Origin of the sequence: Rhodococcus sp. MEB041, from assembly GCF_030208955.1 — a bacterium.
In the GTDB taxonomy this organism is placed as follows: Bacteria; Actinomycetota; Actinomycetes; order Mycobacteriales; family Mycobacteriaceae; genus Rhodococcoides.
This window is the reverse complement of sequence record NZ_JARVSZ010000002.1, coordinates 346030-402521: the sequence shown is the minus strand read 5'-3', so window position 1 is coordinate 402521 and position 56492 is coordinate 346030. Positions and strand designations below refer to the sequence as shown.

The 56492-nt window shown below is 69.5% G+C and carries 53 protein-coding genes (2 of these 53 only partly in view); 27 read left to right on the top strand and 26 right to left on the bottom strand.

Going from position 1 to position 56492, the window contains the following annotated elements:
- Positions 1-899, bottom strand: the 5' portion of a protein-coding gene (locus tag QRN16_RS05855; protein WP_056444855.1) for a proteasome assembly chaperone family protein. Its footprint begins 70 nt before the window's first position; only the first 899 of its 969 coding nucleotides appear in the window; its start codon is at positions 897-899; its stop codon lies beyond the left edge, outside the window.
- A 149-nt stretch (positions 900-1048) separates the two neighbouring features.
- Positions 1049-2464 carry a Si-specific NAD(P)(+) transhydrogenase gene (gene sthA / locus QRN16_RS05850; RefSeq protein ID WP_027505160.1) on the bottom strand — a complete coding sequence of 472 codons (1416 nt, stop codon included), beginning with the start codon at positions 2462-2464 and terminating at the stop codon, positions 1049-1051.
- A gap of 153 nt (positions 2465-2617) precedes the next feature.
- On the opposite strand from sthA, the gene QRN16_RS05845 reads away from it, so the two are divergent.
- The 4 genes from QRN16_RS05845 to QRN16_RS05830 all read left to right on the top strand — a co-directional run bounded on the left by QRN16_RS05845 (position 2618) and on the right by QRN16_RS05830 (position 5930).
- Entirely contained in the window at positions 2618-3703 is a 1086-nt protein-coding gene (locus QRN16_RS05845; protein WP_285185049.1) for an S-(hydroxymethyl)mycothiol dehydrogenase, read from the top strand.
- The gene (locus QRN16_RS05840; protein WP_285185048.1) at positions 3700-4338 is read left to right on the top strand and encodes an MBL fold metallo-hydrolase; all 639 of its coding nucleotides are present in this window, start codon (positions 3700-3702) and stop codon (positions 4336-4338) included. The genes QRN16_RS05845 and QRN16_RS05840 overlap by 4 nt, the downstream gene beginning before the upstream one ends.
- Before the next feature lie 125 nt (positions 4339-4463).
- A complete protein-coding gene (locus tag QRN16_RS05835; RefSeq protein WP_285185047.1) occupies positions 4464-5276 on the top strand; it encodes a sensor domain-containing protein in 813 nt (270 codons plus the stop codon).
- Positions 5277-5279: 3 nt separating this feature from the next.
- Complete coding sequence (locus QRN16_RS05830) at positions 5280-5930, top strand: trimeric intracellular cation channel family protein (RefSeq protein WP_027505164.1); 651 nt, start codon at positions 5280-5282, stop codon at positions 5928-5930.
- A gap of 1 nt (position 5931) precedes the next feature.
- Here QRN16_RS05830 and dtd read toward each other — a convergent pair whose 3' ends face one another.
- Positions 5932-6363 carry a D-aminoacyl-tRNA deacylase gene (gene dtd / locus QRN16_RS05825; protein WP_285185046.1) on the bottom strand — a complete coding sequence of 144 codons (432 nt, stop codon included), beginning with the start codon at positions 6361-6363 and terminating at the stop codon, positions 5932-5934.
- A 138-nt stretch (positions 6364-6501) separates the two neighbouring features.
- Between dtd and QRN16_RS05820 the strand changes: the two genes are divergently transcribed.
- The gene (locus tag QRN16_RS05820) at positions 6502-7572 is read left to right on the top strand and encodes a DUF4192 domain-containing protein (RefSeq protein ID WP_222630939.1); all 1071 of its coding nucleotides are present in this window, start codon (positions 6502-6504) and stop codon (positions 7570-7572) included.
- A 9-nt stretch (positions 7573-7581) separates the two neighbouring features.
- On the opposite strand, the gene galE is transcribed toward QRN16_RS05820, so the two are convergent.
- Positions 7582-8565, bottom strand: coding sequence for a UDP-glucose 4-epimerase GalE (galE, locus tag QRN16_RS05815; RefSeq protein WP_027505167.1), 984 nt, complete (start codon positions 8563-8565; stop codon positions 7582-7584).
- Positions 8566-8613: 48 nt separating this feature from the next.
- The gene (locus tag QRN16_RS05810; protein ID WP_027505168.1) at positions 8614-9300 is read right to left on the bottom strand and encodes an iron-dependent transcriptional repressor DtxR; all 687 of its coding nucleotides are present in this window, start codon (positions 9298-9300) and stop codon (positions 8614-8616) included.
- Between the two features lie 163 nt (positions 9301-9463).
- On the opposite strand from QRN16_RS05810, the gene QRN16_RS05805 reads away from it, so the two are divergent.
- Positions 9464-10729: an acetoin utilization protein AcuC gene (locus QRN16_RS05805; RefSeq protein WP_027505169.1), complete on the top strand. Its 1266-nt coding sequence runs from the start codon at positions 9464-9466 to the stop codon at positions 10727-10729.
- A gap of 121 nt (positions 10730-10850) precedes the next feature.
- Positions 10851-13457 (top strand): bifunctional acetate--CoA ligase family protein/GNAT family N-acetyltransferase, encoded by a 2607-nt coding sequence (locus QRN16_RS05800; protein WP_285186037.1) that lies wholly within the window; start codon positions 10851-10853, stop codon positions 13455-13457.
- A 63-nt stretch (positions 13458-13520) separates the two neighbouring features.
- Here QRN16_RS05800 and QRN16_RS05795 read toward each other — a convergent pair whose 3' ends face one another.
- The 3 genes from QRN16_RS05795 to QRN16_RS05785 all read right to left on the bottom strand — a co-directional run bounded on the left by QRN16_RS05795 (position 13521) and on the right by QRN16_RS05785 (position 16616).
- Entirely contained in the window at positions 13521-14489 is a 969-nt protein-coding gene (locus QRN16_RS05795; protein WP_027505171.1) for a sigma-70 family RNA polymerase sigma factor, read from the bottom strand.
- Between the two features lie 147 nt (positions 14490-14636).
- Positions 14637-16127: a DUF7782 domain-containing protein gene (locus tag QRN16_RS05790; protein WP_285186034.1), complete on the bottom strand. Its 1491-nt coding sequence runs from the start codon at positions 16125-16127 to the stop codon at positions 14637-14639.
- 87 nt (positions 16128-16214) lie between these two features.
- Complete coding sequence (locus tag QRN16_RS05785) at positions 16215-16616, bottom strand: DUF3099 domain-containing protein (RefSeq protein ID WP_056444840.1); 402 nt, start codon at positions 16614-16616, stop codon at positions 16215-16217.
- Positions 16617-16710: 94 nt separating this feature from the next.
- On the opposite strand from QRN16_RS05785, the gene QRN16_RS05780 reads away from it, so the two are divergent.
- Entirely contained in the window at positions 16711-16947 is a 237-nt protein-coding gene (locus tag QRN16_RS05780; protein WP_285185045.1) for a DUF3039 domain-containing protein, read from the top strand.
- Here the strand turns inward: QRN16_RS05780 and QRN16_RS05775 are convergent.
- A complete protein-coding gene (locus tag QRN16_RS05775; protein WP_081821180.1) occupies positions 16920-18062 on the bottom strand; it encodes a YihY/virulence factor BrkB family protein in 1143 nt (380 codons plus the stop codon). The two genes, QRN16_RS05780 and QRN16_RS05775, sit on opposite strands and share 28 nt — an antisense overlap.
- 222 nt (positions 18063-18284) lie before the next feature.
- Here QRN16_RS05775 and QRN16_RS05770 point away from each other — a divergent pair, with 222 nt between their 5' ends.
- Complete coding sequence (locus QRN16_RS05770) at positions 18285-20048, top strand: DEAD/DEAH box helicase (protein ID WP_027505175.1); 1764 nt, start codon at positions 18285-18287, stop codon at positions 20046-20048.
- Between the two features lie 113 nt (positions 20049-20161).
- Here the strand turns inward: QRN16_RS05770 and QRN16_RS05765 are convergent, their stop codons facing one another.
- Positions 20162-20362, bottom strand: a complete 201-nt coding sequence (locus QRN16_RS05765; RefSeq protein ID WP_027505176.1) for a DUF7455 domain-containing protein — start codon at positions 20360-20362, stop codon at positions 20162-20164.
- 242 nt (positions 20363-20604) lie between these two features.
- Between QRN16_RS05765 and QRN16_RS05760 the strand changes: the two genes are divergently transcribed.
- Together QRN16_RS05760 and QRN16_RS05755 are read left to right on the top strand one after the other, a co-directional pair.
- Positions 20605-21552: an EamA family transporter gene (locus QRN16_RS05760; RefSeq protein ID WP_082544481.1), complete on the top strand. Its 948-nt coding sequence runs from the start codon at positions 20605-20607 to the stop codon at positions 21550-21552.
- Positions 21549-21896, top strand: a complete 348-nt coding sequence (locus QRN16_RS05755) for a DUF952 domain-containing protein (RefSeq protein WP_027505177.1) — start codon at positions 21549-21551, stop codon at positions 21894-21896. The genes QRN16_RS05760 and QRN16_RS05755 overlap by 4 nt, the downstream gene beginning before the upstream one ends.
- A 12-nt stretch (positions 21897-21908) precedes the next feature.
- On the opposite strand, the gene QRN16_RS05750 is transcribed toward QRN16_RS05755, so the two are convergent.
- Both QRN16_RS05750 and ppgK read right to left on the bottom strand, forming a co-directional pair.
- A complete protein-coding gene (locus tag QRN16_RS05750) occupies positions 21909-23285 on the bottom strand; it encodes an RNA polymerase sigma factor (RefSeq protein ID WP_056444837.1) in 1377 nt (458 codons plus the stop codon).
- Between the two features lie 247 nt (positions 23286-23532).
- Entirely contained in the window at positions 23533-24345 is an 813-nt protein-coding gene (ppgK, locus tag QRN16_RS05745) for a polyphosphate--glucose phosphotransferase (RefSeq protein WP_081821182.1), read from the bottom strand.
- 146 nt (positions 24346-24491) lie between these two features.
- Between ppgK and QRN16_RS05740 the strand changes: the two genes are divergently transcribed.
- A complete protein-coding gene (locus tag QRN16_RS05740; RefSeq protein WP_502943980.1) occupies positions 24492-25403 on the top strand; it encodes an inositol monophosphatase family protein in 912 nt (303 codons plus the stop codon).
- Positions 25404-25409: 6 nt separating this feature from the next.
- Here the strand turns inward: QRN16_RS05740 and cei are convergent, their stop codons facing one another.
- Positions 25410-26090, bottom strand: a complete 681-nt coding sequence (gene cei, locus QRN16_RS05735) for an envelope integrity protein Cei (protein ID WP_027505181.1) — start codon at positions 26088-26090, stop codon at positions 25410-25412.
- A 628-nt stretch (positions 26091-26718) separates the two neighbouring features.
- Here cei and QRN16_RS05730 point away from each other — a divergent pair.
- The gene (locus QRN16_RS05730) at positions 26719-27021 is read left to right on the top strand and encodes a DUF4193 domain-containing protein (RefSeq protein WP_027505182.1); all 303 of its coding nucleotides are present in this window, start codon (positions 26719-26721) and stop codon (positions 27019-27021) included.
- 15 nt (positions 27022-27036) lie between these two features.
- Here the strand turns inward: QRN16_RS05730 and QRN16_RS05725 are convergent, their stop codons facing one another.
- Positions 27037-27582: a DUF3093 domain-containing protein gene (locus QRN16_RS05725; protein WP_285185044.1), complete on the bottom strand. Its 546-nt coding sequence runs from the start codon at positions 27580-27582 to the stop codon at positions 27037-27039.
- 141 nt (positions 27583-27723) lie between these two features.
- On the opposite strand from QRN16_RS05725, the gene dut reads away from it, so the two are divergent.
- Positions 27724-28191 (top strand): dUTP diphosphatase, encoded by a 468-nt coding sequence (dut, locus tag QRN16_RS05720; RefSeq protein ID WP_027505183.1) that lies wholly within the window; start codon positions 27724-27726, stop codon positions 28189-28191.
- 2 nt (positions 28192-28193) lie between these two features.
- Positions 28194-29027, top strand: coding sequence for a DUF3710 domain-containing protein (locus tag QRN16_RS05715; protein WP_285185043.1), 834 nt, complete (start codon positions 28194-28196; stop codon positions 29025-29027).
- 50 nt (positions 29028-29077) lie between these two features.
- Here the strand turns inward: QRN16_RS05715 and QRN16_RS05710 are convergent, their stop codons facing one another.
- Complete coding sequence (locus QRN16_RS05710; protein ID WP_285185042.1) at positions 29078-29782, bottom strand: alpha/beta fold hydrolase; 705 nt, start codon at positions 29780-29782, stop codon at positions 29078-29080.
- Positions 29783-29921: 139 nt separating this feature from the next.
- Here QRN16_RS05710 and QRN16_RS05705 point away from each other — a divergent pair, with 139 nt between their 5' ends.
- Positions 29922-30299 (top strand): OB-fold nucleic acid binding domain-containing protein, encoded by a 378-nt coding sequence (locus tag QRN16_RS05705; RefSeq protein WP_027505186.1) that lies wholly within the window; start codon positions 29922-29924, stop codon positions 30297-30299.
- A 37-nt stretch (positions 30300-30336) separates the two neighbouring features.
- Positions 30337-31026, top strand: coding sequence for a DUF3159 domain-containing protein (locus QRN16_RS05700; protein WP_051613201.1), 690 nt, complete (start codon positions 30337-30339; stop codon positions 31024-31026).
- Positions 31027-31049: 23 nt separating this feature from the next.
- Here QRN16_RS05700 and QRN16_RS05695 read toward each other — a convergent pair whose 3' ends face one another.
- A complete protein-coding gene (locus tag QRN16_RS05695) occupies positions 31050-31715 on the bottom strand; it encodes a potassium channel family protein (RefSeq protein ID WP_027505188.1) in 666 nt (221 codons plus the stop codon).
- Positions 31716-31774: 59 nt separating this feature from the next.
- A complete protein-coding gene (locus QRN16_RS05690) occupies positions 31775-32437 on the bottom strand; it encodes a potassium channel family protein (RefSeq protein WP_027505189.1) in 663 nt (220 codons plus the stop codon).
- 123 nt (positions 32438-32560) lie between these two features.
- Here QRN16_RS05690 and QRN16_RS05685 point away from each other — a divergent pair, with 123 nt between their 5' ends.
- The gene (locus tag QRN16_RS05685) at positions 32561-34573 is read left to right on the top strand and encodes an APC family permease (protein WP_027505190.1); all 2013 of its coding nucleotides are present in this window, start codon (positions 32561-32563) and stop codon (positions 34571-34573) included.
- Positions 34570-35829: a class I SAM-dependent RNA methyltransferase gene (locus QRN16_RS05680; protein ID WP_285185041.1), complete on the top strand. Its 1260-nt coding sequence runs from the start codon at positions 34570-34572 to the stop codon at positions 35827-35829. The genes QRN16_RS05685 and QRN16_RS05680 overlap by 4 nt, the downstream gene beginning before the upstream one ends.
- 4 nt (positions 35830-35833) lie before the next feature.
- Here the strand turns inward: QRN16_RS05680 and QRN16_RS05675 are convergent, their stop codons facing one another.
- Together QRN16_RS05675 and QRN16_RS05670 are read right to left on the bottom strand one after the other, a co-directional pair.
- The gene (locus tag QRN16_RS05675) at positions 35834-36679 is read right to left on the bottom strand and encodes an ABC transporter permease (protein WP_056444823.1); all 846 of its coding nucleotides are present in this window, start codon (positions 36677-36679) and stop codon (positions 35834-35836) included.
- Positions 36680-36681: 2 nt separating this feature from the next.
- Positions 36682-37785 (bottom strand): ATP-binding cassette domain-containing protein, encoded by a 1104-nt coding sequence (locus QRN16_RS05670; RefSeq protein ID WP_285185040.1) that lies wholly within the window; start codon positions 37783-37785, stop codon positions 36682-36684.
- A gap of 369 nt (positions 37786-38154) precedes the next feature.
- Between QRN16_RS05670 and QRN16_RS05665 the strand changes: the two genes are divergently transcribed.
- A complete protein-coding gene (locus QRN16_RS05665; RefSeq protein ID WP_268788561.1) occupies positions 38155-38838 on the top strand; it encodes a sigma-70 family RNA polymerase sigma factor in 684 nt (227 codons plus the stop codon).
- Positions 38831-39685, top strand: a complete 855-nt coding sequence (locus QRN16_RS05660; RefSeq protein WP_285185039.1) for an anti-sigma factor — start codon at positions 38831-38833, stop codon at positions 39683-39685. Before QRN16_RS05665 ends, QRN16_RS05660 begins: the two co-directional genes overlap by 8 nt.
- A 14-nt stretch (positions 39686-39699) precedes the next feature.
- Here the strand turns inward: QRN16_RS05660 and glsA are convergent, their stop codons facing one another.
- On the bottom strand, positions 39700-41544 hold the full coding sequence (gene glsA / locus QRN16_RS05655) for a glutaminase A (protein ID WP_285185038.1): 1845 nt from the start codon (positions 41542-41544) through the stop codon (positions 39700-39702).
- 149 nt (positions 41545-41693) lie between these two features.
- Here glsA and dxs point away from each other — a divergent pair, with 149 nt between their 5' ends.
- On the top strand, positions 41694-43583 hold the full coding sequence (gene dxs / locus QRN16_RS05650) for a 1-deoxy-D-xylulose-5-phosphate synthase (protein WP_027505197.1): 1890 nt from the start codon (positions 41694-41696) through the stop codon (positions 43581-43583).
- 6 nt (positions 43584-43589) lie between these two features.
- Here dxs and QRN16_RS05645 read toward each other — a convergent pair whose 3' ends face one another.
- From QRN16_RS05645 to QRN16_RS05625, 5 genes are all read right to left on the bottom strand, one after another.
- On the bottom strand, positions 43590-44600 hold the full coding sequence (locus tag QRN16_RS05645; RefSeq protein ID WP_285185037.1) for an iron-siderophore ABC transporter substrate-binding protein: 1011 nt from the start codon (positions 44598-44600) through the stop codon (positions 43590-43592).
- A 90-nt stretch (positions 44601-44690) separates the two neighbouring features.
- On the bottom strand, positions 44691-46790 hold the full coding sequence (locus QRN16_RS05640; protein WP_027505199.1) for a 3-hydroxyacyl-CoA dehydrogenase NAD-binding domain-containing protein: 2100 nt from the start codon (positions 46788-46790) through the stop codon (positions 44691-44693).
- A 5-nt stretch (positions 46791-46795) separates the two neighbouring features.
- The gene (locus QRN16_RS05635) at positions 46796-48022 is read right to left on the bottom strand and encodes a thiolase family protein (RefSeq protein WP_027505200.1); all 1227 of its coding nucleotides are present in this window, start codon (positions 48020-48022) and stop codon (positions 46796-46798) included.
- Between the two features lie 65 nt (positions 48023-48087).
- Positions 48088-49407 (bottom strand): HRDC domain-containing protein, encoded by a 1320-nt coding sequence (locus QRN16_RS05630; RefSeq protein ID WP_222637625.1) that lies wholly within the window; start codon positions 49405-49407, stop codon positions 48088-48090.
- 26 nt (positions 49408-49433) lie between these two features.
- Complete coding sequence (locus QRN16_RS05625) at positions 49434-50042, bottom strand: DUF3000 domain-containing protein (protein ID WP_027505202.1); 609 nt, start codon at positions 50040-50042, stop codon at positions 49434-49436.
- An 82-nt stretch (positions 50043-50124) separates the two neighbouring features.
- Between QRN16_RS05625 and hemE the strand changes: the two genes are divergently transcribed.
- The 5 genes from hemE to QRN16_RS05600 are packed head-to-tail and all read left to right on the top strand — an operon-like array spanning position 50125 to position 56319.
- Entirely contained in the window at positions 50125-51195 is a 1071-nt protein-coding gene (gene hemE / locus QRN16_RS05620) for a uroporphyrinogen decarboxylase (RefSeq protein ID WP_027505203.1), read from the top strand.
- Complete coding sequence (locus tag QRN16_RS05615) at positions 51192-52559, top strand: protoporphyrinogen oxidase (protein ID WP_285185036.1); 1368 nt, start codon at positions 51192-51194, stop codon at positions 52557-52559. The genes hemE and QRN16_RS05615 overlap by 4 nt, the downstream gene beginning before the upstream one ends.
- Before the next feature lie 38 nt (positions 52560-52597).
- Complete coding sequence (hemQ, locus tag QRN16_RS05610; RefSeq protein WP_027505205.1) at positions 52598-53293, top strand: hydrogen peroxide-dependent heme synthase; 696 nt, start codon at positions 52598-52600, stop codon at positions 53291-53293.
- Positions 53290-53985, top strand: a complete 696-nt coding sequence (locus QRN16_RS05605; RefSeq protein ID WP_037185352.1) for an HAD family hydrolase — start codon at positions 53290-53292, stop codon at positions 53983-53985. Before hemQ ends, QRN16_RS05605 begins: the two co-directional genes overlap by 4 nt.
- Before the next feature lie 36 nt (positions 53986-54021).
- Positions 54022-56319 carry a molybdopterin-dependent oxidoreductase gene (locus tag QRN16_RS05600; RefSeq protein ID WP_285185035.1) on the top strand — a complete coding sequence of 766 codons (2298 nt, stop codon included), beginning with the start codon at positions 54022-54024 and terminating at the stop codon, positions 56317-56319.
- Here QRN16_RS05600 and QRN16_RS05595 read toward each other — a convergent pair.
- Positions 56310-56492: the end of a MaoC family dehydratase gene (locus QRN16_RS05595; RefSeq protein WP_056444801.1), read on the bottom strand. Its footprint extends 276 nt past the window's final position; 183 of the gene's 459 nt are visible here — the last part of the coding sequence; its start codon lies beyond the right edge, outside the window; the stop codon is at positions 56310-56312. The genes QRN16_RS05600 and QRN16_RS05595 overlap by 10 nt on opposite strands.

Genomic DNA, 56492 nt, shown 5'->3' with positions numbered 1-56492 from the left:
GCGAGGAACTTCTCGAACTCGGCACCCAGTTCGTCGCCGCTGGGCAGTTCCTCGTCCGCGGCGAGGAGCGTCGACTGCTGCTCCTGCGCCGTGACGAAGGTGTCGTACTGACGCTCGAGTGCCTGGACCACGGACTGGACCTCCGGGTTGCCCTCGACGTGCTGGTCGACCTGCTCGCGCACCCGTGCCGCAGATTCCGTCAGTGCGTTCAACGGAATGGTCAGCTTCGACGATTCGGCTACCAGTTCGAGCAGCGTCTCCGCCGCGCTCGGGTACGCCGTCTGTGCCAGGTAGTGCGGCACGTGCACCGAGAAGCCCATCGATTCGTGGCCGTGCTGAGCCATGCGGTACTCGAGCAGGGACGAGGCGCTGGCCGGCACCTGCAGCTCACCCGACCACTTGTGGTGCTCGCCCACCAGGTCGGTGTCGCTGGAGTGGGCGGTGACGCCCAGCGGCCGGGTGTGCGGCACCGCCATGGGAATGGAGTTGAGGCCGATGGTGCGGCGTACTCCGAGCTGCTCCGACAGCAGACGCACCGCGGTGGTGAACTTCTCCCACTTCAGGTCGGGTTCGAGACCTGCCAGCAGCAGGAACGGGGTGCCCACGGCGTCCTGCACCGCGTAGAGATTGAGGTGCGGCTCGTCGTAGTCGGAGAAGTGGTCGGCGGAGAACGTCATCATGGGGCGACGTGAGCGGTAGTCGAGCAACTCGTCGACGTCGAAGGACGCCACCAGTTCGGTCTCCAGGGTCTCACGCAGATGCGTGGTGGCCAGCTTGACCGCGTGACCTGCGTCGGAGAAACCCTCGAGGCCGTGGACCAGCACCGGACCCACGCCGTCCTCGGACGACACTCGGGGCGCTGGAAACTCCAGCTCGTACATTCTCGACTTCTCGTCCATGCCGGTGTCCTTCCTCGTCGCCGTGCGTGTCCTGCCGGGGCACCACTGTGCGGTTACCCCATTTTCCCACAGCGACCCTGCGCGACCGGGCTTCACCCGTTTCTCCTCCCAACGACGGCGGGGACCCCGACATTCCCCGCCGTCGCCGGTCAGCGCGTGAAAGCCTCCAGAGCCCGAATTTTGTTGGCGACGTCCAGCGCCGCGACCTTGTACGCCTCGGACATGGTCGGATAGTTGAAGACGGCGTCGACCAGATAGTCGACCGTGCCCCCGCACCCCATGACCGCCTGGCCGATGTGCACGAGGTCGGTCGCGCCGGAACCGAAGATGTGCACGCCGAGAACCCGACGGTCGACGGTGGACACGATCAGTTTCAGCATCCCGTGGGAGTCTCCCGCGATCTGTCCGCGCGCGAGTTCGCGGTAGCGGGACACGCCCACCTCGTAGGGAACGGAGTTCTTCGTCAGTTCCACCTCGGTCGCGCCGACGTAGGACACCTCCGGGATGGAGTAGATGCCGATGGGCTGAAGGTCGGTGAGCTTGTTCCCCGGCTCGCCGAAGGCGTGATACGCGGCCAGTCGGCCCTGATCCATCGACGTCGCGGCCAACGCGGGGAATCCGATGACATCACCGACCGCGTAGATCGTGTCCACCTTGGTCTGAAAGTCGTCGTCGACGTCGATCCGTCCTCGGGCGTCCGCCTCGAGTCCGGCCTTCTCCAGATCCAGCCCGTCGGTCATGCCCTGACGTCCGGCCGAGTACATCACCGTCTCGGCCGGGATCTTCTTCCCGCTCGCCAGCGTGGTGACCGTTCCCGACGGACCCACGTCGACGGCCGTGACCGCCTCGCCGAAGCGGAACGTGACCGCGAGGTCGCGCAGGTGGAACTGCAGCGACTCGACGATCTCACGGTCACAGAAGTCGAGCATGGTGTCGCGCTTCTCGACCACGGTCACCTTGCATCCGAGCGCCGCGAACATGGAGGCGTACTCGATCCCGATGACGCCGGCTCCGACCACCACCATCGACGACGGGATGAACTGCAGATCCAGAATGCCGTCGGAGTCCAGCACGCGGTAGTTGTCGAACTCGACGTCGTCGGGACGGGCGGGCGCCGTCCCGGTGGCGATCACGACGTTCCGCGCGCCGACCGTGATGCGCTCGCCGCGGCTGCGGTCGTCCACCGCGATGGTGTGCGCGTCGAGGAACCGGCCCTCGCCGGTGATCATCTCTATTCGGTTGCGCAGTAATTGCGATCGGACGACCTCGACCTCCTTGCCGATCACGTGGGACGTCCGGGCCAGCAGATCCGACGGCGTGATGTTCGCCTTGACGCGATAGCTCGCTCCGTAGAGCTCGCGTTGATTGAGGCCTGTCAGATAGAGAACCGCCTCGCGCAGCGTCTTCGACGGGATGGTGCCCGTGTTGACGCACACGCCGCCGAGCATGCTGCCCTTCTCGATGATGGCGACGCGCTTGCCCAGTTTCGCCGCCGCGATCGCGGCCTTCTGCCCTCCCGGTCCGGAACCGATGACTACCAGGTCGTATTCGAGTTGGTCCGACATGCCCCAACAAGTAGTCCCGTCAGGAGAATCCGGTGTGCCGTGCGTGTCACGACTGGGTGAACACCTCTCCGATGCAGCAGTTCGCACCTGTGCATCGTTAGGGTGACGGTGAAGTTCGCAGCACCCGGCAGTACCGACAGATGGAGGCAAGAAATGCCACAGCAGGTCCGCGGCGTCGTCGCTCGGAGCAAGGGTGCTCCGGTGTCCCTCGAGACGATCGTCATCCCCGATCCGGGCTCCAACGACGTGGTCGTGCGGGTGCAGGCCTGCGGCGTCTGCCACACCGACCTGCACTACCGCGAGGGTGGCATCAACGACGAGTTCCCGTTCCTGCTCGGCCACGAGGCGGCCGGCATCGTGGAGACGGTCGGCGACGCGGTCACCCACGTCGAGGTCGGCGACTTCGTGGTGCTCAACTGGCGCGCGGTGTGCGGTCAGTGTCGTGCCTGCAAGCGCGGTGAGCCCTGGTACTGCTTCGACACGCATAACGCCTCGCAGAAGATGACACTCGAGGACGGCACGGAACTCTCGCCCGCACTGGGCATCGGCGCCTTCGCCGACAAGACCCTCGTGCACGAGGGCCAGTGCACCAAGGTCGATCCCTCCGCCGACCCCGCCGTCGTCGGACTGCTCGGCTGCGGCGTCATGGCGGGCCTCGGCGCGGCGATGAACACCGGCAACGTCGGTCGCGGTGACTCCGTCGCCGTCATCGGATGCGGCGGCGTCGGCAACGCCGCGATCGCCGGTGCCCGGCTGGCAGGCGCAGGCACGATCATCGCGGTCGACCGCGACAAGGGAAAGTTGGAGTGGGCTCGTGATCTGGGTGCCACGCACACCGTCGACGCCTCCGACGTGGACGCGGTCGAGGCCATCCAGGAGTTGACGGGCGGCTTCGGTGCCGACGTGGTCATCGACGCCGTCGGACGTCCCGAGACGTGGAAGCAGGCCTTCTACGCCCGCGACCTGGCCGGCACCGTCGTCCTGGTCGGTGTCCCGACGCCGGACATGACGCTCGAGATGCCGTTGATCGACTTCTTCAGTCGCGGCGGTTCACTCAAGTCCTCCTGGTACGGCGACTGCCTTCCCGAGCGCGACTTCCCGATGCTGGTCGACCTGTACCAGCAGGGTCGTCTGCCGCTGGAGAAGTTCGTGACCGAGCGCATCGCGCTGGACGACGTCGAGGCGGCGTTCGACACCATGGCCAAGGGTCAGGTCCTGCGTTCGGTGGTGGTCCTGTGACCACGCCTTCCGGCTTCCGTGTCGAGAAGGTCGTCACCACGGGCACGTTCGAGCTCGACGGCGGATCCTGGGCCGTCGACAACAACATCTGGATCGTCGGCGACGACTCCGAGGTGGTGATCGTCGACGCGGCGCACGACGCGGCCCCGATCATCGACGCGGTCGGTGGCCGGAAGGTCGTCGCCGTGGTGTGCACCCACGGACACAACGACCACGTGACGGTCGCGCCCGAGCTCGCGGAGCGGCTCGACGCACCGATCCTGCTGCACCCGGCAGACGACGTGCTCTGGGAACAGACGCACCCGGGACTGGCTCACCGTGATCTGGCGGACGGGGACCGGATCTCGGTCGCCGGCACCGAGATCGAGGTCCTGCACACGCCGGGTCACTCACCGGGATCGAGTTGCCTGTATCTCCCCGAGGCCGGTCAGCTCTTCAGCGGCGACACGTTGTTCTCCGGCGGGCCCGGTGCCACCGGGCGGTCCTACTCGGACTTCCCGACGATCATCGGCAGCATCCGGGAACGACTGTTCGCCCTGTCACCGGAGACGGTGGTCAACACCGGACACGGGGACGGGACGTCCATCGGCGACGAATCGCCCCATCTCGAGGAATGGATCGCACGCGGATCCTGAGCCGAGTGCCGGGTAACGAACCGGACACCCCTCGGTGTGGCCCGCGGGCGGGCGGGCGCCAGTGTGGCAGCGTCGAGGCCACGCACGGTCACCGGACGCCCGGGGACCTCACCGACAGGGGAGACATGCAGACGCGAGCGACGAGTACCGGTGCCACCAGCAGAGTGTCCGCGGTGCGTGCCGGTGCGCTGCTCGCCCTCGCCCTCGCCGCCGCCGTGCTGGCGGGATGCGGTGGCTCCACGGTGAGCGGGACGCCGGAGGCCGGCGGTCCGCCGCCCTCCGCCGCGCCGTCCAGCGCACCCGGATCGTCGTCGACCACCACCACACCGTCGAGCTCTCCGTCCAGCACCTCGGCGAGTCCCGACGCGGCGGGATCGCTGTCGGCCCTGCTCCTCGATCCCAGCACCTTCACGGCGCCGTACCAGGCCGTGGTGTTGCCCCCGCAGGCCGTGGCGCAGGCGGCTCAGGACCTCGACGGCATCGCGGCCGACGCGTCCGTCCAACCGACGGGATGCAAGCCCGAGGCACGATCGTCCGATCCCGACTCGACGGCACTGCTCGTCGCGACCGATCCCGACGACCGGGCCACCATCTCCATCGAGTTGTCCCGGGTGGACACGACGCTGGAGGATCGGAAGGCACTCTGGGAGCAGTGCTCCGAAGTCGAGGCCACCTCAGCCGGTGTGACGAGCCTGGTGACCACCGACATCGTCCCGCCGCCGCCCATCGGTGCCGACGACACCCTCGCGCTACGTCGTACCGTCACCTCCGGTGGCCAGGCGGGCGAGGTCACACAGTCCATGCTGTCGCTGCTCGCCCAGGTCGACGACGTCCGCGTCACGGCGACGTACATGTCCTTCGGGGAACTGACGCCCGACTCCGCCACGCTCGACCGCACGTTCACCGCCGCGGTGCAGAAGGTCAAGGCCGGGGGATAGCCCATGTCATGGGCAGTGCCCGAGCTGTTCCGGGTCCTCGACCTCACGGGTGTCTTCGCCAATGCCCTTCTCGGCGGCGCCGTCGCTCGGGCCTTCCGCTTCGACCTGGTCGGCTTCTCGGTTCTCGCCATCGTGTCGGGGCTCGGCGGCGGCATCATCCGCGACACGCTGCTCCAGGCCGGGCCGCCCGTCGCACTCACCGACTACCGCTATCTGACGGTGGCGCTGATCGGTGCCGTCGTCGCGTTCGCCGTGCGCTTCGAAGGGCGTGGGTGGGACCGCGTCTTCCCCTACGTCGACGCGCTGGCACTCGGCTGTTGGGCCGCGGCGGGAGCGCAGAAGACCCTGGGCGTCGGGCTCGGGTGGCTTCCGGCCATCGGGCTCGGCGCCGTCACCGCGGTGGGCGGCGGTGCGATCCGCGACGTCGCGGTGGGGCGCATCCCCACCATCTTCGGTGGCAACACGCTCTACGCGTCGTGCGCCCTGATCGCGAGCGCCACCCTCGTGGTGGTGCAGGCTGCAGGGCAACCGACGATAGCTCTGATCGCCGCGACCGTGGTCGGCGCGGCCCTGTGTCTCCTCGCGCGCCGTCGCGGCTGGATGTTGCCTGAGGAAGTGGTGTGGCGCCGTCCGCGGCGCCGACGAGGCCGCTGAGTCAGGGGCTGTCGACGAGGACGGTCATGGGCCCGTCGTTCACCGACTGCACCGCCATGTGCGCGCCGAACACACCCGTCGCGACCGTGATGCCGTGCACCCGGAGCGACGCCACCACCGCATCGACCAGCGGTTCTGCGACGTCGCCCGCCGCCGCACCGTTCCACGACGGCCGACGGCCCTTGCGCGTGTCCCCGTACAGCGTGAACTGGGACACGACGAGGACCTCGGCTGCGTCGGGATCGTCCGAGACGGATCGTTCGTCCGGCAGGATGCGGAGATCCGCGATCGTGCGGGCGACGTGCTCGACGTCCGCGGCGCCGTCCGACGGTGACACCCCGACGAGGGCCAGGAGTCCGGCGCCGATACGTCCGACCTCCACGCCGTCGACTCGAACGGTCGCTTCGCTCACTCGCTGGATCACTGCGCGCACGGTTGCCTCTCGTCGTCTCCTGACGAGTGTGGCAGCCGCGCGAGCGTCCATCCCCGGGCGCGGGCCGATCCACAGGCCGTTTCATCGGCCCAGGTCGACCCCGGAGGACCTGTCGGCCGCACGCGGACAGTCCTCCTCATGACTCGACGCCCGTACCCCGTTCCCCGCCATCGATCCCCGTCGTCCACGACGGCGGACCACCCCGTCGTGACGTCGGTGGGCGACCTCATCGCCGCCGTTCCGGCTCTGCTCGGCTTCGTGCCGGCGCGGTCCATCGTGCTCATCTGCCTCAGCACCGGCAGCCCCACCGTCGTGGAGATGTGCATGCGGCAGGACCTCTCCGACCGGCTCGACTCACCCGAGCTCGCCGACGTGATCGAGCGGTGCGGCGAGGTCTGCACGAGAGAGGGTCTGGACGCGGTCGTCGCGGTGCTGATCACCGGGTCGAAGTTCACGATGCCGTACGAGGTGGTGGCCGATGCGCTGCGGGACACACTCGACCCGCGCGGGATCGACCTGTTCGGTGTGCACCACGTGTCCCACCTGGCGGTCGGTCAGCGGTGGCGCAGCCTGGGTGGTGATCCGCGGTGCGGCACGCTGCCCGATCCCGGATCGTCGCAGGTCGCGGCGTCCCGCGTGATGGCGGGACGGCAGATCCGCACGTCCCGGTCGGAGATCGCGCTGCTGCTGCAACCCGTTCCGGAGTCGGAGTGCGAACGGTTCCGCAACAGCCGACTGCGGGTCGAGCTGGAGGACGGGCCGGTCGGCCACTCGGACCTGCTGGCGGACACGGTCGTCTTCCTCGAGGCACTGCACGCCTCCGACGAGCTCGACCACCTGACAGCGGCGCGCATCATGGTGGCGATCAGCACGATCGCGGTGCGGGACGCCGTTCTCGGCCTCGCGACGACCGCGCTGGGACCCACGGCCGAGGCGGTGTGGGTCGAGCTGACGCGGCGGGTCAGCGGACCGGACCGAGCGCACCCCGCGACGATGCTGGGGGCGTGGGCGTACCTGCGCGGAGACGGACCGCTCGCCGGGGTGGCGCTGCAGACGGCGTTGACCGCGGATCCGGAGTACCGCTTCGCGCAACTGCTGGACACGGCTCTGCAGAACGGTGTGCGACCCACCGTGGTGCGTGAGCTCGTGCTGTCCGCGCGGTCACTGGCGGAGGACCTGGGGGTCGAGTTGCCGCCGGACGCGGTGTGAGGCCCGGGGTCAGCGACGGGCGGAGTGCGCCCTGTCGCCGAGAGACTGCAGGAACGCCCAGGCGTCCGCGACGATCACGTCGAGATCGGTGAGCTCGGGCTTCCAGCCGAGCTCGGCCATGGCCTTCTCGCTCGACGCGACGAGCACTGCCGGATCGCCGGCTCGCCGGGGTGCGTCCGTGACGGCGATGTCGACGCCGGTGACGCGGCGGCACGCGTCGATGACCTCGCGCACCGAGAACCCTTCGCCACTACCCAGATTGAAGATCCGGTGACTCCCGGGGACGCTCTGGGACAGGGCGCGCAGGTGCGCGTCGGCCAGATCGCGGACGTGGATGTAGTCACGGACGGCCGTACCGTCCGGTGTCGGCCAATCGGTGCCGAACACCGAGATGGACTCACGGTGTCCGAGAGCGACCTGCAGGACGAGAGGAATGAGGTGGGTCTCGACGACACGGTTCTCGCCGAGACCGGCGTGTGCTCCGGCCACGTTGAAATATCGGAGGCTGGTCGCCCCGAACCCGTGCGCCGCGGTGTATCCCGTGATCGCGTGGTCGATCGCGAGCTTGCTGGCTCCGTACGGGTTGGTGGGCCGAGTGGGGAAGTCCTCCGTGATGGGCGTGCGCTCGGGCTCCCCGTACGTCGCGGCGGTCGAGGAGAACACGAGGCGCGGAACCTGGTGCTCGACGATGGCATCGAGCAGTTCCAGCGCCGCACCGAGGTTGCCGCGCCAGTACTTCTCCGGCTTCTCCACCGACTCGCCGACCAACGACTGAGCCGCGAAGTGGAGGACCCCGTCGACCTTCTCGCGTCCGAGCACGGACGAGACGACCTCGGCGACGGGGCCCTCGACGAACTCCGCACCCGAGGGCACCCCGTCGGCGTTGCCGGTGGACAGATCGTCGACCACGACGACGTCGTGATCGTTCTCCATCAGGACGGCCGCACACACACTGCCGACGTAGCCGGCGCCGCCGGTCACCACGAACTTCACTCGAACTCCGATTCCTGTGTCTGGGAACTCCGCGAGAGACCCGAGCAGCTAGATGGTGCGGACCTGAACGGCGTGCGCCATCTCCTCGGACAGGTCGACGTCGTCGTGGCCCGGCACGGTGATGGTGACCGCGCCCGGCGTGACGGACACGGTGACGCGCGCGTCCGGGACGACTCCGGCCTCGCGCAGGCGCGCGATCGTGTCGGGGTCGGACTGCACGTACTCCGCGAGGCGGCGCACCACCACGGCGGTGGGCGTTCCGGGCGCGATGTCGCTGAGGCGGACCAGGTCCTCCGGCTGCTCGGTCGGCCGGGACGAACCCAGCAGTGCGAGACCGGGAATCGGGTTTCCGTACGGCGAAGTGGTCGGGTTGTCCAGCACCTCGACCAGGCGCCGTTCGACCTCCTCGCTCATGACGTGCTCCCAGCGGCAGGCCTCGGCGTGCACGTCCTCCCAGCGCAGGCCGATCACGTCCACGAGCAGCCGCTCCGCGAGCCGGTGCTTGCGCATCACGGCGACCGCGAGCTCGCGGCCCTTCTCCGTCAACTGCAGATGCCGGTCGCCCGCGACCAGGAGCAGCCCGTCGCGCTCCATCCGGGCCACGGTCTGGCTCACGGTCGGTCCGCTCTGCTCGAGGCGCTCGGCGATGCGGGCGCGCAGGGGAACGACCCCTTCTTCTTCCAAGTCGTAGATGGTCCGGAGATACATCTCGGTGGTGTCCACCAGATCCTTCACAATCACACCCTTCGTCGTTGTGGATTCTACCGGTACGGACGGTTCACCGGTGGGTCCAGGTGCGGGCGTGGTGAGCCGCGGTGCGCCCGCCCTGCCACGACCCGTCGAGCAGGTGTGCGCGAGTCGATCACGAACGCCGAATCGGACACGTAGGTTGAGGGCCATGACTCTGCAGTCGTCCTCGACATCGCAGTCGCCTCCGGGGCAGCCCGCTCTGGTCTGGAGCGCGGACTACCTGAACTACCGGTGGAGCGACGACCACCCGATGAATCCCACCCGCCTGGCGCTCACCATGGATCTGGCACGGGGGATCGGCCTGCTCGAGGGGACCGAACTGCTGCCGCCGGAGGTCGCGTCGGACAGTGAGCTGTTGCGGGTGCACACACCGGGGTACGTCGAGGCGGTCAAGCGCGCGCCGCGTGACCTGCCGCTGGGTTCGCGGGCGTCCGAGGTGCTGCACGGTCTCGGATCCGAGGACAACCCGGTGTTCCCCGACATGCACGAGGCCAGTGCGGTGATCGCGGGTGGCACCCTCACCGCCGCGCGCGCCATCGCCTCGGGACGCTCGCGCCGCGCCGTGAGCATCGGCGGGGGCATGCACCACGCCATGGCGGACTGGGCGTCGGGCTTCTGCGTCTACAACGACGCGGCCATCGCCATCTCGTGGCTGCTCGACAACGGGTACGACCGCATCGCCTACATCGACGTGGACGCTCATCACGGTGACGGTGTCCAGGCGGCCTTCCTCGCCGATCCCCGCGTCATGACGGTCTCGGTGCACCAGCACCCGGCCACGCTGTGGCCCAACACCGGATGGTCCACCGAGGTGGGTGCCGACGCTGCGGAGGGCACCTCCGTCAACGTGCCGGTTCTCCCCGGCACGGGAGACCGGTTGTGGCTGAGGGCGTTTCACGCGGTCGTGCCCGGAGCGGTGGCGGCGTTCAAGCCGCAGATCATCATCAGCCAGTGCGGCGTGGACAGTCATCGCGAGGATCCGCTAGCCGATCTCGGACTCACCGTGGACGGGCAGCGCGCCGCGTTCCGTGCGATGCGCGATCTCGCCGACCAGGTCTGCGAGGGTCGGTGGCTCGCGGTGGGGGGTGGCGGATACGGGTTGGTGCGAGTGGTGCCACGTGCCTGGACCCATCTCATCGCCGCGGTGCTCGACCGCGATCTCGATCCGACGACGTCCATTCCGGACGAGTGGCACGAGAAGGTGCGGCTCGCCGCGCCGAGCATCGACCTGCCGTCCACGATGAGCGACGACGGCGACGTGGACTACCCGCCGTGGGACGGGCCGGGTGGTTCCCCGGAGTCGGGTGTCGAGCACGTCGATCGCGCCATCCAACGCATCGACACCGCCATCGTGGCCACCCGCCGCGCCGTCTACCCGCTGTGGGGACTCGACCCGGAGGATCCGCGTGACTGACGAGACGCCCGCACCCGAGACACCGACAGCGCAGACGGCACCGGACGCGCCGACGCCGCCGGATCCGAAGGAGCTCGAGCGGCAGCGGGCCGAGAACTACCCGCGGCACTGGGCCGCCGACGTGCTCGCGTCCGACGGCCGCGTGGTGCATCTGCGGCCGATCGTGCCCGGTGACGCCGACGCCCTGGTCGAGTTCCACGGCAAGCTGTCCGAGCGGACGCGGTACCTGCGCTACTTCGGTCCGTACCCCACCATGCCCAAGCGCGACATCCTCAACTTCACGACGGTCGATCACACGTCGCGGGTGGCCCTCGTCGCGACGCTCGGCGACGAGATCATCGCCGTCGGCCGGTACGAGCGCCTGCCGCAGGGCGACGGCAACTCCGCCGAGGTGGCCTTCGTCGTCGCCGACGCGCACCAGGGTCGTGGGCTCGGTCCGATCCTGCTCGAGCATCTGGCGGGGGCGGCCGCGGAGAACGGGGTGCGCCGCTTCGTCGCCGAGGTGCTCGCGGAGAACCGCAACATGGTCACCGTGTTCCGGCAGGCCGGCTACCAGGTCAGTCGCAGCTTCGACGGCGGCGTGCTCAACCTGGACTTCGACATCGATCCCAGCGACGCGCTCGTCCAGGTGCGCAACTCCCGCGAGCGCGCGGCCGAGGCCCGCAGTGTCCGCAACGTGCTCGGCCCACGCTCTGTCGCCGTCATCGGTGCCTCGACGGACCCCGAGAAGGTGGGCAACGCGGTGCTGACCAACCTGCTGCGCGCGTCGTTCACCGGACCCGTCTATCCCGTGAACGCGGAACACACGTCGGTGCGCGGAGTGCGCGCGTACCCGACGGTGCGGGACATTCCCGACGAGGTGGATCTCGCGGTGGCCGCCGTGCCGGCCGACCAGATCGACGCGGTGCTCGACGACTGTCTCGCCAAGGGCGTGAAGGCGCTGGTGGTGGTCTCGTCCGGGTTCGGTGAGACGGGAGAGGACGGGCGCGCGAACGAACGGCGCCTGGTGCACTCCGCTCGTGCACACGGCATGCGCCTGGTCGGCCCCAATGCTCTCGGCGTCGCGAACCTCGATCCCGCGGTGTCGCTCAACGCCACGCTGGCGACGGACCTCCCGGGTCGCGGACGCGTGGGCTTCTTCTGCCAGTCGGGTGCCCTGGGTATCGCCATCCTGGCGCAGGCGTCGAAACGGCTCCTGGGACTGTCGACGTTCGTCTCCGCCGGTAACCGCGCCGACCTGTCCGGCAACGACCTGCTGCAATACTGGGACCAGGACGAGGCCACCGAGGTGGTCCTGCTCTACCTCGAGAGCTTCGGCAACGCCCGCAAGTTCTGGCGCATCGCGCGCCGGGTCGCGCGGTCCAAGCCGATCGTCGCGGTCAAGAGCGGACGCGGAGCCGTGCCGCCCGCGCTGGCGACCGGCACGGACATCGACGACACGATCGTGCGTGCCCTCTTTGAGCAGGCGGGAGTGATCCAGGTCGACTCGATCGCGGAACTGTTCGACTGCGCCATCCTTCTGGGTTATCAGCCGCTGCCGGCAGGTCCGCGGGTCGCGGTGGTGGGCAACTCGACGGCGCTCGGCGTCCTCGCCGTCGACGCCGCACGCGACAGCGGCATGACCGCACCGGACCCGGTCGACGTGGGCGCGCAGGCCACGCCCGAGGAGTTCGCGGCCGCGGTCACCACGGCGCTGCGGTCGGACGACGTGGACACCGTTCTCGCGGTCTTCGTGCCTCCGGTCGCCGTCCGTGTCGCCTCCTACGCCGAGGCACTCGGCGCGGCGGTCCGCGGCGCCGACAAGCCGGTGCTGACGACCTTCCTCGCCGCCGAGGGCATTCCGGACGTGCTGGCGGTCCGCGGCGACGACGGAACGCCGATCCGCGGATCGGTGCCGTCGTATCCCGACCCGGCGCGGGCGGTCTACGCGCTGCAGAAGGCGTGGCGGTACGCCTCGTGGCTGAATCGACCGGCCGACAGCGTGGTGCGGCCCGGCGGCGTCGACGCCGACGCGGCGCGCGCACTGGTGGCCGGCTGGATGGCGGCCAGTCCCTCGGGGCGGTGGCTCTCGGACGTCGAGACCGAGCAGTTGCTGCGGTGCTACGGCGTGGAGATCGCCGCCTTCCGCACGGTGACGGACGAGGCCGAGGCGGTGGAGGCGGCCCGCGAGCTGGGAGGACCCGTCGCGGTGAAGGCCACCGGCGATCAGTGGCGACACCGCCCCGACCTGAGCGGAGTCCGCCTCGACGTCGTGGGGCCGGACGCCGTCGCCCGCGCGTACCGGGATCTGTTCGAGGCATCGGGCACCCCGGTGATGCAGGTGCAGCGGATGGCGACCAAGGGGATCGGGTGCCTGGTGCGGGTCCAGGACGATCCGTCGTTCGGCTCACTGGTGTCGTTCGGGCTGTCCGGCATCATGTCGGATCTGTTGGGAGACAGGGCGTACCGTGTGCTCCCACTCACCGAGAGGGAAGCCGCGGAGCTCATCGACGCGCCGCGGGCCGCGCCGATGCTGTCGGGGTACCGCACCGCGTCCCCGGTGAACAAGGGCGCGCTGGTGGACGTCGTGCTCCGGGTCTCCACACTGGCGGACGATCTGTCCGAGGTGCGCGAGCTGGTGTGCGACCCGGTCCTCGCGTCACCGAGTGGCGCGGAGACCACCGACGCACGGATCCGCATCGGGCCCGAGCCCAGCCGTATCGATCTGGGCCCCCGTCGCCTGCGCTGAGCCCGTCAACGACGACAGGCCCCCGGCGAGAGCCGGGGGCCTGTCTCGTGATGCGGGGGACGATCAGCTGGCGTAGGACCGCAGTCGCTCGGCGCGGTCGCCCTGACGCAGCTTGCCCATGACCTCACGCTCGATCTGGCGTACGCGCTCACGCGAGAGGCCGAACAGCTTGCCGATCTGGTCGAGGGTACGCGGCTGACCGTCGTCGAGGCCGTAGCGCAACCGGATGACCTGTTGCTCACGCTCGTCCAGCGTGGCGAGCACGCTGCGCACGTCGGTGTGCAGCAGCCCGGCGATCACGGCGTTCTCGGCGGACGTGGCCTCCGAGTCCTCGATGAAGTCGCCCAGCGGTGCCTCCTCGTCGCTGCCCACGGGCATGTCGAGCGACACCGGGTCTCGGCTGTGGTCGAGCAGATCCGCGATCTTCTCGACCGGGATGCCGGACTCCTCGGCGAGCTCGTCGTCTGTGGCCTCGCGGCCGAGCTGCTGGTGCAGCTCACGCTTGATCCGCGCGAGCTTGTTCACCTGCTCCACCAGGTGCACGGGGAGACGAATGGTGCGGCTCTGGTCCGCCATGCCGCGCGTGATTGCCTGACGGATCCACCAGGTGGCGTACGTCGAGAACTTGAAGCCCTTGGCGTAGTCGAACTTCTCCATCGCACGGATGAGACCCAGGTTGCCCTCCTGGATGAGGTCCAGCAGCGGCATCCCGCGGCCCGTGTAGCGCTTGGCGAGTGAGACGACGAGACGGAGGTTGGCCTCGAGGAGGTGTGCCCGAGCGGACTGGCCCTCGCGGACGATGAGCGCGAGGTCACGCTTCTTGGCGGGGGAGAGGCGCTTGCCGGTCGCGAGCACATGGGTCGCGTACAAACCCACCTCGATCTTCTTCGCCAGATCGACTTCCTCCGCGGCCGTCAGCAGAGCCGTGCGGCCGATACCGTTGAGGTAGACGCGAACGAGGTCCGCTGCCGGGCTCTGTGCATCCAGGTCGGCATCACTCGGTCGAGGGCGAATGGTGGTGGGGCTGGTCATGACGTGCCTCCTGATCGGTGGTGTCTCACTGGCTACAACGCCGGGACACGTCAGAAAAGTTCCCGAAGCCCACCTCCGTCAAACACTCTGAGCTGCGGTTTCACCACCTCAGCCCTGAGAAGTTGCTGAGAGAAACGACTGCTCGGCTCAGGTGGGGATCACCAACCCGTGCACGACGAGCCCCGCGACCAACGCGACGACCGAGTCCGTCAGCTCCGCGGCGTCCACACCGCGTGCGGCCGCGAGAAGCTCGGTGAGGTCGCCGACCGTCAGTCCGCCCGCGCGCATCCCGGCCAGGAGTGCCGCCCCGTCCGCGTCGATCTCGTGGGACCACGCGGGCCCGTCGCCGCGGTGGACCCGGCGTACGACGGTGGTCCACCCACCGTCCGGATCGGGGGTGGAGACCTCCTCGAGTGCCGTGGTCGGGGCGACGGCCACACACTCGTCGAGCAGATCGTGTGTGCGGAGCCAGTCCACCCGGTCCAGGACGTCGAGTGCCTCGTCGCCGAGGGGATCCTCGTACCCGTGCATCAGGTCCTCCGCGAGGACGCTGGTGGGCCGGTCGGTCCGGCGGAGGTACACGAAGCCGAAGCCGACACCCGTGACGCCGGCGGCGTCGAGGTGATCGAGCCAGGCGGTCGCCGTCTCGTCGACGGCCGGGTCTCGCAGATCGAGGCCACCGTCCCGCAGCCACGTGCCCACGTAGAGAGCGGGGTCCGCGATGTCGCGCTGCACTATCCACGCGTCGACACCGTGGTCCGGCAGCCAGGAGGCGACCCGTGACCGCCAGTCCTCACCGTCCACGTGAACCCAGGAGGCGAGCAACGAGGCGGTCCCGCCGGGAGCGAGATGCTCTGGTGCCGCTCCCACGACGAGGCTGCTGGCACCGTCGAGGTCCAGGCCGGAATCGCGGTAGGAGTGGGAGACTCGGCCCGATCCGACGACGAAGGGCGGGTTGGCGACGATGCGATCGAAGGTCCGCCCCGCGACGGGTGCGAACCACGAGCCCGGGATCGTCTCGAAGTCCAGACCGTTGAGGGCAGCCGTCATGCGGGTGAGGGCGATGGCACGATCACTGACGTCGGTGGCGGTGATCGACCGGGCGTACGGCGCCGCGTGGAGCGCCTGGATGCCGCAGCCGGTACCGAGATCCAGGACGGTGGGCGGACTCCCGTCGACACGGGTGGGTGTCCCGCGGACCAGCGACAGCGACGCGTGCCCGACGCCGAGCACGTGATCGGATCCGATACGGACGTCGCGCATGCTGCCGTCGATGTCGGACACCACCCACCGCGTGCCCGTGCCGAGATCGAGGGGGCGGATGTCGAGCAGACTGCGCACGGAGTCGCTGCCGGTCTCGAGGAGGCCGGCAGCGACCGCCCCGTCGAGTGTCGTCGGAGCGAGGGCGGTGGTCGCGGCGTCGATCGCCACGTCGTCGGAGAGCAGGAACAGCCGGACGAGCGTGCCGAGTGGACCGAGTTCTCCGCAGCGGCGACGCACCGGTGCGGGTTCGCCACGTCCCAACGCGGCATGGACCGAGTCGCCCAGTGCCTCCAGGATCCCGTCCGCGGTGAAGTCCGCTCGGTCGAACGCGACCCGCAACGTGGACGCGAGGTCGACGAGGCGGTCTGCGTCCACCGGGACGGACGGGGGAGGCGAGGTGCGGTGGTTCGAGTCGGTCACCGCGCCAGTGTGTCAGCAGACCGATCTCGGCACGGACCCGTCTCAGGACGTGGCGCGCGGATTCGAGATCGCGCGGCGGTCGAGATCGGGTTCCTCGTCGAGGTTCACCACCGGGTGGCTGCGGGCCTCCAGCGCGGTGGAGTCGGTCGCCCGCCAGCCGTAGCGGCTGGGCTCGTCCGCGGTCCGCGGCGGTCGGTCGTTGGCGATCAGGACTGCCATCCACGGGAGAGGAATGGACACGCCGACGATGGCCATGGCGATCCACGGGTTCTGCCACGCGCCGTACGACAGCGCCGCGAGGACCAGCGCCGGGATACGGAAAGACATGATGAAGAGGTATTTGCGCACGCGCGCTCGGTGCTGTTCCTCGACCGACGTTCGTGCCTCGGTGATCAGTACGGCCTCGCGAACGCTGTCGCGGGGTGAGATGCCGTCGTGTGCCATGACTCCACTGTGTCACTACTGAACGAAGTGTGCAGTAATCGGAGGTGGTGAGATGTGCGACGCGCGTGTCGGGAACAACCGTCATAATCGATGCATGAGCACGCAGACCAAGGAACGCCCCGACGTCAGCACCGACGAGACCACCAACGACGACACTCCGAAGTTCTTCCACTACGTGAAGAAGAACCGCATCGCCGAGAGCGCGGTGATGGGCACCCACGTCGTCGCACTGTGCGGCGAGGTCTTTCCCGTCACGAAGTCGGCCAAGCCCGGGTCACCCGTGTGCCCCGACTGCAAGAAGGTCTACGACGGCTTGCGCAAGGGCGAGTGATCCTGCCGATCACGCGTCACCTGACGCTTCTCCGGTGACTCGCCGCCGTCCCGATCCGACCGTGCGATGCGGATCGGGCCGGTGGCCAGCCGGCCGAGAGCGCCGACGGTGCCCGCACCCGGATCGGCTGCCTTCTCGGCGATCCATCCCTTGACCTGGTCCATGCGTGTGGCGCGCGCCGGCCAGAACTCCTGGACCGTGGCGTTGAACTCCGCCCCCAGCACCACCGCGAATCCCAGGAAGAACGTGAAGAGCAGGAAGGCGATCGGAGCCGCGAGCGCGCCGTAGGTGTAGCCCGTTCCGGTCACCCAGGACAGGTAGGTGCGCAGCACCGCACTCGCCAGCATGAAGAACACTCCGGCCAGCAGCGATCCGCCGAGCAGGCGGTGCCACGGCAGCGAGGTGTGCAGAGCCACCTTGTAGAGCGTCGTCAGGCCGACGATGAGCAGCAGTCCGACACCCGGGTAGTACGCGATGTCGATCACCTGCGAGCCGATCTCGAACCACGACGACGGCAGCACCCGACCGATGATGGTGGGCCCCAGCGCGACGAGGGGCAGGACGAACACCGCGACGATCAGGAACGCGACGTACAGCAGCAGAGCGAAGATGCGCTGCCACACGGGGTTGCGCGCGTCCTGCTGACCGTGTGCCTCGACGATGGAGTCGACGAAGGTGGAGATCGCCGACGAGCCGGCCCACAACGACAGCAGGAAGCCCACGGACACGACGGGACCGTGTCCGCTGTTGAGGATGTCCGTCAGCGTGGGGGCGATGATCTCGTCCACGACGTTGTCGCTGAACAGCGTGGAGCTGAACGTCACGATCTTCGACTCGATGATGTCGAGAGTGTTCGGTCCGAACCACCCCGCGATGTAGGTGAGGCTGCCGAGGAGTGCGAGCACCAGCGGCGGCAGCGACAGGGTCTGCCAGAAGGCGGCGGTGGCGGACTTGCCGAAGATGGAGTCGTCCCACGCCTTGCCCGCCGTCCTCGCGACGACGCGCCAGGCCGTGCGCAGCGGCCGTCCCGGGACGGGACCGGGCCCCGGCTCTCCGTCGGGCGTCGACGCTGCCGCGGTGTCCCGATCGGACGTGTTGTCGGCGGGTGCGCTCATGATGACTCCAGCATGGCCCACCGGCGTCGCTCGGGCACGTCCCGGCCCGGTGTGTCGCCGTCGCGGGCACCGGCGGCGACGTGCGCATTGGTGGGCGCGCCGACGTCCGCGATAGTCTGATCGACGGATGTGCACACGAGACGACGAGCCGAACGGGAGTTCCATGCCACGGGTGGTTCGCATCCTTTCAGGTGGACGTACGGCGCCGGACGAGGCCCGTTCATGACGGCCGAGATCGGCGAGAAGGTCGACAGCGCAGGAGGTCTCCCTGTGACAGGGCCGGCCGGAGTCGCCCTGCCGCCACTGCGCGCCTGGCAGCGGCGAGCGCTCACGAAGTACCTGTCGGCGGGTCCGACCGACTTCCTGGCCGTCGCCACGCCGGGAGCCGGCAAGACCACGTTCGCGCTCCGCGTGGCGCTCGAGCTGCTGAGCGACCGCACCGTGGACCAGGTCACGGTCGTCGCTCCCACCGAGCACCTCAAGCACCAGTGGGCGGAGGCGGCGGCGCGCGTCGGACTCGCCCTCGACTCCCGCTTCTCCAACAGCACCGGGCAGACGTCCAGCGACTTCCACGGCATCGTCGTCACGTACGCACAGGTGGCGTCGCACCCTTCCCGCCACCGGGTGCGGACCGAGAACCGCAAGACGCTCGTGATCCTCGACGAGATCCACCACGGCGGTGACGCCAAGAGCTGGGGCGAGGGCATCCGCGAGGCCTACGGCGACGCGACGCGCCGCCTGGCACTGACGGGAACGCCCTTCCGCAGCGACGACAGCCCCATTCCTTTCGTGAACTACGAGCCGGACGACGAGGGCCTGCCCCGGTCGCGCCCGGACCACAGCTACGGCTACGCCGACGCGCTGGCGGACGGTGTCGTGCGGCCGGTCGTCTTCCTCGCGTACTCGGGCGAGGCACGCTGGCGCAACAGTGCGGGCGAGGAGTTCGCCGCCCGTCTCGGGGAGCCGCTCAGCGCCGAGCAGACGGCGCGGGCCTGGCGTACCGCTCTCGACCCGTCCGGCGAGTGGGTGCCGTCGGTGCTCGCCGCGGCCAACACCCGGCTGCACCAACTCCGGCAGGGCGGCATTCCCGACGCGGGTGGCCTCGTCATCGCGTCGGATCAGACCACCGCGCGCGCCTACGCGGGAATCCTCGAGGCGGCGACGGGGGAGACCCCGACGCTCGTGCTGTCCGACGATCCCGGGTCCTCGGCCCGCATCGCCGAGTTCGGCGCGGGAACGTCGACCTGGATGGTGGCCGTGCGCATGGTGTCGGAGGGGGTGGACGTCCCGCGCCTCGCGGTCGGCGTCTACGCGACCAGCGCCTCCACACCGCTGTACTTCGCCCAGGCCGTCGGGCGCTTCGTGCGTTCTCGCCGCAAGGGTGAGACGGCGAGCGTGTTCCTGCCCTCGGTGCCGGTGCTCCTGGACCTGGCCAGCCAGCTCGAGGCGCAGCGCGACCACGTCATCGGGAAGCCGCACCGGGAGAAGGACGGTCTCGATGACGACCTGCTCATCGAGGCGAACCAGCAGAAGGACGAGCCCGGCGAGGAGGAGAAGGCGTTCACCTCGCTCGGTGCCGACGCAGAGCTCGACCAGGTGATCTTCGACGGCTCCTCCTTCGGCACCGCGACGTTCTCGGGCAGCGACGACGAGGCGGACTATCTCGGCCTGCCGGGCCTGTTGGACGGCGACCAGATGCGCGCGCTGTTGCGGAAACGGCAGGAGACGCAGCTGGCACGCCCGGCGACGCCCACGGAGACTCCGGCTCCGGTCACCCTCCCGCCCGCCGGGCGGTCCGCGGACGCCGCGAAGCTGGCAGATCTGCGCAAGGAGCTCAACGGCCTGGTGGCGATGCATCACCACCGCACCGGCAAGGCCCACGGCATCATCCACGGCGAACTCCGACGGAGCTGTGGTGGGCCGCCCACCGCGATCGCGACGGCGGAGCAGCTCACCGAGAGGATCTCGGCCCTGCGTTCGTGGTGATCGCAGCACTGCACGAGCCCCGCGCACGACGAAGGGCGACCACCGGATCGGTGGTCGCCCTTCGTGGTGTCAGGAGTCGAGTGCTGATGCTGTGGGACCGAGTGCCCCGGTCATCACGCCATGGCGTCGGAATCCGCGTCAGCGACGATGGTGGCGTTCATCTCGAGGAGACGCGCTTCGTGCTCGTTGGCGTGGTGACGGCAGAACAGCAGTTCTCCGCCGGTGGGGAGGACGGCACGCACCCGCGCTCCCGCTCCGCAACGATCACACCTGTCGGCAGCGGTGAGGGTGGTGTCGGTCAACAATTCGGGCATGACTCCTCCGTACTGACCGTGACTACCACGGTCCTGGGGTCGGTCCGCCACGTCGGTTCGACGCGGTTCGTTCACTCTTACAGACGTATGGGGTTCGTGCGTTGTTCCCACGCGGATGGCCGTGTGTTGTCACAGACACGAAACATGCTGGTGAATCACGTCCCTCCCGAGCATCGTTCGCTGTCGGCAGAACTCACCTGCCCCTGTGCGCCCGTGTCGCGACCGGTGGATACGGTTCGACCATGACGGATGTGGACGCGCGCGGCCTCGCGTCGGTGGGGCGTTCGTTCCCGCCGTGGTCGGTGCCGTTCGTCTTCGTGGTCGGAGCGCTCGCGCAGTATCTCGGTGCCGCCATCGGCGTCCATCTGTTCGACACCATCTCGCCGGCGGCCGTGGCGTGGCTGCGCGCGGCAGGCGCAGCGGCCGTTCTGCTGGCCTGGCGTCGTCCCTGGCGCACGCGATGGACGGCCCGCACCATCGCGGTGGCCGGTGGGTTCGGTGTCGTCACGGTGGGAATGAACCTGGCGTTCTACGAGGCGATCGCCCGCATCCCGTTGGGCACCGCCGTGGCGATCGAGTTCCTCGGTCCTGTCCTCGTCGCCGCACTCGGATCGCGGCGCGCTCGCGACGTGCTCGCACTCGTCCTGGTGGTCGCGGGAGTCGCGCTGGTGGCCGGAGCGCGATTCGACGTGGGCCTGGTCGGGGTCGGTTTCGCACTCCTCGCCGCCGGACTGTGGGCCGGCTACGTGGTGCTCGGGAAGTCGGTCGCGACGGCGGGCGACGGGCTGGACTCCCTCGCCGTCGGCATGGCGGTGGCGTCGGTGATCCTCGCCCCGCTCGCGTTGACGCCCCAGGTACTCGACGATCCGTCGGTGTTCACCGCGCCGTCCACGTGGCTGCTGGGTGTCGGGGTGGGTGTGTTGTCGAGCGTGATCCCCTACGCGCTCGACCAGGTGGTCCTGCGCACGGTCGGACGGGCACGGTTCGCGTTGTTGCTCGCGTTGCTGCCCACCACTGCGACGGTGGTCGGCGTCGTGGTGCTGAGGCAGGTGCCCTCGATCGCCGAACTCGCGGGCATCCTGTGTGTGATCGTCGCCGTCGCGCTGGGCGGTGTGGAACGACGCGCACGACCGGCGCCGCCGGCCGACACGACGCGACTGCAGGACCCGACACGAGAGGACGGCCGATGACCGAGATCCTGGTACACATGTGCCCGGCGGCGGACTGGGAGGCGAGTGTGGCCGCGGGGGAGGTGGCACCCGCGTCGCTCGCCGAGCAGGGGTTCGTCCATCTGTCGACGCCGCAGCAGGTTCATCTCCCGGCCAACCGGCTGTTCGCCGGGCGCCGGGACATCGTGCTCCTGTCGTTGGACCCCACTCGACTGAAGGACCGTCTGGAATGGGAGCCGGGAGTACCCGGCGATCCGAGTTCGATGCTGTTCCCGCACCTCTACGGACCGGTCCCGCTGACCGCGGTGGTCGAGGTGCAGCCCTACCTGCCCGACGACGACGGGACGTTCGTCGCCGTCGGGTGAGGTGCGGAACTGTCAGTCGAGGTAGTCGCGCAGCACCTGCGACCGGCTCGGGTGCCGCAGCTTCGACATGGTCTTCGACTCGATCTGTCGGATGCGCTCACGCGTGACCCCGTAGACCTGGCCGATCTCGTCGAGCGTGCGCGGCTGGCCGTCGGTGAGGCCGAAACGCAGTCGCACGACACCCGCCTCGCGCTCGGAGAGGGTCTCGAGAACCGACTGGAGCTGGTCCTGCAGGAGGGTGAACGACACCGCGTCGACTGCGACGACGGCCTCGGAGTCCTCGATGAAGTCGCCGAGCTGGCTGTCGCCCTCGTCGCCGATGGTCTGGTCGAGGGAGATCGGCTCGCGAGCGTACTGCTGGATCTCCAGCACCTTCTCGGGCGTGATGTCCATCTCCTTGGCGAGTTCCTCGGGAGTGGGCTCACGACCCAGGTCCTGCAGGAGCTCACGCTGGATGCGTCCGAGCTTGTTGATGACCTCGACCATGTGCACCGGGATACGAATGGTGCGGGCCTGGTCCGCCATGGCGCGGGTGATGGCCTGACGGATCCACCACGTCGCGTACGTCGAGAACTTGTAGCCCTTGGTGTAGTCGAACTTCTCCACCGCGCGGATCAGACCGAGGTTGCCCTCCTGGATGAGGTCCAGGAACGCCATGCCGCGGCCCGTGTAGCGCTTGGCCAGTGAGACGACGAGGCGCAGGTTGGCCTCGAGCAGGTGGTTCTTCGCCCGGTTGCCGTCGCGGCAGATCCAGGTCATGTCGCGGCGCTGGGCCACGGGGAGCTTCTCGCCCTTCTCGGCGGACTCGGCCATGAGCTGGACGGCGTAGAGACCGGCCTCGATGCGCTTGGCGAGCTCGACCTCCTCCTCGGCGTTGAGGAGGGCGACCTTGCCGATCTGCTTGAGGTAGGCGCGGACGGAGTCGGCGGAGGCGGTGAGTTCGGCGTCCTTGCGGGCCTGTCGCAGCGCCTCGGACTCCTCCTCGTCCCACACGAAGTCGCCCGACGCCTTGTCCTCCGGCGTGGGTTCGGTGGTCGCGTCGTCCTCGACCTCGTCGCCGACGGCGACGACCTCGACGACGTCCGACTCGGCTGCGAGCTCGCCCTCGGGAACGTCGATGTCCTCGATGTCCGCGGTGGGCTCGTCGGCGTCGTCGCCGGTCGCAGGAGACGTCGCCTTCTTCGCTGCGGTCTTCTTCGCTGCGGCCTTGCGCGGCGCGGCCTTCTTGGCTGCTGCCTTGCGCGGGGCCGCCTTCTTGGCCGGGGCCTTCGCGGGTGCGGTTCCGACGGCGCCGGGTGCGGTGCCGTCGGCCGACGCGGTGTCGACGGCCGGAGTGCTGTCGACTGCCGGCGCGGTGTCCGCGGTCTGACGAATATCGATGGCTGCCACGTACGCCCTTTCGTGACGGTGTCGTGCGGCGTCACGCCAGAGTGATGATCCGGCGGAGAGGTCTGTGGATTTCCCGGCGTGAAACCGGGGCGTGGACCATTGTAACGACCGCCGCGAGTGCACAGCACCAACGCGCGGGAGGACGCCGAGGTTCCCGGCTCACCGGCAGTGGGGTGTGAGTCACATCGCGCATCGGCGAGCCGACGCGGCGCAGGTCAGAGGGGCGCGTGTTCGCCCTCGACGAGAATCAGGGCGCCACACCGGACTGTGCGGCGAGGGCCGCGCCGACGATTCCGGCGGCGTTGCGCAGCGTCGCGGGCTGCACCGGGGTGCGGTTGGTGAGCAGGGGGATCCACTTCTCGGCTTTGCGGCTGATGCCGCCGCCGGCGATGAAGAGGTCCGGCCAGAACAGATCCTCGATGCGCTCGAGCACGCGCGAGACCTCTTTGGCCCACGCCTTGTACGACAGTCCGTTGTCGTCCTTGACCGACGACGCGGCGCGGTGCTCGGCCTCCTTGCCGTCCACCTCCATGTGCCCGAGCTCCGTGTTGGGCAGGAGGACACCGTTCTGCAGGATCGCGGATCCGATGCCGGTGCCGAAGGTCAGCAGGATGACCACACCCTTGGAATCTTTGCCGCCGCCGAACTTGTCCTCCGCGATGCCCGCGGCGTCGGCGTCGTTGAGCACGGTCACCGAACGACCCCCGAGATGGTCGCGGAACAGCGCGCCGGCGTCGGTCCCGATCCAGCCCTTGTCGACGTTCGCGGCGGTTCGCGCCACGCCACCGGTGACGACGCAGGGGAGGGTGATGCCCACGTCCCCGGTCCACTCGAAGTGGTCGACGATGGCCGCGACCGTCTCGGCCACGGCCGTGGGAGTCGACGGTTGCGGGGTCTCGATCTTGTAGCGCTCGCCGATCAGTTCGCCGGTGGCGAGATCGACCACGCCACCCTTGACGCCACTGCCACCGACGTCGACACCGAAGCCTCGGCCCTCGGGGTGCGAGCCCGTCTTCCCGGCGATGGAGACCGGGCCGGGTTCGGTGTGGTCGTTCGTCATGACAGAACCTCCTGGTGGCGTACGCACGCGTCGGCGACCGGCGCGTTCGTGCGAGATCTGGTGCGCGCACGTCACCCTAGTTGCTGACGGCGTTCCCGGTCGCGCGGCACCGCGGCGGGTGGCGCGCCGTACCGTTCCGCCGCCCGATGTGTTCGGATTACCGGGTGACTCCTCATGACGATCTGCCGCAGGACGACTCGACGAGCACGCTCGACCCGGAGATGTTGCGCCGCATCGCCGTCGACGTCGCACGTGAGGCGGGACGCCACGTACGTCGGCGTCGGCCGGAGGTGTTCGGCGCGGGCGGTGCGGCGGTGGACGCCGTCCGGTCGAAGTCGACGCCCACCGATCCGGTGACGGTGGTCGACACCGAGACCGAACACGTCATCCGGGACCTGTTGAGCCGGCTGCGTCCCGACGACGCGGTACTGGGCGAGGAGGGCGGCGGGGAGGACATCGCCCCGTCCGGTGTCCGGTGGGTCCTCGATCCGATCGACGGCACCGTGAACTTCCTCTACGGCATCCCGGCCTACTCGGTCTCCGTGGCCGCGCAGATCGACGGTGCGTCGGTGGCGGGCGCCGTGGAGGACGTGGTGGGGGATCGCACGTACGCGGCGTCGCTCGGCGGCGGCGCGTGGTGCTCGGACGCGGGCGGAGACTGGGTGCGCCTCCGAGTCAACGACATCGACGACGTGGCACTCACGTTGGTGGCCACGGGATTCGGTTACGACGCGGCGCGCCGCCGCCGTCAGGGCGCGCTGATCGCGGCTCTGCTGCCCGAGGTGCGGGACGTTCGTCGCATCGGCTCGGCGGCACTGGATCTGTGCATGGTGGCGGCGGGGCGCGTCGACGCCCACTTCGAGCACGGGCTCAGCCCGTGGGACTGGGCGGCGGGCGCTCTGGTCGCGGCGGAGGCGGGTGCGCGGGTGATCACTCCGTCGCCGCACTCCCGCAGCGACGACGGCGAGGTGACGATCGCCGTGGCGGAAGGTGTGGCAGACGGGTTCCTGTCCGTACTCGACCGTCTCGGTGGCGTCGCCGCCATCGCGAAGGCCTGACCCGCGTCAGCAGTTGACGCGGTGCGCGGCGGCGAGCAGATCGACGTCCAGGTTCGGTGCCGCGGCGCCCGGAGCCACGTCCGCGAGCGAGCGGATGACCTCCTCGCCGTCGGTGTTCGGTTCCAGCGCACGGAAGTTGGTGCCCAGCGCGAGATCCACGGTGTCGTCCTCGCGGGTGTCCTGAACGAACTCGGCGCACGGCGCGACCAGTGCGACGGTGCCAGCGGCGGCCACGCCGGCCGCGCCGAACCGGATCTGAGCTATGCACTGCATGTTCTGGTCGACGTAGACCGGGTCGTTGCCCACCTGCACGTCCGGTGCGCTGGCGAAGCCGAAATCGCTGAGATCGGCGGCGATCTCGGCGGCCTGGCCGCCCTGTCCGTTCGCGTTGAACACGCGCACGCGGGTGGCGGACAACGGGGCGGGCTGGGTGTCCGTGACCACCGAGGCGTCCACGACGCTGCCGGGCTCGGCGGCCGCGGGGGCGGCGGGATCGGAGGCCGGCTGGGGGGCGTTGCAGGCGACGGCGTCCGTGCCGGTCTCGGTCGTGGTCAGGATGTTCACCCACACGGCCGCACCGGCGAGGGCGAGCACGACGAGCACCACGAGGATCGGGAAGGCCCGACGCCGCGCGTACGGCCGCCCCTTGTCGTCGGTCGAGGAGCCGTGAGTGATGAGTGAGACCACGGGAGCGTGCCCTTCTGCTGATACGTGTCGCGCTGTCGTGTCACGGGCGGTGACTCGCTCACTGTAGTGGGCCGCGTCGGCATGTGACGCGGGACGCACGGCGGGTGGGAACGTCTGCACGGTCGACGGCGTTGGGCGGGGTGAACAGGGGAGATGCGGTTCCTGCGGGAGCCGTTCGCGCCACGACACACCGCGCTGGGCAGGGTGTTTTCCACACCGGCTCGTCGTCGGCTATTGTCTGGCGGCCCGGCGGATCGAACTCACGGCCGGTCGGGCTCCTCGGGCCTGCACGCCCGCAGCAAGAGAATGTTTCCCGTCACGGGGATTCGGGCACAGTCGGCTCACCCGCACGCCGGCCGTCATCCGTCAGGACGACGGCTGCGAATAGGTGAGCGAGAAGGACGGAGATCCTCCCGGCGGAAGTCGGGAAGAAGTCCGACCGGATCGATGTTCTGCCACGAACAGCAGACGAGGAACACGAACGACCTGCATCGGGATCCGAGGGTGTGAGTCCGACAGAGGACGAGTTCGTCGAACAAGAAGCGGTCGACGTCTTGAACATCCCCCATGAAGGCGATCGAAGGAGACCGGGCACACCCGGTCTCAGCAGGAAGGTAAGGGGAACAACATGGCCACCGATTACGACGCACCACGCCGTACCGAGTCCGACGACGTGTCGGAGGACTCCCTCGAAGAACTGAAGGCACGCCGCAACGAGGCGCAGTCCGCCGTCGTCGACATCGACGAGACGGACACCGCGGAGTCCTTCGAACTGCCGGGCGCAGACCTGTCCGGTGAGGAACTGTCCGTGCGTGTCGTGCCGAAGCAGGCCGACGAGTTCACGTGCTCGAGCTGCTTCCTGGTGCATCACCGCTCGCGGCTGTCGTCCGACAACGGCGGCGTTCTGGTCTGCCGCGACTGCGCGGCCTGACCGAGGAGACCTCCGTCAGGAGGTCGGTGGCTGCGGAGTCAGAGCCGCAGCCACTGCATCCGGGTTCCGGGTGCTCACCAACCAGTACGGTGTCGGGTCGTTCTCGTCGTCGAGGACGACCAACACCATCGGCTTGACCCACGAACGATGCTGCACGAAGGCGGAGGGGTCGAGCTGGCGTCCGAGGGCGGCACTCTTCGCCGTCCCCGGCACCACCGCCACCCGATCGATCACCGATGCGGGGAGCCGAGCCTTGTCGGCGTGCAGCATGCGCTCGCCGTTCTGCTCCGTCACCTCGACGCGCATCCGGCCCAGGTACGTGACCACCCAGATCGCGAACGGCACCAGCACCACGTACGGCAGCCAGGCCATCACGCCGGGTGATCCCATGTGCACCTCGGCCGACAGGATCGCCGCGACGCCGATCGCGGCCACCCAGTACCAGACGGGTACGCGGAGCCGTTCGCTGTAGACGACCGTCTCACCCCCGCCGTCGTGTGCCGTCCCGGACGTCCGGGTGGCGTGATCTGCTGAGGTCTCTCTCGAAGCTGCGTCGGACACCTCTCCAGAGTAGAGGGTCGGACGGGCGGGAGGTCGACGGTGCATCGGCGAGTAATCTCGACCGATGTGAGCGATCTGACGGCCGAGACGGCGACACGCACGACCCGCGGAGACCAGGGATCGGCACAGGCCGTCGAGACGGTGGCCGTCAGACGACTCGATCCGGACATCCCGCTGCCCGTCCGTGCACACGCCGGTGACGCGGGCGTGGACCTGTGTTCCACCGTCGACGTCGTCATCGAACCCGGTGAGCGTGCCATGGTCGGTACGGGCATCGCCGTGGCGCTGCCGGTCGGCACCGTCGGCCTGATCCACCCACGGTCCGGCCTCGCCGCGCGAGCGGGATTGTCGGTGGTCAACACGCCGGGAACGGTCGATGCCGGTTATCGCGGCGAGATCAGGGTCTGCCTCATCAACCACGATCCACGCACCCCCATCGAACTGCGGCGCGGGGACCGCATCGCCCAGCTGCTGGTGCAGCGGGTCGAACTGCCCGACTTCGTCGAGGTGGCCGAGCTGGACGACACCACCCGGGGTGTCGGCGGCTACGGCTCCAGCGGCGGACACGCGGTTCTCGATGCCGTCACCGCCAGCGAGAAGGAGAACTGAGCATGTTCGGACGCAAGAAGAAGGGGCGCGACGACGTCGACGCCACCGATCTCGACTCCGCGCAGGACGTCGAGGTCGAGGTCGAGGAAGTGGACGAGGTCGACGAGGTGGACGGTACGGCGGACGACACCACCGGGCCGTGGTCGATCGACGACCTGGACGGCGACCGCGAGAGCATCGCGGAGGGACGGCTCGATCTGGGATCCGTGCTGTTGATGCTTCCGGCCGGCGGACAGCTGCAGGTCGAGATGACGCAGGCCGGCGCACCCCAGGCCGTCCACATCGTCACTCCGAACGGGCGCATCACCGTGGCGGCCTTCGCCGCTCCGAAGTCGCCCGGTCAGTGGCGTGACGTCGCCGCAGAGTTGGCCGACACGCTGCGCCGCGACAACGCGCGGGTGGCCACCGAGACCGGCCCGTGGGGCCGTGAGGTGGTGGGCTCCGCGGCCGGCGGGGATCTGCGTTTCATCGGCGTCGACGGGTACCGCTGGATGATCCGCGGCGTGGCGAGCGGACCGGCAGGCAGTGTCGAGGCCGGATCGCCGCTGGTCGAGCAGGCGCGTGCCGTCGTGGCGGCGACCGTGGTCGATCGCGGCTCGGATCCGCACCCGGTGCGGACGCCGTTGCCCATCAGTCTGCCGCCGGCACTCGCTCAGCAGCTCGCGGCCGCGCAGCAGCAGCAGATGGCTGCCGCACAGGCGCAGGCCCGAGCTGCGGTGCAGCAGCAGGTGCCCCAGCAGCAGGTACCTCAGCAGCAGGCCCCCGACGTGGACGCCGCTACCGAGGCGCAACGTCGGCGCGGGCCCTCCGGTTCGGCGATGCAGCAGCTCGACTGAGTTCTCGGCGAGAGCAGCTCGACTGAGTTCTCGGCGATGCAGCAGCTCGACTAGGACCCGCCCGTCGCACGCCGGAGCGCGGTGACGCCCAGCCTGCCGAGCTCGCCCGGGGACGCGGCGAGGACGTCGAGCGCGAAGGTGTCGAGGTGCGCCGTGGGAAGAGCCGCGCACCAGTCCTGCGCGACACCGAGCGGATGCACCGGGTCGTCCATCGCTGCCACCACGCCGACCGGCACCGCGAGGGATCGCAGGTCGTCGAGGGTGGGTGCCACGTACCGGGCGGCGTCGTCCAGCGCCGTCGGCAGCATCGGCCACTGTGCTCGCCACGACCGCGTCAGCGCCTCGGCGAGCCACCGCGGACTCGACTGCGCCATCGCCGCCACCGACGCATCGAGGCCGTGGGCCCGCAGCGTCGCCGCCGTCGCGGCGGCACCGACCGCAGCGGGGGAGTCGCCCGGAGATCCGGTCCACGCCGGCATCGCGAGGACGGCGCCCTGCGCGGCGCCCCGACGGTCGAGCGCCCACCGCGCCGCGACCGCCGCGCCGAGTGAGACACCGCCCACGATCAGGTCCCCTCGAACGGCGCCTCGTACGTGGTCGAGCGCCCGCACGTAGCCCCCGACGACGTCGGCGGGTTCGGGCTCGATCACCCGCAGTGACCAGCCGAGATCCGCGACGGCATCACCGAAGGCCCCCTCGACGAACGACGCGTCGGAGCCGGTGCCGGGCAGCAGTACGACGGTGGTTGTCTCCATGGTGTCCGCATCTTCTCGTGGCGTTCACCGACCCGACCGGCCGGGTGTGGTGAGGCGTGCTCGGAAAGGTCTACAGTGGCGCTGACAGAAGCAGAACATCCGCCGCGGAAGGCCCGCGCGAACCGCTCCAGGAGCACTCATGGCACCCGCTGCCGCAGGATACTTCCGCCGCATGGCCCGGAAGTTGACCGAGGACATCGATCAACTCGATGCCGAGGAGTTGGAGTCGACGTCGAAGGCGTCCGGCGCCCAACGAGCATGCGATTGCACTCGCGGTGACGAGGTCACCATGGTCGGACGGCTCCGCAGCGTCGAGACGTGCAGCAAGGCCGCCAACGCCATCGTCGAGGCCGAGTTCTTCGACGGCACCGACACCATCTCGCTGATCTGGATCGGCCGACGCAAGATCGCCGGCATCGAGTCCGGCACGCAGTTGCTGGTCCGTGGTCGCGTGGGGGAGCGCGAGGGCCGCAAGGTCATCTACAACCCGTACTACGAGCTGCGCACCGAGGACTAGTTCTTCGGGAGCCGCATCGTCTGGCACCCTGAACTGCATGAGCGAGTCACCGAACAGTCAGCCCACCGAGGACGCGCCTCCCGAGACGATCCTGTCCCAGCTCGGTGGGGTCAGCGGACTGGTGTTCTCCACCCTGCCCGTGCTGGTCTTCGTTCCAGTCAACTCCCTCGCCGGTCTCACCGCGGCCATCTGGGCCGCCCTCGGTCTGGCCGTGGCGATCCTGGTGTGGCGCCTCGTGAAGCGGGATCCGATCCAGCCGGCCGTGTCGGGATTCTTCGGCGTGGCGGTGTGCGCGTTCATCGCCTACCGCACCGGAGACGCCAAGGGCTACTTCCTGTTCGGGATCTACACCTCGCTCGCGTACGGCGGGGTGTTCCTCGTCTCGATCCTCGCTCGTCGGCCGCTCGTCGGCATCGTGTGGGGCTACCTCAACGGCACCGGCAAGGCCTGGCGCGAGCATCGGGCCGCCGTCCGCGCGTACGACATCGCGACGTTCGCCTGGGTTCTCGTGTTCGTCGCGCGGTACGTCGTGCAATCGCAGCTCTACGACTCCGACCAGACCGGGTGGCTCGCGGTCGCCCGCATCGCGATGGGCTGGCCGCTCGCGGCGGTCGCGTTCGCCGTCACGTTCTGGGCCGTGCGACGGGCCGACGCTGTCGTGGCCGCAGCGACGCACCGGGAGAGCGAGACCACCGAGGTCGTGGACGCGGACCGCATCGAGCCCTGACGGCTGTCAGTCGGTCCTGTCGGTCAACGCTGGGAGAGTCCCAGCACCTCGCGGAGTTCGTCCTCGACGTCGACGGTGGTGACGAACAGCAGTTCGTCGCCGCCCTCGAGCGGGTCGTCCTTCTCCGGGACGATGACGCGGCCACCGCGCAGGATGGTGACCAGCGCGACGTCGCGAGGAAGCGTGATGCGGCGCACCGGCTTGCCCGCCAGCGGTGTGTTCGCCGGCAACGTGATCTCCACGAGGTTCGCCTTGCCCTGCCGCAACGTCATCAGGCGCACCAGATCTCCCACCGAGACCGCCTCCTCGACGAGCGAGGCCAGCATGCGCGGTGTCGACACAGCGACGTCGACTCCCCACGACGCGTCGAAGAGCCACTCGTTGCGCGGGTCGTTGACGCGGGCGACCACTCGGTCGACGCCGAACTCGGTCTTCGCCAGCAGGCTCAGGACCAGGTTGGCCTTGTCGTCGCCCGTGGCGGCGATGACCACGTCGTACGACTCGATGCCGGCGCCCTCGAGGGTGGCGAGCTCGCAGGCGTCCGCGTGGATCCACTCGGCCGCCTCGACCGATGCCGGGTCGACGTGGTCGGCCTTGCGTTCGATCAGCAGGACGTGATGGTCGGACCTGAGGAGCTCGCGGGCGATCGAACGGCCCACGGCTCCCGCTCCGGCGATGGCGACTCTCATGACGGATCCTTCGGTGACAGGTCTGGTGCGGGGACGGACACGAGGTGAGGCAGGAGCCGTCAGTCCTCGGGCGGAGGGTTGCTCGCGAGCGCCACGGCCTCGGCGACCATGCCGTCGACCGCCGCGATCCACACCTCGTCGTCGGCCTGGATCACCGTCTTGCGGTCGGGCAGCAGTCCGGCACCGAAGCGGATGATGAAGGCCACTCGGGACTTGGTCGCACTCTCGAGCGCGGTCACGCCCTTGCCCACCCATCCCTCGCCGATGTCGAGGCGGGCCACCGCGACGCTGCCCGACGGATCGCGCCACTTGGTGAGCTCGTTGTCGTGGATCAGCGTGTGCAGGAATCGATCCGTCGTCCACGGCACCGTGGCCACCGTGGGGATGCCGAGGCGTTCGTACACCGCGGCGCGTTTGGCGTCGTAGATGCGCGCGACGACGCGCTCGACACCGAACGTCTCGCGGGCGACACGCGCGGAGATGATGTTGGAGTTGTCGCCCGAGGACACCGCGGCCAGTGCGTCGGCCTTCTCGATGCCCGCCTCGACGAGTACGTCCCGGTCGAACCCCATGCCGATCACCTGACGTCCGGTGAAGTTGGGACCGAGCCGGTGGAACGCGGTGGGATCGCGGTCGATGACCGCGACCTCGTGGCCGATGCGGGTGAGTGCACCCGCGAGGGCGGAGCCGACGCGGCCACACCCCATGACGACTACGTACAACAGACGCTCCGTTCGGGAGTCGAGAGGACGGTGCCCAGGTGATTGCTGCCGGGAGGGACTTCGCGCAACGCTATCGGTCACCCTGCCCCACGGTCGAGCCCGGTACGGCCTACGCTCTGCGATGTGTCCAAGCTTTCGACGGCCACCAAGAGGCTGCTGCTGGGTAGGCCGTTCCGTAGCGACACGCTCGGACACACGCTCCTGCCCAAACGCATCGCCCTCCCGGTGTTCGCGTCCGATGCCATGTCGTCCGTCGCCTACGCGCCCGAAGAGATCTTTCTGGTGCTGTCGGTCGCCGGGATCTCGGCGTACTCGTTCTCCATCTGGATCGGTCTCGCCGTCGCCGTCGTCATGGCGGTGGTCGTGGCGAGCTACCGCCAGAACGTGCACGCCTACCCGTCCGGCGGTGGCGACTACGAGGTGGCCACCACCAACCTGGGACCGACCGCGGGCCTGACCGTCGGCAGCGCCCTCCTCGTCGACTACGTGCTCACGGTCGCCGTGTCCATCTCGGCCGCTGCCTCCAACATCGGATCGGCCCTGCCGTTCGTCGCGGAGCACAAGGTGCTGTTCGCGGTCGCCGCCATCGTGCTCATCACCTCGATCAACCTGCGCGGCGTCCGCGAGTCCGGTACCGCGTTCGCGATCCCCACCTACGCCTTCATGGTGGGCATGGTCGTCATGCTCGTGTGGGGCCTGGTGCAGGTGTACGTCCTCGGCGACGACGTGTCGGCCGAGTCGTCGAACTTCGAGCTGCAGGCGGAGGACAGTCACCTCTACGGCATCGCGTTCGCGTTCCTGCTGGCGCGCGCGTTCTCCTCCGGGTGTGCGGCGTTGACGGGTGTCGAGGCCATCTCCAACGGCGTGCCCGCCTTCCGCAAGCCGAAGTCGCGCAACGCCGCCACGACGCTCCTGCTGCTCGGCTCGATCGGCATCACGTTGCTGCTCGGCATCATCCTGCTGGCGGAGAAGATCGGTGTGAAGTACGCGGCGGACCCCGCGACCCAGCTCGTCGGGGCTCCCGAGAACTACCAGCAGAAGACGCTCATCGCGCAGCTGGCCGAGGCCGTCTTCCGGCACTTCACGCCCGGCTTCTACTTCATCACCATCGTGACGGCGCTGATCCTGGTGCTGGCCGCCAACACCGCCTTCAACGGGTTCCCGGTACTCGGGTCGATCCTGGCCCAGGACCGATTCCTGCCCCGCCAGTTCCACACCCGCGGCGACCGGCTCGCGTTCAGCAACGGCATCCTGTTCCTCTCGGCCGCCGCCATCTTCTTCGTCGTCATGTTCGGCGCCGAGGTGACCAAGCTGATCCAGCTCTACATCGTCGGAGTGTTCGTCTCGTTCACGCTCAGTCAGACCGGCATGGTGCGGCACTGGACCCGGTTGTTGCGGACCGAGACGGACCCCGCGCAGCGCCGGTCGATGATGCGCTCGCGTGTCGTCAACGGCATCGGACTGGCCATGACGGGCGCCGTCCTGGTCATCGTTCTGCTGACCAAGTTCCTCGCGGGTGCCTGGATCGCGATCATCGCGATGCTGGCGATCTTCGGACTGATGAAACTGATCCGCAAGCACTACGACTCGGTGGCCACCGAGCTCGCCGACGTCGAGTGGGACGGTGTGCTCCCCAGCCGCACACACTCCATCGTGCTCGTGTCCAAGCTGCACAGCCCGACTCTCCGCGCCCTCGCCTACGCCCGTGCGACCAGGCCGGACACCCTCGAGGCGATCACGGTCAACGTCGACGAGGCGGACACCCGCACACTGGTGCGCGAGTGGGAGAAGAGCGACCTCAGTGTCCCGCTCAAGGTGGTCGAGTCGCCGTACCGCGAGATCACCAAGCCCGTGCTCGACTACGTGCGCCGGGTCAAGCGGGACTCACCGCGCGACGTCGTCACCGTGTTCATCCCCGAGTACGTGGTGGGTCACTGGTGGGAGCAGGTGCTGCACAACCAGAGTGCGTTGCGACTGAAGAGTCGCTTGCTGTTCCAGCCCGGCGTCATGGTCACCAGCGTGCCCTGGCAGCTCAACTCGTCCGAGCGGGCGAAGCGCGAGAGCCTCGAGAACGCACCGGGCTCGTCCCGTCGTGGTTACGAGCCCACCTCGGCCGAACGGCGATCCGAACGATGACCGACTCGTGGCTCGGCGCGGTCGTCGAGGTCCGCGTGGGCAAGCCGGGACACGGCGGCTTCTGCGTCGCACGGCACGAGGGCCGCGTCATGTTCGTCCGGCACAGCCTTCCCGGCGAGCTGGTGACGGCGCGGGTCACCGAGGACACCGGCAAGTCCTTCTGCCGCGCGGACGCCGTCGAGATCCTGGAGGCCTCGCCCGACCGCATCGCGCCGCTGTGTCCCATCTCCGGCCCCGGTGGGTCGGGATGCTGCGACTTCTCCCACGCGACCGCCGAGGCCGGACGCCAGATCAAGGCGGCCGTGGTCGCCGAGCAGTTGAGCCGCGTCGGGGGCATCGAGCGCACCGTCGAGGTGGAGTCGCTCGGTGATCAGACCGGCTGGCGGACGCGCATCCGGTTGGGTGTGGACGACGAGGGACGGCCCGGTTTCCACCGGCTCCGCAGCGCCGACATCGTGACGGATCTGGCCTGCCCACAAGCGGTTCCGGGGATGTACGACGGGCTGGCTGCCCGGTCGTGGACGCCGGGCGCCGATCTCGCGGTGGCCGTGGACTCCGACGGGACCCGTCACGTCGTGGAGATCGCTCCTGCCGTCGACCGTCGCGTGCGCGCCGACACCAGTCGTCGCGGCGCCTCCTCGCGCCGCGCCGCGAAGTCCGGTGACCGCGCGCACCGGGTGCGCGCGGGCTCGGGTCGGGCCGTCGAGCGCGTCGGGTCGCGCGAGTGGACCGTGGACTCGTGGGGGTTCTGGCAGGCTCACCGGGCGGCTGCCACGCAGTACGCCGAGGTGGTCCGGGAGTGGTCCGGTGCTCGGCCCGGTGACACGGCCTGGGACCTCTACGCCGGTGCGGGCACCTTCGCGTCCGTCGTCGCCGAGGCGGTGGGACCGGGCGGCACCGTCGCAGCGGTCGAGTTCTCCCACCGGGCGGTGGTGGACGGGCGTGCGGCGGTGACGGACCTGCCGCAGCTGTCGATGCAGGCAGCGCCCGTCGAGCGCGCGATCGGATCCCTGCCGCCGCAGCCGTCCGTCGTCGTCCTCGACCCGCCACGATCCGGCGCCGGCAGGCAGGTGATCGCGGCGGTCGCCGGTGCGCACCCGGATCGTGTCGTGCACATCGGGTGCGACCCCGCGTCCTTCGCACGGGACGCGGGGCTCTACCTCTCGCACGGCTACCGCCTGGAGAATCTCCGTGCGTTCGACGCCTTCCCGATGACCAGCCACGTCGAGTGCATCGGATCGTTCGTCCGGGACTGACGCGTCACTTGGCGTTGTACAGGCGCATCGTGATCGGTCCGAACACCGCCAGCAGTCCGACGGACCAGATGCCGGTCCACATCAGCGCGTCCGTCTCGAGCACACCGTCGGCGAAGCCGCGCAGCGTCGTCACCAGATGCGACACCGGATTGACCGACACGAACGCCTGCAGCCACCCGGGCATCGTCGTCGGGTCGACGAAGATGTTGCTGGCGAAGGTCAGCGGGAACAGCACGAGCATGGACACGCTCATCACCGCGGTCTCGCTGCGCAGCATCAGCGCGAACATCGTCCACACCCACGAGACGCAGAACGAGAACGCCAGCAGCAACGCCACCGACGCCAGCACGCCGAGCACGCCGCCCGCCGGCCGGAAGCCCAGCGCGAGACCCAGCACGAGCACGATCGTCGAGGCGAGGGTGTAGCGGACCACGTCTCCGAGCAGGGCGCCGACCAACGGCGCCGGCCGCCAGATGGGCAGCGACCGGAACCGATCGAAGACGCCCTTCTCGATGTCTTTGTTCAAGGTCAGACCCGTGTACATCGTGATCATGACGACGGTCTGCACCAGGATGCCCGGCAGCAGGAACTGGATGTAGGCACTGGTCGAGCCCGCCAACGCGCCGCCGAACAAGAACGTGAACATCAGCGTGAACATGACCGGGAACATGGTCACGTCGAACAGCTGCTCGGGGACGTGCTTGATCTTCAGCAGCGCTCGCCACCCGAACGAGAGCGCCGCCGACATCGACGACGGTCGATCGGGACGGGGACCGGAGTCGCGGAGCAACTCGGCGATGGTCGGCTGCGCGGTGCCCGTCGCGGCGGTGGGGGAGTTGGTGGTGGTCATTCTCAGGACGCCTCCAGTTCTGTCGTTCGTCCGGTCAGTGCCAGGAACACCTCGTCCAGGCTGGGTTGCCCGAGGGCGTAGGTGGTGACGCCGATGCCGTCGTCCGACAGCGTCGCGAGTGCGCGGGCCACCAGGGCGGTGTCGTCGACCAGCGCTGTGACGGCGAAGGGATCGGACTCGAGAGTCACGTCGGTGTGCAGGGTCGCGCGCAGGACGTCGGCGGCGTCGTCGCGGCGCGACTGTTCCGCGACGCGGACGTGCAGCGACCCCGAGCCGACCGATGCCTTGAGCTGACCGGTGGTGCCCTCGGCGATCACGCGGCCCCGGTCGATGACTGCCACCCGGTCGGCCAACTGATCGGCCTCGTCGAGGTACTGCGTGGTGAGCAGGACCGTCGTGCCGCCTTCGACCAGGGAGCGCACGATCTCCCACACCTGGTTGCGGCTGCGGGGATCGAGACCCGTGGTCGGCTCGTCCAGGAACATCAGCTCCGGCGTGACCACCAGACTCGCCGCGATGTCGAGGCGGCGCCGCATACCGCCGGAGTACGCCTTGACCTGCTTGCCGCCGGCCTCCACCAGATCGAAGACGCCCAACAGCAGATCGGCACGCTCCCGCGACGCCGGGCGCGAGAACCCGTACAGCCGCGAGAGGAGCACCAGGTTCTCCACTCCGGTCAGGTCCTCGTCCAGCGAAGCGAACTGGCCCGTGAGCGCCACCTTCGACCGCACCGCGTCGGACTCCGTCGCCACGTCGTGGCCGAGCACGCGGGCCGACCCGCCGTCGATGCCGGTCAACGTCGCCAACATGCGCATCGTCGTGGTCTTGCCGGCCCCGTTCGGCCCCAGCACCCCGTAGACACCGCCCCGCGGGACGGCGAGATCCACGCCGTCCACCGCCACGGTGTCCCCGAACCTCTTCACCAGACCGACCGCCTCGATCGCCAGGCTTCCGGCCTTCCCGTCCGTCGGCGGCCGGCCTCCGGCCTTCCCGTCCTCCAGCGGCCGGCCTCCGGCCTTCCCGTCCGTCGGCGGCCGGCCTCCGGCCTTCCCGGCCTTCCCGTCCGTCGGCGGCCGGCCTCCGGCCTTCCCGTCATGTGTCGTCATGTGAGTGCTGACTCCTGATCCGCCACGATCTCATCGGTATGTCCGGATCGTCCGATCCGGTGCGACGAGCGTCCCGCAGTCATTGCAGGTCCGCAACGGGTTTTTCGCCGGAGACGCCGGTCACCGATCCACTCACGCCCCGGTGACGAATGATTCCTGCACGATGTTCGCGCCGTGGCGTGGGCGCCATTGCCCGTGGCGTGGGCGCCATTGCCCGGCGGCGTGGCCGCCATGATCCGGTGGCGTGTACGCCAGGACCGCGACGCGCAGGACCACGATCGCCGAGGGGGTGAGGATATGACGACGATGGCCACTAGTCTCATGGTCGATGAACTCGACGATGAACGTCTCGCAGCGAGGTGGGGGTCTGTGAGCGCCGGAGGTACGAGCGCAGCCGACCCGAGCGCCGGCGAGCCTCGGCACCGACGCGCCCCGGACGACACCGCCGATCCGTCGTGCCCCGTTCCCGATCCCGACCTCAAGCGTCGGCGTGTCGCCGAGGCCGACGAACTGCGTGCGTTGCTCGCACGTGTCGCCACCGGTGACCGCCGAGCGTTCGCCGATCTGTACGACGCGACCTCGTCTCGGGTGTTCGGCATGGTGCTGCGTGTGCTGCGCGATCCCGGGTTCAGCGAGGAGACCGCGCAGGAGGTGTTCCTGCAGATCTGGAAGACGGCCGACCGATACGACCCCGCGCAGGGGTCTCCGCTCGCCTGGATGATGACGTTGGCGCATCGCCGCGCCGTCGACCGTGTCCGGTCGGAGCAGTCCGGCACGGATCGCGAGGCGCTCTACGGCTCCTCGACCCACAGTCCCGCGCACGACGAGGTCCTCGAATCCGTCACCCAGACCCTGGAGTCGGAGTCGGTGGTCCGATGCCTGGACACGCTGACGGAGACCCAACGCGAATCGGTACGGATGGCGTACTACAGCGGGTTGACGTATCGGGAAGTGGCCGAGCGCCTGGGCGTGGCCGTTCCCACCGTGAAGTCCCGGATCCGGGACGGTCTGATCAAGTTGAAGAATTGTCTGGGGGTGGAGACCGGTGAGTGACGGAGAAGGTCGCCATCGCCGCCATGACGACGCGTCCGCACCCGACGACGTGTCGGAGCAGGATGCGATGCGGGACGTGAACGAGATGAACGACAGCGTGGTGGACGACGCCTACGCCTACGCACTGGACGCGATCGACCCCGCCGAGAGGGCGGACATCGAACGCAGGCTCGCGCAGTCGGACGCGGCGACGCGGTCGTGGTTCGAGAGCATCGTCGAGTCGGTCGACGAGACGATGGCGCTCAGCGCGTCGTCCACGGCCGCGGAACCGCCCTCGTCGTTGCGTGCGAGCATTCTCGCCGCGGTGGAGAGCACTCCGCAGGGTGATGCCCGGCCACTGGCCGATCCGATCGACGACGCTCCGGTCGCTCCGGTGGTGTCGCTCGACGATCGCCGCCGCACACGCCTGCGCGTGCTCGCGGCAGCCGCGGCGGCCGTCGTGATCGTCGGAGTGGGCGGCGCCGTGGTCACGCAGCAGTTGGGAGACGCACCGTCGTCGCCCACGTCGCAGGTGCTTGCGGCCGGTGACATCAGGACCAGCACCGTCGAGGTCGAGGGTGGCGGTACCGCCACCGTGCGCTGGTCGCGCTCGCAGGACGCCGCCGTGGTCACGCTCGACGGGCTCGCGGAGCCCGGCGACGGCAAGGTGTTCGAGATGTGGCTCATCGGAGAGGATCCCGCGCCGCGCCCGGCAGGTCTCGTCCCCGCCGATGCCGCCACGCCCGCTCGCGAGCACGTCGTCACAGGCTTGAGCGACGCGACCACGTGGGCGGTGACGGTCGAGCCCGAGAGCGGTTCGGACGCACCCACCACCACGCCCATCGCCGCGGTCACGCTCGACGCCTGAGCGCAGCCGCCGGCTCAGACGACGCCGGAACGGCGCAGTGCGGCGACGATCGACTCGGCCTGCTCGTACGCGCGATCGAGAAGCACCTCCAGCAAGGCTGTCTTCGCAGCGGGGTTGCTCTCGGTCAGCGCGTCGAAGTCCTTCGGGCCGAGGATCGCGACCGTGGTGTCCTTCACCGCGGTGATGCGGAGCCCGAAGCGCGAGCGCCGGACCAACGGCATCTCACCGAAACTCATGCCGGCGGACAGCGTCGACACGGCGCGGGCCCGGCCGTCCGCGCCGATGAAGTCGACCGCGACGCGGCCGGACAGCACCATCACCAGACCCAGTGACACGTCACCGACCTCGGCGATGACGCTGCCTGCGCTGTACTGCGCGTCCGTCGTGCGGGAGGTGATCGCATCGCGGTGGGCCTCGTCCAGCGCGGTGACGATCGGGTGCTGATCGACCGTCACCTCCGTGGGTTGCCGTGCGCCGCCGCACCACCGGTCGAGGACGGTGTCCTCGCCCCAGCGCAGTGCGGAGTCCAGATCGTCGAAGACCCGGCCACTGCCGTCGTGTTCGGACAGGGACGACACGGTGTGCGCCATCGCAGCTCGGGGATCGACCAGGACGGCGGCACAACCCTGTCGGCGGAGCCCGGCGGCGAGGGTGTCCAGCATCGAGCGGGCGACGTCGCTCACCTCGTCGACCCGACGCATGTCCAGGATCACGCCGTCGAGTGCGCTCCCGTCGTCGGCGCCGTGGTCGACGGCCGTGGACACCGCGCGCACGACGCTCTCCGCTGCGGAGAACAGCAGATCGCCGTGCAGTTCGAAGACGCGGACTCGGCGTCCCCGCGCGGCGAGCGTCTCCTGTTCGGCGGCGGTGCGCCGGCGACGCGAGGGGGAGTCGGCGACGGTGTACTCGGCGCGCACGGCGCTGCGTGCGGCCCGGCCGACGTGGAGGAAGTGCAGTTCGAGGCGCGAGGACAGCTCGCGGCACGCCTTGACTCCGCGCACGCTGTTGCCGTGGGCGTCGAGTCTGGGTGAGAACACCGAGATACCGAGCTGACCGGGCAGGACCGCGAGCACCGCACCGGCGACACCGCTCTTGGCGGGGAGTCCGACGCGGTTGACCCAGTCGCCGGCTCCGTCGTACATGCCGCACGTCGTCATGACGCTCAGCACACGCTCGACGAGCACCGGTTCGAGGGCTCGGACGTCGGTACACGGGTTGAGGCCGTTGTTGGCGAGGGTCGCCGCCATGACGCCGATGTCGCGGCACGTGACGTCCAGCGAGCACTGGCGGAAGTAGAGATCGACCATCGCGTCGGGATCGCCCTCGACGATGCCGAAGGAGCGCAGCATGTGGCCGATGGCGCGGTTGCGATGGCCGGTGCGTGATTCGGAGGCGTGCACGGCGGCGTTCATGGCGAGTTCGCGTCCCGCGTACCGCGAGAACGAGGCCCGGATCCGTTCGAACTGCTCGTCGGGCGTCGCGCCTCGCACCAGCGACGCGGAGGTGATGGCGCCCGCGTTGATCATCGGGTTGCGCGGGCGCTCGGTGACGGGGTCGAGGCTGATCTCGTTGAACGGCTCACCGGACGGCTCCACGTCGATCTTGCGGGCCACCGCGGTCTCGCCGCGATCGGTGAGAGCGAGGGCATAGGTGAACGGTTTGGACACCGACTGGATCGTGAAGGGCACGTCCGTGTCGCCCACCTGGTACACGTGGCCGTCGGCCGTCGTGAGACAGATACCGAAGCGATCGGGGTTCGCGGCCGCCAGTTCGGGGATGTAGTCGGCGACGCCACCGGAGGTGTCCGCCACACACAGCGCGTGGACCTCCTCCAGAATCTCCTGCACGACGTCGGTCATCGTCACCACTCTCTCGATTCTGTGCCGCGGCTCGGCGCTCGTACGGTAACCCGCCGATCCGGGTCCACGTAGACTTGTCCGAACTGGCCTGTCCGAGTGCCTCACGGCACGACGGACGACAAGGCAATCTTCGGAGGGGAGCGATTTCGTTGGGTGTTCTGGACGGCGTGCACGAGCCCAGCGACCTGCGTGCCCTCGGCCCGGTGGAGCTGGCCGAACTGGCGGACGAGATCCGTCGGTTCCTGGTCGAGAAGGTGTCTGCCACGGGTGGCCACCTCGGACCCAATCTCGGTGTCGTCGAGCTGACTCTGGCCATCCACCGCGTGTTCGACTCGCCTCGTGACCCGGTGATCTTCGACACCGGCCACCAGGCGTACGTGCACAAGATGGTCACCGGTCGAGCGGACCGCTTCGACTCTCTGCGCAAGGAGGGTGGGCTGTCCGGCTACCCGTCCCGCAGCGAGAGCGAGCACGACTGGGTCGAGTCCTCGCACGCGTCGGCATCCCTCTCCTACGCCGACGGCCTCGCCAAGGCCTTCGAGCTGACCGGGCGCGGCGATCGTCACGTCGTCGCGGTCGTCGGGGACGGGGCCCTCACCGGTGGCATGTGCTGGGAGGCGCTCAACAACATCGCGGCCGGCAAGGATCGTTCCGTCGTGATCGTCGTGAACGACAACGGTCGCTCCTACTCGCCGACCATCGGCGGCCTCGCCGACCATCTCGCGACGCTGCGCCTGCAGCCCAACTACGAACGCGCGCTGGACACCGGCCGTCACATGGTGAAGAACCTGCCCGTGGTCGGGTCGGCCGCGTACGCCATGTTGCACGGCATGAAGGCCGGCCTGAAGGACGCGATCAGCCCGCAGGTCATGTTCACCGATCTGGGCATCAAGTACCTCGGTCCGGTCGACGGACACGATCAGGCGGCTCTGGAATCGGCGCTGCGCCGCGCGAAGGCCTTCGGCGGGCCGGTCATCGTCCACGCGGTGACGCGCAAGGGCATGGGCTACTCGTTCGCCGAGAACGACGTCGCCGACCAGATGCACTCGACGGGAGTCATCGACCCGCTCACCGGCCTGGCGACCAGCGTCGCGGCCCCGGACTGGACGTCGGAGTTCTCCCGTCAACTCATCGCCCTGGGAACCGACCGCGAGGACGTCGTGGCCATCACCGCCGCGATGGCCGGACCCACCGGGCTCGCCGCGTTCGGCGAGGTGTTCCCGGACCGTTTCTTCGACGTGGGCATCGCCGAGCAGCACGCGCTCACGTCCGCCGCCGGTCTCGCACTCGGTGGTCTACATCCCGTGGTGGCGATCTACTCGACGTTCCTCAATCGGGCGTTCGACCAGCTGCTGATGGACGTGGCACTACTGAACCTGCCGGTCACCCTGGTGCTCGATCGCGCCGGGGTCACCGGATCGGACGGCGCAAGCCACAACGGCATGTGGGACATGTCGCTGCTCGGCATCGTGCCGAACATGCGCGTGGCGGCGCCTCGCGACGGAGCGACCCTGCGCGAGGAACTCGCCGAGGCACTCGCGGTGTCCGACGGTCCCACCGCGCTGCGCTTCCCCAAGGGCGCCATCCCCGACGACATCGAGGCGGTGCGGCGTCTGGACGACTCCGTCGACGTGCTGCACGAGCCCGAGGGGGAGTCGGACGTACTCCTCGTCGCCGTCGGTCCGTTCGCGTCGTTGGCACTGGACACGGCGCGAGAACTCGCCGCGGACGGTGTCTCGGCCACGGTCGTCGATCCGCGGTGGGTGCTGCCCGTTCCGGACTCGCTCGTGAAGCTCGCCGCGGACTTCCGTCTGGTGGTCACGCTCGAGGACAGCGGTCTGCACGGCGGCATCGGTGCATCCGTGTCGGCTGCCCTGCGCGCCGGCGGCGTCGACGTCCCCTGTCGGGATCTCGGTGTGCCACAGCAGTTCCTGGACCACAGCTCGCGGGATCGCATTCACGCCGACATCGGCCTCACCCCGTCGGACATCGCCGGCCGGGTGCGCGGATGGATCGCACACCGGCCCGGCGACATCTGACGGTCGCTATGTCGCCTTGGTGGCGGCGTCCTTCAACTGCGGGAGGATCCGGTCGAGTACCCACGGGGTGCTCACCGGGTTGACGTTGCTCAGACCGGCGATGACCTGCTTGTCACTGAGCGCGACCGCGGATCCGGAGGCGATCGCGGGCAGCGTCGCCACAGCCGGAACCGAGGCGAGGTCGAAGCCCTCCGGAGTGAACGCGACGATCACGTCGGCGTCGAAGCTCTGCACGTTCTCCAGTGACACGGTGGAGAAGAAGGTGTCCGCGGAGTCGGCCTCGTCGAGTGCCACGACGCCGGGGGCGTTGACGAAACCCATCTCGTTGAGAACCTGCACGCGTGGATCGGACGGCATGTAGACGTTCGCCTGACCGGCGTCCGTGTCCAGGTTCACCACCGCGACGGTCTTGCCCGCGAACTCCGGATTGGCCTCGGCCTCCGAGGCGAGCCGCTGGCCCATACCGTCGATGAGAGCCTGTGCCTCCGTGGGCTTCCCGACTGCCTCACCGATCATCGTGGTCTGGTCCTGCCACGTCGTCTGCCAGGCCTCACCGGGGTAGGCGACGACGGGCGAGACAGCGGACAACGTGTCGTAGTACGACTGCGGGAAACCCTCGTAGGGCGCGAGCACCAGATCGGGCGCCAGGGTCGCGAGGGCCTCGACGTCGGGCTCACCCGCAGCCGGATCCTCGTACAGGGTGGTGGCGTCCGCGTCGTAGAACTCCTGCGCCCACGGCATCACACCGTTCTCGTCGGCACCGTAGGTGTACTTCGGCTGGCCGACGGGCGTGATGTCGAGGGCGCCCAGGATGTCCTGCGCGTTCCAGCCCATCGTGACGATGCGCTCCGGTGCGGCGTCGATGGTGGTCGAACCGAAGGCGTGGTCGATGGTGACGGGGAACGCGCCACCCGACGCGGCGGCGGGCGCGTCGGAGTCGGCATCGGACGAACATCCGGCGACGAGGGCGAGCGCGGCGGTGGCCGCGACGGCGGGGAGAAGGCGAGAGCGTTTCACATGGTTAGCCTAACCTATGTACGGCCTCCGGCCCCGTGCGCCCTTCGCGTATCCAGGGATGCGCAAAGGGCGCACGAGGGCGCAGCCCCATCACACGCTGGCGACACCTTTGTCGAGGAACCGGTGACCGGTGACGGCCTCGGAGGTGCCGGTGCGATCGAGGTACGGCACGATGCCGCCGTTCCAGAACCCGAAGCCGCCGCCGAGGATCAGGCAGAGGTCGATGTCCTGAGCGGCCGCGACGACGCCTTCCTGCAGCATGATGTCGATCTCCTCCGCGAAGGCGCGGCGGGTGCGATCGAGCACCTGCTCGGCCGTCGACGGTGAGTCGCCCTGCGGCCACAGATCGGCGATCTCGGGGTCGACGGTCTTGGCTCCGTCGGCGCCGTAGGTCCACACCGCGGACTTCTTGTTCGCGACCATCGCCTGCAGGCCGGGGGAGTCGTGGAAGCGCTCCGGGTAGTACTCGGCCATGGTCTCGCCGGTGTGCAGTGCGACGGCGGGGCCGACGAGCGAGAGCAGCGTGAGCGGGCTCATCGGCATGCCGAGCTCGCTGATGGCGTTGTCCGCGACGTCGAAGGGCGTGCCCTCGTCGATCGCGTTCATGACCTCGCCGAGGGCGCGGGTGAGCAAGCGGTTGAAGACGAAGCCGGGCTTGTCGGCGATCAGCACGGCCGACTTCTTCAGAGACTTCGCCGTCGCGAATGCTGTTGCGAGCGTGGCATCGTCGGTCTTCTCGCCGCGGACGATCTCCAGCAGCGGAAGAACGGCCACGGGGTTGAAGAAGTGGAATCCGACGACCCGCTCGGGGTGCTTCAGCTCCGCCGCCATGCGGGTGATCGACAGCGACGACGTGTTCGTCGCGAGGATTGTCTCGGGGGAGACGAACTCCTCGAGCTCGGCGAAGACCTTCTTCTTCACGTCGAGGTTCTCGAACACTGCCTCGATGACCCAGTCGGTCGTCGCGAATGCGGACTTGTCGAGCGATCCGGACACCAACGCCTTGAGACGGTTCGCCGCGTCGGGGGAGAGTCGCTTCTTGCCCTGCAGCTTGTCGATCTCGGCGTGAACGTAGCCGACGCCCTTGTCGATGCGCTCCTGGTCGATGTCGGTGAGGATCACCGGCACCTTCAACTGACGTACGAACAGCAGGGCGAGCTGGCTGGCCATGAGGCCGGCGCCCACGATGCCGACGCCGGTGACCTTCCGGGCGAGGGACTTGTCGGGCGCTCCGGCAGGCCGCTTGGCACGCTTCTGCACGAGGTCGAAGGCGTAGAGCCCGGCCCGCAGTTCGTCGGCCATGAGAAGGTCGGCCAGCGCCTCGTCCTCGGCAGCGAAGGCGGCGTCGAGCGACGCGGAGTCGGTGATGTCGGTCGACTTCGCCAGCTCCAGCAGCTGCACGGCGCGCACCGGTCCCGGTGCGTGGTCTCCCGTCTTGCCGGACACGATGGCCTTCGCGCGCGCGATCGCGTCGTCCCAGCCCTGGCCGCGATCGATGTCGGGGCGGGCGGGGGTGACGTCACCGGAGACGACCTTCGCGGCCCACAGCAGCGACTGTTCGAGGAAGTCGGCGCCGCCGAAGACCTCGTCGGCGATTCCGAGCTTCTGCGCGTCCGCGGGCTTCAGCATGCGGTTCTGGTTGAGCGCGTTCTCGATCACCACGGTGACGGCATTGGCCGGCCCGATCAGGTTGGGCAGCAACTGCGTTCCGCCCCAGCCGGGAACGAGGCCCAGGAATGTCTCCGGGAGCCCCAGTGCCGCAGCGTTGTCCGCGACGGTGCGGTAGTGGCAGTGCAGCGCGATCTCGAGTCCACCGCCCAGAGCGGCGCCGTTGACGAACGCGAACGTGGGCACCGTGGACTCACGCAGGCGGCGGAACACCTTGTGCCCCAACGTGCCGATCTCCAGCGCGACGGCGCGGTCGGAGATGTTCGGCACACCGTTGAGGTCCGCGCCGACGGCGAAGATGAACGGCTTCCCGGTCACCGCGACGGCCACCGGATTCGCCGCGTAGGCCGCGTCCAGTGCCGCATCGAGCTCGGTGAGTCCGGCGGGTCCGAAGGTGGACGGCTTGGTGTGGTCGAAGCCGTTGTCGAGCGTGACGATGGCGACCGGGCCGTCGAGGCCGGGCACGGTGACGATCCTGGTGAACGCGTGGGTCACCACTTCATCGGAGAAGGCAGAAGTCATGGCAATCACTTGCTTCCGTCGTAGGCGGGATTTTCCCAGATGACGCTGCCGCCCATGCCGAGGCCGATGCACATGGTGGTGAGGCCGTAGCGGACATCGGGGCGAGTGGCGAACTGCCGGCTGAGCTGGGTCATCAGTCGAACGCCCGAGGACGCGAGGGGATGGCCGCAGGCGATGGCGCCGCCCCACTGGTTGATCCGGGCGTCGTCGTCGGCGATACCGAAGTGCTCGGTGAACGCGAGGACCTGGATGGCGAAGGCCTCGTTGATCTCGAAGAGGCCGATGTCCTCGATGGACAGGCCGGTGCGTCCGAGCAGCTTCTCGGTGGCGGGGACGGGACCGATGCCCATCACGGCCGGATCGACGCCGGCGAACGAGAAGCCCACCATGCGCATCCCGACCTTCAGGCCGAGTTCCGCGGCGGTGTCCTCGCCGGCCAGGATCGCCGCTGTCGCACCGTCGTTGAGTCCGGCGGCGTTGCCGGCGGTGACGCGTCCGGCGGGCCGGAACGGAGTCTTGAGCTTCGCCAGATCGTCCAGGGTCGTGCCGGGGCGCGGCGGTTCGTCCTCGGTGGCGAGGCCCCACCCGGCGGCGGACTTGGTCGCAACGGGAACGAGCGTCTCGCCGATGAGTCCGGCCTTCTTCGCCGCGTCGTACTTCTCCTGGCTCGCGACGGCGTAGGCGTCCGTGCGGTCCTTGGTGATGGACGGGTAGCGGTCGTGCAGGTTCTCGGCCGTGTTGCCCATGACGAGCGCACTCGGGTCGACGAGCTTGTCGGCCAGGAAGCGCGGGTTCGGATCGACGCCCTCGCCCATCGGGTGCCGGCCCATGTGCTCGACGCCGCCGGCGATGACGACGTCGTACTGTCCGAAGCCGATGCCCGACGCGGTGGTGGTCACCGCGGTCATCGCACCCGCACACATCCGGTCGACGGCGAAACCGGGCACGCTGCGGGGGAGCCCGGCGAGCAGTGCCGACGTGCGGCCGATGGTCAGACCCTGGTCGCCGGTCTGCGTCGTGGCGGCGATGCCGACCTCGTCGACGCGCTCGGGTGGCAGTTCGGGGTTGCGGCGGAGCAGTTCACGGATCGCTTTGACCACGAGGTCGTCCGCTCGGGTGTCCGCGTACATACCCTTGGGGCCGGCCTTGCCGAACGGCGTACGAACACCGTCGACGAACGCGACGCCACGACTGGACGCGGATCGAGCGGGAGCGGATTTCGGAGAAGACATGGTTCCTTCCGGCAGGCGCTGGAACGAGCCGGACGCCCGGCTCGCGCGCCCACTCTAACCCGTGCCTACTCGCCGGTAACTTCGGCCGTCCTCGACTCCTCGGCGGTCCGTAGGCCTGCTGCCACGACGGGACCCGCCACCTCGCGCTGCCAGGGCCGCGACCCGTGCGCCTCGAGGAAACGGTCTACGAGCACGTCCTCGTCCGTCCCGTACTCCGCGACGAGAGCGGGGTGGTCCCAGCAGATCCGACGGACGAGATCGGGAGTCAGCAGGTTCTCGACGGGAATCGCGACATCCGCGGACAGGGCGGCCATCGCGTCGCGGACGGCGGACAGACGCCCGGCGGCCTCCGGATCGCGCCGCGCCCACCGACTGACCGGCGGGGGCCCCACGAAGGGCTGGGTCACCGGGGGCAGCGCATCGTCGGGAAGTGCGCGGGCGTGCTCGATCGCGTCCATCCACACGCGCGCCTGGCGACGCTGACGAGGTCCGCCGAAGACGGGCAACGCGTTCAGCTCGGACACCGTGGCGGGGTTCCTCTGCGCGGCGGCGACGATCGCGGAGTCCGGCAGGACGCGGCTCGGCGCGATGTCGCGGCGGCGCGCGAGATCGTCGCGGGCGGTCCACAGCGCGCGGACGACGGCGAGCGTCCGCGCGTTCTTGATGGTGTGGATACCGGAGGTGCGGCGCCAGCGGTCGGGCTTGGGAGGCGCCGGGGGTGCGGTGCGAATGTACTCGAATTCCTGTGCGGCCCAGTCGGTCTTGCCCTGGCTCTCGAGCTCCTCGGCCATGGCGTCACGCAACTCGACGAGCACCTCGACATCGAGTGCCGCGTAGTTGAGCCAGGTGTCGGGCAACGGTCGGGTGGACCAGTCCGCCGCACCGTGACCCTTCTGCAGCGACAGGCCCAACGTCCGTTCGACGATGGCCGCCAGACCGACACGGTCGAAGCCGGCGAGTCGGCCCGCCAGCTCCGTGTCGTACAGCGACGCGGGCGTCATGCCGAGCTCGGCGAGCCCCGGCAGATCCTGATCGGCGGAGTGCAGTACCCACTCCATGTCGTTCACGACGGCGGCGAAGCCCGCGAGCGCCTCGACACCACCGTCGCGGACCACCGGAATCGGATCGAGCAGGACGGTGCCCGCACCCCGGCGACGGAACTGCAGCAGATACGCGCGAGCCGAGTATCGGAAACCCGATGCGCGTTCCGCGTCGACGGCCAACGGTCCGGTTCCCGACGCCAGCAGCTCCGCGGCCGCTCGCACCGCGTCCGCCGTGTCCGTCAACGGCGGGACCCCCTCGCGTGGTGCGAGAAGGGGAGTCGCCTCCGGCTCGACGGCGGTGTCGCCGGAGGAGGCAGGAGTCGAGTCGGGCGTGTCGGGCATTGTTCGAACTCTAGGCTGTCCGACGATCAGGCGTCGGAGCTGCCCGAGTCGGCGCGTGCACCCAGCGCCGTGATGCCCGCCGGGGGCAGCCCCGCGGCGTAGGCGAGAACCTCACCGAACGCCTCGACGTGCACCGACAGTTCCTCGCTGAGCGCGGTCCACGAGGCCCGCAGCTCGAGCTGGTGGGCACGCGGCGGACCGGCGATGTCCCCGTACCGCACCGAACTCGTCGAGGTGACCGTGCCGCCCAGCGCCGTCAGCGGCTCGGACCGCGCCTCGAACGCGTCGACCAGCCAACTCCACGCCACCTCGGGCAGCAGCGGATCCGACGCCAGCGACGCGTCGACGTCGGCCTGGATGTAGGCGACCAGGCGCATGGTGCCGTTCCACGCCTCGTCGCCGTCCGGGTCGTACAACAGGATGAGACGCCCGAACGCGTCACCCTCGCTCTGCTCGGGCACCGACTCCGTCTCGGAGTGGCGCACCTCGGCCCCCAGTGCGTAACTGAACGGTGCCAGGCGCTGCGGAGGCCGGATAGGCCCGACCTCGATGCTCGGGTGGACCGTCGCCCGGTGCATCGCGTCGATGGCGGCGCGGAAGGGCGCAGGCTGCGAGGCGCTCTCGGACGTGGTCACGTGTGCGGACGTTAGCCGCGACCGTCGGCCCAGCGGAGGAGGCGCGCCGGGCAGGTGTGCGTCTCTGGCAGCATGGACGCCGATGAACACCATCCCTGACGCCGTCGGCCCGCGTCGAAGCCTGCCCGAAGCTCCCTTCCTCGCGGCCGCGACGGGACGGACGCCGTCGCGTCGGCCCGTGTGGTTCATGCGTCAGGCCGGTCGGTCGCTGCCCGAGTACCGCACGCTGCGGGAGGGCACCTCCATGCTCGCCTCGTGCTTCGACCCCGAGATGGTCTGCGAGATCACGATGCAGCCGGTCCGGCGGCACGGGGTCGACGCGGCGATCCTGTTCTCCGACATCGTCGTGCCGCTCAAGGCGGCCGGCGTCGACCTCGAGATCGTGGCCGGCACCGGTCCCGTCGTGGCGAACCCGGTGCGGTCCGTGGCCGACGTGCAGTCGTTGCCGGTCCTGCAGTCGGAGCAGATCGAGCCGGTCGCGAAGGCCATCTCCCTGCTCCTGGCCGAGTTGAAGGACGTGCCCCTCATCGGCTTCGCGGGCGCACCGTTCACGCTGGCGTCCTACCTGGTCGAAGGCGGTCCGAGTCGTAACCACGAGCGCACCAAGGCGCTCATGCACTCGGATCCGCAGACGTGGCACGCATTGCTCTCGTCGCTGGCCGACATGACCATCGCCTTCCTCACCGCGCAGGCCGATGCCGGCGTCGACGCGGTCCAGCTCTTCGACTCGTGGGCCGGGGCGCTGTCACTCGCCGAGTACCGCGAGTTCGTGTTCCCCCACTCCAGCCGCGTGTTCGAGGCCATGGCGTCGGCCGGCGTGCCGCGCATCCACTTCGGTGTCGGGACGGGCGAGCTGCTCGGTGCGATGGGGGAGGCGGGCGCGGACGTCGTCGGTGTCGACTGGCGGATCCCGCTCGACGTCGCCGCTCGTCGGGTCGGTCCGGGCAAGGCTCTGCAGGGCAATCTCGATCCCGCCGTGCTGTTCGCGGGCCCCGACGCGGTGCGCCGCGAGGTCACCCGCATCGTGGGCGAGGCGGACGCCGCACTCGCGGCCGGCGCCACCGGGCACATCTTCAACCTGGGCCACGGGGTCCTGCCCGCCACCGATCCCGACGTGGTGACGTCGGTGGTCGAGCTGGTGCACTCGCTGTGACCTCGGTCGCCGTCGTCGGAGCGGGCATCAGCGGACTGGTGGCCGCGTACCGGCTGCGGCAGTCGCTGGGACCAGCCGCGCGGATCGTGGTGGTCGAGAAGGCGCCGCGCATCGGGGGCAAACTCCGGTCGGTGGACCTGGCGGGTGGCCCGGTCGACGTCGGTGCCGAGGCGTTCATCGCGCGTCGTCCCGAGGTTCCCGCTCTGCTCGACGAGCTCGGACTCGCCGATCAGCTCGTGCGGCCGTCGCCCGCCGCCCGCCCGCTCCTGCGCTCGGGTGGCGCACTGCACGGACTGCCGACCGGCACGTTGATGGGCATCCCGGCCACGTCCGACTCGGTGCGGACTCTGGTCGACGACGCCACGTGCCGCCGCATCGACACCGATCGTGACCGGCCGCTGCGGTGGACGCCCGGCGACGATGCGTCGGTGGGTGACCTGGTGTCCGAACGCTTCGGCTCCCAGGTGACCGCGCGGAGCGTCGACCCGCTGCTGGGCGGCGTCTACTCCGGGCTGGCCGTCACCACGAGCATCCGTGCCGCGGTGCCGACTCTCGCCGCGGCCCTCGACGCCGGTGCCCCGTCGCTGGTGGACGCCGTCGAGCGAGCGCGCCCGACGCCGTCGCCGGGACCGGTGTTCGGCGGACTGCGCGGTGGCTACGGCGTGCTTCTCGACGCGCTGCTCGCCGCCTCCGGTGCCGAACTCGTCGCCGCGGACGTGCGGCGGGTGACGTCCGACGGCCGGGGCGCGTGGCACGTCGACGGCGTCGGGGTGGTGGACGGCGTCGTCCTCGCCGCGCCCGCACCGCAGACGGTCTCGATGCTGCTCGACACGGCGCCCGCACTCGCGCGGGAACTCGGGGACGTGGAACTCGCCTCGTCGGCAGTGGTGGCCCTCGGGTTCGAGGACGGGGGACTACCGCAGAACTCGGGCGTCCTGGTCGCCACGGGGGAGCTCGATTTCTCCGGTGTTCCGTTGCGCGCCAAAGCATTCACGCTGTCGAGCCGCAAGTGGCCGCATCTCGCCGAGCGCGGCGGCCAGCTGGTGCGGGTCTCCTTCGGACGCTTCGGGGACGCGGACATCGTCGACCGGCCCGACGTCGACCTGGTGTCGGCGGCCCGCACGGATCTGCGTGAGGTGCTCGGTGTGGACGAGGAGCCGACGACGACGTTCGTGCAACGCTGGCACGGCGGACTGCCGCAGTACCGCCCCGGCCACACCGACCTCGTGGCCCGCGTCGAGGACGCCGCCTCGGCGGTGGGCCGACTCGAACTCGCGGGCGCGTACCTGCACGGCGTCGGAGTTCCCGCATGCGTCGCGACGGCATCCGCGGCGGCGGCCCGGCTGGCGGAGGCGCTGGCCTGACGGCCCGATCGGGACGGCCGGGTGGCACGATGGGTGTCATGGCACGTCTCGATTTCGAAGCACTCAATTCCACGTTGCGCTACTCGATGCACTCGGTGTTCACGGCTCGGCCGGGCGCTCTCGGTGAGGATCGGGAGGCGGTGCTCGCCGAGGCCCGCGCGTTCTTCGACGGTCTCGACGAGACCGACGTCGTGGTGCGCGGGATCTACGACGTGGCCGGACTGCGCGCCGACGCCGACTTCATGATCTGGTGGCACGCGGAGAAGATCGAGGACCTGCAGGCGGCGTACGCGCGCTTCCGTCGGTCCACGGCTCTCGGCCGCGCGTGCGACGCGTTCTGGAGCAACGCCGCGTTGCACCGCCCCGCGGAGTTCAACAAGTCGCACGTCCCGGCCTTCATCGCCGGCGAGGAGCCGGGCGCCTACATCTGCGTGTACCCGTTCGTCCGCTCGCTCGACTGGTACCTGCTGCCCGACGCGGAGCGTCGCACGATGCTCGCCGACCACGGCAAGGCGGCACGCGGCTACAAGGACGTGCGCGCCAACACCGTCCCGTCGTTCGCCCTGGGCGACTACGAGTGGATTCTCGCGTTCGAGGCTCCGACGCTGGACCGCATCGTCGACCTCATGCGTGATCTGCGTGCGACCGAGGCCAGACGTCATGTGCGGGAGGAAGTTCCGTTCTTCAGCGGACCCCGGGTGACGGTCGAGGCGCTCGTCGAGTCACTACCGTGACCACGCCGGCAGCGGTGCTCTTCGACTTCTCCGGCACGCTGTTCCGTCTCGAGGAGGACGAGAGCTGGTTCACCGATCTGCGTGTCGGCGACGACGAGCAGATCGACGGTCATCTCCAGGCCGAGTTGATGCGCCGCATGACCCAGCCCGTCGGGTCGGTGGTCACCCTGGACGACGACGGCCACCGGGCTTGGGAGGCTCGCGATCTCGACCCCGCGATGCACCGGGCCGCCTACCTGGCAGTGCTGAAGGCGTCGGGTGTGCACCGCGTCGAGCACGCCGAGGCGTTGTACGACAAAGTGATCGACCCGTCCTCGTGGACGCCGTACCCCGACACGGCGCGAGTGCTGCACGGCCTCGCCGATCGCGGCGTTCCCGTGGCGGTGGTCAGCAACATCGCGTTCGATCTGCGGGCGGCGTTCGATCTGCTCGGCGTGCACGACACCGTCGCGCACTACGCTCTGTCGTTCGAGGTGGGCGCCGTCAAGCCCGATGCCGCGATCTTCCGTTCCGCCGTGGACGCTCTGGGCGTCGACCCGGCCTCGTGCCTGATGGTCGGCGACAGCGAGGAGGCCGACGGCGGAGCGCAGGCGCTCGGTATGTCCTTCGCGCTGCTCGATCCACTGCCGACGTCCGAACGACCGTCGGCTCTGCTCGACGCCGTGGCGGCGCACGGTCTCGCGCTCGCGTAGGGCGCCGTGACGTCCGCGCGCCGTGGGGTGCAGCACATGGCCCACTTCGGTATGTACACCGCCGACACGGACGGCCGGGACGTGGTCGCGGTCCGTCCGCCGACGGGCGACGCCGATCCGTCCCCGATCCTGGGCAACGTTCCCGGGTCGGTGACCCATCGCTCGCGCATCCGTCGACCGGCGGTGCGTCGGGGCTGGCTCGAGAACGGCCCCGGACCGTCCACCGCGCGTGGCGCCGATGCGTTCGTCGAGATGGAGTGGGACGAGTTCCTCCCCCTGCTCGCCGGCGAGCTCCGTCGAGTCGTGCGCGAGCACGGCAACGAGGCCGTCTTCGGCGGGTCGTACGGGTGGGGCAGCGCGGGCCGGTTCCACCACGCGCAGAGTCAGGTTCACCGGTTCCTGAACACCCTGGGTGGTTACACGCGGTCGGTGGGCAGCTACTCCCTCGGCGCCACCGGCACGATCATGCCGCGGGTCATGGGGACGCACTGGAAGATGTTCTCGCGCTCCACCTCGTGGGACGTGATCGCCGAGCACACCGATCTGCTGGTCGCGTTCGGCGGGGTTCCGCTGAAGAACACGTCGGTCAATCACGGTGGCACCAGCGATCATCCGACACGCGACGCGCTGCATCGCCTCCGTGCGCGCGGCGGCCGGATCGTCTCGATCTCGCCGCTGCGTGACGACACGGACGGAGCGGCGGAGTGGATCGCACCCGTACCGGGGTCGGACGTCGCCCTCATGTTGGGGCTGGCACACGTTCTCGCCTCGGAGGGGTTGCACGACACCGCGTTCCTGCAGCGGTACACCACCGGGTACGACGTCTTCGAGCGCTACCTGCTCGGCGAGACGGACGGTATCCCGAAGTCACCGGAGTGGGCGCAGAGTCTGACGGGCGTCCCGGCGTCGGACATCACCGCCCTGGCGCGGCGCATGGCTCGCGCCACCACGCTGGTCACCGTCACCTGGTCACTGCAGCGCATCCGCCACGGGGAGCAGGCGCCGTGGATGGGTCTCACGCTCGCCGCGATGCTCGGCGGCGTCGGTGTGCCGGGCGCGGGCTTCGGCCACGGCTACGGGTCGATGAACGAGCCCGGCCTGGCACCCGTGCCGTATCCGCTGCCCACGCTTCCCCAGGGCCTCAACGGTGTGTCGACGTCGATTCCGGTCGCCGCGATCTCGGACATGCTGTTGAACCCTGGTGGGCCGTACGACGCGGACGGCACCGCGTCGACGTATCCGGACATCCGGCTGCTGCACTGGGCCGGCGGCAACCCGTTCCATCACCACCAGGACATCGGCCGGTTGCGCACCGCGCTGGCTCGCCCCGAGACCATCGTGGTGCACGAGCCGTACTGGACACCGATGGCACGGCACGCCGACTTAGTGGTGCCGTCGACGACGACCCTCGAACGCGACGACCTGAGCTGCACCCGCAACGACCCGCTGCTCGTGGCGATGCAGGCCGCCGTCCCGCCCTTCGCCGACAGCCGCGACGACTACGACACCTTCGCGCTGCTCGCGCGAGAGCTCGGCGTCGAGTACGAATTCACGGAAGGTCGCTCGTCCGCGGACTGGCTGCGGCACCTCTACGACCAGTGGCGACGTTTCGTGTCCGATGCGGGGCGGGTGACGCCGCCGGTGTTCGACGAGTTCTGGACCGAGGGAACGTTCCGGATGGACACCGAGGACGGTCTGACGCTGCTGTCCGATTTTCGCGACGATCCCGAGCGGGCCCCCTTGCGGACACCGAGCGGGCGCATCGAGATCTTCTCGGCCGACATCGAGTCGTTCGGCTACGCCGACTGCGGGGGACACCCACGGTGGTACGCACCGGACGAGTGGCTGGGCGGTGAACGCGCACAGGCGTTCCCGCTGCACCTGATCGCGAACCAACCGCGGACCCGGTTACACAGCCAACTCGATCACGGGGCCGTGAGCCTCGCGTCGAAGATTCAGGGCCGGGAACCGATGCGGATGCATCCCGCGGACGCCGCAGCGCGCGGACTCCGCGACGGCGACGTGGTGCGGGTGTTCAACGACCGTGGCTCGTGCCTCGCGGGGCTCGTCGTCGACGATCGCCTGCGCGAGCGCGTGGTGCAACTGTCGACCGGCGCCTGGTACGACCCGCTCGATCCGTCGGACCCGCGCTCGATGTGCGTGCACGGCAACCCGAACGTGCTCACCGCCGACCGCGGCACGTCGTCGCTCGCGCAGGGGTCCACCGGCCAGCACGTCCTGGTGGACGTCCAGAAGTGGACCGGCGAACTGCCGCCGATCCGCGCGCACGATCAGCCGGAGTTCGTCGATCGTGGGGACGTGCGTCAGAAGTAGACGCGGCTGATGACCTGGGCGACCAGCGCGGGCTTCGTCGCACCCTCGATCTCGATGGTCGAGTCGACGGTCATCTGCACCGCTCCGCCGTCCAGCCGATCTGCTGCGGCGAGGACGGCCGTCAGACGAACGCGCGACCCGACGAGCACAGGATTGACGAAGCGAACCTTGTT

Excerpts from the sequence above, each read along its gene's own strand:
- sthA (WP_027505160.1), bottom strand. The coding sequence starts at position 2,464 with ATGTCGGACCAACTCGAATACGACCTGGTAGTCATCGGTTCCGGACCG.
- QRN16_RS05845 (WP_285185049.1), top strand. The coding sequence starts at position 2,618 with ATGCCACAGCAGGTCCGCGGCGTCGTCGCTCGGAGCAAGGGTGCTCCG.
- QRN16_RS05835 (WP_285185047.1), top strand. The coding sequence starts at position 4,464 with ATGCAGACGCGAGCGACGAGTACCGGTGCCACCAGCAGAGTGTCCGCG.
- QRN16_RS05830 (WP_027505164.1), top strand. The coding sequence starts at position 5,280 with ATGTCATGGGCAGTGCCCGAGCTGTTCCGGGTCCTCGACCTCACGGGT.
- QRN16_RS05820 (WP_222630939.1), top strand. The coding sequence starts at position 6,502 with ATGACTCGACGCCCGTACCCCGTTCCCCGCCATCGATCCCCGTCGTCC.
- QRN16_RS05805 (WP_027505169.1), top strand. The coding sequence starts at position 9,464 with ATGACTCTGCAGTCGTCCTCGACATCGCAGTCGCCTCCGGGGCAGCCC.
- QRN16_RS05795 (WP_027505171.1), bottom strand. The coding sequence starts at position 14,489 with ATGACCAGCCCCACCACCATTCGCCCTCGACCGAGTGATGCCGACCTG.
- QRN16_RS05785 (WP_056444840.1), bottom strand. The coding sequence starts at position 16,616 with ATGGCACACGACGGCATCTCACCCCGCGACAGCGTTCGCGAGGCCGTA.
- QRN16_RS05780 (WP_285185045.1), top strand. The coding sequence starts at position 16,711 with ATGAGCACGCAGACCAAGGAACGCCCCGACGTCAGCACCGACGAGACC.
- QRN16_RS05775 (WP_081821180.1), bottom strand. The coding sequence starts at position 18,062 with ATGAGCGCACCCGCCGACAACACGTCCGATCGGGACACCGCGGCAGCG.
- QRN16_RS05770 (WP_027505175.1), top strand. The coding sequence starts at position 18,285 with ATGACGGCCGAGATCGGCGAGAAGGTCGACAGCGCAGGAGGTCTCCCT.
- QRN16_RS05765 (WP_027505176.1), bottom strand. The coding sequence starts at position 20,362 with ATGCCCGAATTGTTGACCGACACCACCCTCACCGCTGCCGACAGGTGT.
- QRN16_RS05760 (WP_082544481.1), top strand. The coding sequence starts at position 20,605 with ATGACGGATGTGGACGCGCGCGGCCTCGCGTCGGTGGGGCGTTCGTTC.
- QRN16_RS05755 (WP_027505177.1), top strand. The coding sequence starts at position 21,549 with ATGACCGAGATCCTGGTACACATGTGCCCGGCGGCGGACTGGGAGGCG.
- ppgK (WP_081821182.1), bottom strand. The coding sequence starts at position 24,345 with ATGACGAACGACCACACCGAACCCGGCCCGGTCTCCATCGCCGGGAAG.
- QRN16_RS05740 (WP_502943980.1), top strand. The coding sequence starts at position 24,492 with ATGTGTTCGGATTACCGGGTGACTCCTCATGACGATCTGCCGCAGGAC.
- QRN16_RS05730 (WP_027505182.1), top strand. The coding sequence starts at position 26,719 with ATGGCCACCGATTACGACGCACCACGCCGTACCGAGTCCGACGACGTG.
- QRN16_RS05715 (WP_285185043.1), top strand. The coding sequence starts at position 28,194 with ATGTTCGGACGCAAGAAGAAGGGGCGCGACGACGTCGACGCCACCGAT.
- QRN16_RS05710 (WP_285185042.1), bottom strand. The coding sequence starts at position 29,782 with ATGGAGACAACCACCGTCGTACTGCTGCCCGGCACCGGCTCCGACGCG.
- QRN16_RS05705 (WP_027505186.1), top strand. The coding sequence starts at position 29,922 with ATGGCACCCGCTGCCGCAGGATACTTCCGCCGCATGGCCCGGAAGTTG.
- QRN16_RS05700 (WP_051613201.1), top strand. The coding sequence starts at position 30,337 with ATGAGCGAGTCACCGAACAGTCAGCCCACCGAGGACGCGCCTCCCGAG.
- QRN16_RS05695 (WP_027505188.1), bottom strand. The coding sequence starts at position 31,715 with ATGAGAGTCGCCATCGCCGGAGCGGGAGCCGTGGGCCGTTCGATCGCC.
- QRN16_RS05680 (WP_285185041.1), top strand. The coding sequence starts at position 34,570 with ATGACCGACTCGTGGCTCGGCGCGGTCGTCGAGGTCCGCGTGGGCAAG.
- QRN16_RS05675 (WP_056444823.1), bottom strand. The coding sequence starts at position 36,679 with ATGACCACCACCAACTCCCCCACCGCCGCGACGGGCACCGCGCAGCCG.
- QRN16_RS05670 (WP_285185040.1), bottom strand. The coding sequence starts at position 37,785 with ATGACGACACATGACGGGAAGGCCGGAGGCCGGCCGCCGACGGACGGG.
- glsA (WP_285185038.1), bottom strand. The coding sequence starts at position 41,544 with ATGACCGACGTCGTGCAGGAGATTCTGGAGGAGGTCCACGCGCTGTGT.
- QRN16_RS05640 (WP_027505199.1), bottom strand. The coding sequence starts at position 46,790 with ATGACTTCTGCCTTCTCCGATGAAGTGGTGACCCACGCGTTCACCAGG.
- QRN16_RS05635 (WP_027505200.1), bottom strand. The coding sequence starts at position 48,022 with ATGTCTTCTCCGAAATCCGCTCCCGCTCGATCCGCGTCCAGTCGTGGC.
- QRN16_RS05630 (WP_222637625.1), bottom strand. The coding sequence starts at position 49,407 with ATGCCCGACACGCCCGACTCGACTCCTGCCTCCTCCGGCGACACCGCC.
- hemE (WP_027505203.1), top strand. The coding sequence starts at position 50,125 with ATGAACACCATCCCTGACGCCGTCGGCCCGCGTCGAAGCCTGCCCGAA.
- hemQ (WP_027505205.1), top strand. The coding sequence starts at position 52,598 with ATGGCACGTCTCGATTTCGAAGCACTCAATTCCACGTTGCGCTACTCG.
- QRN16_RS05600 (WP_285185035.1), top strand. The coding sequence starts at position 54,022 with ATGGCCCACTTCGGTATGTACACCGCCGACACGGACGGCCGGGACGTG.